The following is a 49,373-nucleotide window of genomic DNA, read 5'->3' on the forward strand; positions in this document are numbered from 1 at the left end:
TCGCTCGCAGGTCGGATCCAGGACGCCGGCTGGTCCGACGTCGCCTGGCAGAACCTCACCGGCGGGATCGTCGCGCTCCACCGCAGCCGCAAGAAGTGACCCGTCCGGCGCGGGTGATCCGCGGGGACCGGTCGCTGCCACCCGGCTACGCCCACCCCACGCGTCGGAGGAAGCCAGGCGGATCGCCGAGTGGGGCACGGTGCTGCGCGGGGCACGACCCGTCCGCGGCGCAGGAGCGGTTCCTCCGGCTACGGGACCGCACCTGCCGGCACCCGGGCTGCGCCCAGCCGGCCGGGCGCACCGACGCCCACCACGTGGTGCCCTACGACTGCGGTGGGCGCACCGGGTGCGAGAACCTCACCAACTGCCAGGCACACCCCTAGGTCGCATCACCGCGCGAGCGACGGTAGTAGTTAGGTCATGACGCTTCGCTACCGACTGTCCGCGTTGGCATCCAACGGCGGTGACCAAGTAACGGTCCCCAGCGTGGGGGTGACCTGCATCGTCGGTGGCAACAACGCGGGCAAATCCCAAGCTTTGCGCGACATTGTCCAAATCATCAGCGACCGGAGCGCGCGACCGGTCGCCGTCACGGCGATCGCGGCGGCACTCACCGGTGACCTTTCACAATCCGAAGAATGGCTGGAGACAACAGCGGTGCGCCAGCCAGCTCCTCCGGGATATCCCCCTAGCTACACTCCGACGCATGGTGGAAACCAGCTAACCCTTGAGCAATTCAATACATGGATACGCGGAGCTAGTGATGGACTCTTAAGTCACGCCGCAACCTTCTTCTACTGGCACGCCACAGCGGGTGCCCTTGTTGGCTATGCCACAGGCGGCATGGGAACTCCCGGCATGGGTCCAGCCGCATCGCCGCTGGGTGCTCTATTTCGGGACGGAGATCTCGAAGAGAGGTTGTCGGTTCTCTCACGTGAGGTCTTCGGTCAGCCACTGACCCTTGATCGGGTAAATGGAGATGTTCGCCTTCGGGTGGGCGACCCGGGGCTGCCCGCACCCCCATTGAATCGGCCGACTTTGCAGTACGCGGACGCCGTACGCCGACTCGCCAGCTTGGAGCACCAGGGGGACGGCATGAGAGCCTTCATGGGCTTAGCGCTGTATGTCGTCGCGGGTGGCGCCCAAGTGCTGCTCGTTGACGAGCCGGAGGCCTTCCTGCACCCTGCACAGGCGCGCGCGCTAGGACGCTGGCTCGCCACCGAGGCGCAAGCGCAGGATCGACAGATAATCCTTGCCACGCATGATCGCGACCTTGTCCTAGGCCTCTTGGACGCGGAGGCGCCCGTGAAGATGATTCGCATCAGTCGAAACAGCGACCGGACGTCACTTCACGAACTGTCCGAGGCGGAACTTTCCGACATTTGGGCCGACCCCGTCCTGAGGTACTCAAATGTCCTGCAGGGACTTTTTCACGAGCAAGTGGTGGTATGCGAGGCGGACGCCGACTGTCGCTTCTATGGCGCCGTGCTGGATGCGCTCGCCACAGAGAGCGGTAGTCGCTCACTGGCGGATGCCACCCTGTTCGTTCCCAGCGGTGGTAAGCAGCGGGCACCCGTTCTTGCGGGTGCGCTAAGTAGACTTGGCGTTTCTGCGTACGTGATAGCCGACTTTGATCTACTGAATGATCGCGATCAATTGAAGGCTGCACTGGTGTCCGTAAACGGTGTGTGGGACCAAGATCTGGACCGCCTATATCTTGCAGTGGCAGGCTGGGCGAATCAAACCTCCGCATGGCCCTCGCTGAAGACGCAAGGCCTGAGTGGACTCAAGGCTGGCACTGTCTATAGCGCCGGCAAAGACCTTCTCGACCGGTTAGCGTCTATGCGACTGCTGCTCGTCCCCGTAGGAGAAATGGAGAGCTTCGACAAGAGCGTCGACGGCCACGGCTCACCGTGGGTTAGCGCCATGCTCGAAAAGGGTGGTCACAAGTCGTCAGCTGAGGCTCGCCAGCTGGTGGGGCCGCTGGCCGCGCGAAGCGCGGCCACTTGACTTGAAGAAGCACCATAACTCGGGTGAATTGCTAGCCCGCTGCCAGCGTGCCGCTCCGCTAAGGCTCGCCCCGAAGGTGGCTTCAGGGGCACCCAAGGGGGTAGTCGTACTGGTCAACTGAAGTGACTGCAGACCACCTCGGGGTCACGGTTTGCGACGGCTCGACCAGTACCAAGCCAGTCCAGCGATCCCGAGGCCCAGGACGAGGCAGATGACGACCCAGAAGGCCGGACCCGGCAGTGGCTGGCCGAGTCCGTGCGCGTGGTTCGGGATGGCAAGGAGCGAGAATCCCGTCCAGATGAGCACCAGCGGGCCTCTCGCCCGCTTTGCGTCCTCGCGATCCTCGCGCTCAAGGCGAGCCCAGACCGACTCCTAGCCCTCTGGGTCGTCCGGCCTGCTCACGCTCGGACGCTAACCGGCTCTTCGCGACCTCGCCGACCAACCGGCCCTGCCGGCACCCCCTCCACCGTCAGACCTGAGTTCGGTCATTTCGTTAGTGCGTGAGATTCCGAGCCGGCGAGGGCGTCGATGATGGTCTGGCGGGCGGGGTCGATCTGGGGCGGCAGCGTGACGGTGGTGCCGTTGATGGCGATGATCGCTGAGCGCAGCGGCCGGAGCTGACGGATCACGTTGCGGACCGCCAGGCCGCTGCGGTTCTGCACGGTGCGGGCGACGGCCAGGGCGGTGAACACGATGGTCAGGTGCGCCTCGATCGCATCGCGGGTGCGCACGAACATGGGCCGGGCGGCCAGGTCGGTCTTGCTCATCCGGAAGGACCGCTCCACGTGCCACAGGTCGTGGTAGGAGCTGATGACCTCGCCCGGGGGCATGACGGAGACGGGGATGTTGGTGACGTACCCCTTGAGGCCGACGAGCCGGCGAGCCCGTGCGAGGGCTTTGTCGTCCAGGGTGCGGGCGTCGCCCTTGATCGTGACGAACCTGGGGGTGCGGGCGGCCTTCTCGCCGGCCACCACGTCCCGGGCGCGGTTCTCCTGAGCGGTCAGGGTCCTGTTGTCCCGGGCGGCGCGCTTGGCCGAGTATGCCCACACTGCCCGCCACGAGCCCGGGTGCTGACCGGGTTCTCAGAGCGGTTCGGCCTTCAGGGCCGGGTCGTTCTCGTGGTTGGGTCCGGTTCGGGGGGTGAGGGTGTCGATGACCTGTCCGTCGGTGAACGCGTCTCCGTGCCAGCGGAAGTGGGATTCCAGGTCGATCGGGGCCTTGGTCACCCGGGACCCAACGATGAAGCGCAGGTTCGCCTCGTCCAGCTCGCGCAGGTTCTTCGCCGAGAGCATGCCGGCGTCGGCGACGATGACCATGTCGGCCAGGCCGTGACGGTTCTGGAACTGCTTGACGATCGGGACGGTGGTGGCCGTTTCGGCCTTGCTTCCTTCGAAGCAGCCGATCTCCAGCGGGAACCCGCCACGGTCGACGAGCAGGCCGACGACGATCTGTGGGTCGACCCGGCGTTCCTTGGAGTAGCCGACCTTGCGTAGGTCGTCTTCCTTTTCGGCCTCGAAGTACAACGTGGTCACGTCGTAGAGCACCAGGGAGACGTCTCCTCTGCTCGACGCGTGGTCGAAGCACAGGGCGGCGACCCTGTCGCGGTAGGTGTCCTGGTGCGCGCGGGTCAGGGTGCGGCGCATCGTCTTCTCACTCGCCGGCTTGCGCCCCAGCTCGGCGAGCACCCTGCCGGTGTCCAGGATCGAGGTCGGCTCCACCAGCCGGGCGATCACCAGGTCCCGGAACACCTCGTCGCCGACCGCGTCGAAGCCCAGGCTGGTGAACACCCCGGCCAGGGCCTCGAACAGCGCCCGTGAATCGGTCGACACGACCCGGCCGGGGCCATCCCGGCCGCGACCCGGAGCTGTCTGCGGCGCGTCGAACAACCCGGGCCCGCGGGAAGGGCGGACCAGCGACGCTACCGGCGGTGTGGGCTCGACGCCGATGTCGAGAACGCCCTGGGCGGGATCTTCCAGCAGCTCACGGGCGCGCTGCAGCAGCACTCCCAGCTCCGCCTCGGTGTGCGCGGAACCGACATGCTTCACGATCCGCTGCCGCCCGCCGACGTACTGCGCGATCTGCACCGCCGTCGCTCCAGAAGCGGTCCGCACCCGCCGGATGAACGCCACATCCGCGACCCTAGGCAAACCGCTTAGTGCGTGAAAACGCCCCTACCGCAGCACATCACCGCCGGTCAGCGCGCTGCCGCTCGCCGATCCACGAGCCAGTGACCGAACTCAGGCCAGACGTACCGGAGGAACCGCCGCCGTTCTGACGGGGCCGGCGGCACCTGCGTCGGCCAAGCAGGAAGGATCACGCGCATGAGCCAGACCGTGCTGCCGACGGGGGAGCCCCTGATCGGACAGTTCGTCCGACTGGACGTGCTGACCGTGGCCGACCTGGCCGAGCTGTCGTCGCTGCTGGCCGATCCGGAGATCTACCGGAGCGGGTACGTGATGCACCGTCAGCCGGCGTCGGCCGAGGATGGTGTCGCACTGGCGCGTGAGCGGTTCCTGCGGCCGGGCTTCCCCGACGGCCGAGGGGGTGGCGGTCGCACGACCTATGCGGTCCGACTCGTGGCCGACACCGAGCTCGGCCCGGCCGGCACGCTGGTCGGCACGTCGGCGCTGGCCGAGGCGGACCTGCACGACGAGCGGATCCACCTCGGCTCGACGCTCTACGGCCGACCGTGGTGGGGGACGCGAGTCAATCCGGAGACCAAGCTGCTCCTGCTGGCCCACTGCTTCGAGGAGTGCGGGTACGGCCGGGTGAAGATCCAGACCGATGCCCTCAACACCCGGTCGCAGGCCGCCATCGCCAAGCTGGGGGCGCAGCGGGAGGGCCTGATCCGGCGGGACATGAAGCGGGAGGACGGCACTTTCCGCGACTCGGTCGTCTTCAGCATCCTGATCGAGGAGTGGCCGGCGGTGAGGGCAGGGCTCCAGCGCCGTCTGGAGGCTAACGTCGACGCATGACGACACCAGCCTCGCCGCAGCCCCAGGATCCCGACTCCTCGCCGACGGATCCGGTGCCGCCACTGCCGGACCCCATTCCGAAGCCCGATCCCGACGACCCGGGTACACCGCGTCCGGAATCGGACCCGGTGCCGGTGGTGTAGCGGCGTCGTGCAGCGCGCCCGATACGCCGATCGGCACGACGCCGGGCGCGTGCTCGCGGGCGCGCTCGCCGGACGGGCGGACGGCGGCACCCTGGTGCTGGGTCTCCCGCGCGGCGGGGTCGTCGTCGCCGCAGAGGTGGCCGCGACCCTCGGCGCGGAGCTGGACGTGCTCGTCGTCCGCAAACTGGGGGTGCCGGGGCACCCGGAGCTGGCGATGGGCGCGATCGCGGCCGTCGGGAACGCCGTCGAGACGGTGTGGGTCCGCCGCGTCCTCGACCGCCTCGAACCGGACGAGGCCGACATCGACGCCGTACGCGACCGCGAGACGGCCGAGCTGCGTCGCCGCACGGCCGCCTACCGCGGCGCCCGGCCGGCACCGGCACCGGCCGGGCGGCACGTCGTGCTCGTGGACGACGGTCTCGCGACCGGTGCCACCATGCGGGTCGCCGTCCACGCGGTCATGGCGAGCCGGCCGGCCCGCCTGACGGTCGCCGTCCCGGTCGGCCCGCCGGAGGTCGTCGCCGAGCTCGCCGCGGTGGTCGACGCCCTGGTCTGCCCCGTGGTGCCGGGGGACTTCCGGTCCGTCGGCCAGGCGTACGCCGACTTCGCCGAGACCACCGACGGCGAGGTCGCCGACGCGCTGCGCCGAGGGGGGACTGTCGGCTAGATCACAGGGCGGCCTAGACTCGGGACCACGGGTTTGTGAACGTTTTCACAAGCGACCGGACTCGAGGGCGGACCGGAGGTGGCGGGCATGACGCAGCCGAGCGTCGAACACCGGGCCGACGTCGTCGTGGTCGGGGCCGGCCCAGCCGGGTCCAGCGCCGCCTGGCACCTCGCGCACAGCGGGCTGGACGTCGCGGTGCTCGAGAAGGCCGAGTTCCCCCGGGAGAAGGTCTGCGGGGACGGGCTGACCCCGCGCGGGGTGAAGGCGCTCCACGACATGGGGATCGACACCTCGTCCTCCGGGTGGGTGCGCCGGCGCGGCCTGCGGGTGCACGGTGGCGGTCGGGTGGCCGAGGTGGACTGGCCGCGGCTGGACTCCTGGCCCGACCACGGGCTGGTCCGCACCCGCCGGGAGCTCGACGCCCAGCTGGCCGGCCACGCCGAGGCCGCCGGCGCGCGGTTGATCACCGGCGCCACCGTCACCGAGCCGCTGCTGGACGACGCCGGACGCGTGGTCGGGGTCCGCGGTGAGGTCGGTGACGACCGCCAGCCGGTCGTCTGGCAGGCACGGCTGGTCGTCTCGGCCGAAGGTCTCTCCGGCCGGCTGGCCAAGAGCCTGGGCCTGCTGCGCCGCACCGACCGGCCGCTGGGCGTCGCCGTCCGCCGGTACGTCCGCAGCCGGCGCAGTGACGACGACTACCTCGACATCGCCTTCGACCTGACCGCCGACGGTCCCACCCGTGACTGCATGCCCGGCTACGGCTGGATCTTCGGCATGGGCGACGGGACGGCGAACGTCGGGTACGGCCTGCTCGACACCCGCCGTGGCACCGGCGCCGACCGGAAGGCGATCCTCCGGCGCTGGCTGGACACCTTCCCGGCCGAGGACGGGCTGGGCGAGGACGACGCGGTGAGCCCGCTGCGCGGCGCGGGCCTCCCCATGGCGCTGAGCCGTGGCCCGGCCTACACCCGCGGCCTGCTGCTGGCCGGTGACGCCGCGGGGACGGTGAACCCCTGCAACGGTGAGGGGATCAGCTATGCGATCGAGAGCGGTCGCATGGCGGCCGAGGCCGTCGCTGCCGCCCTGGCGGTCCCGGAGGGGGCGCGCCGGGAGGCGCTGCTGCAGCGCTACCCCGAGCGGCTGCGCGCCGAGCTGGGGCGTCATCACCGGCTCGGCCTCGGTCTGCTGGCTCTGCTGGCCCGGCCGGCTGTCGTCCGGCTGGCGACCGCACGGGGCCTGCGCCGCCCGGCACGTGCCGATGCCGCCCTGCGGCTGATGGGCAATCTCAGCGACGGTCGCGACGGCGATGCGGTCGACCGTGCCCTCGCCGTCCTCCTGCGCCTGACGCCGGCGACGTGAGGTGGCCGACATGACGACGAGTCGACGACACGACACGCACGCTCGGTGCACGTCCCATCACCTGTCCGTGACCCCCATCACCCTAGGGTGCAGCTGATGCTCTCGACCTACGTCCCGATCGTCGGGCTTTTCGTGCTCGCCGCGGGGTTCGCGTTGTTCTCCGTCGCCGTCGCCCCCTACGTCGGACCGCGCCGGTACAACCGGGCCAAGCTGGCGGCCTACGAGTGCGGCATCGAACCGGTGGACCAGCCGCTCACCGGCGGCCGTTTCCCGGTGAAGTACTACCTGACGGCGATGTTGTTCATCGTCTTCGACATCGAGATCGTCTTCCTCTACCCGTGGGCCGTCGCCAACGACGCGCTGGGCGTGTGGGGCCTGGTCGCGATGGTCGTGTTCATCGGCACCGTCTTCCTCGCCTTCGCCTACGAGTGGCGGCGCGGCGGGCTCGAGTGGGACTGAGGGGAGTCTGACCATGGGCCTCGAGGAGAAGATCCCCAGCGGGGTGCTGCTGACCAGCGTCGAGAAGCTGGTCAACTGGACCCGCAAGTCGTCGCTGTGGCCCGCGACGTTCGGGCTGGCCTGCTGCGCGATCGAGATGATGGCCTCCGGCGCTGGTCGCTACGACCTCGCCCGGTTCGGCATGGAGGTGTTCCGGGCCTCGCCGCGCCAGGCCGACCTGATGATCGTCGCCGGGCGGGTGAGCCAGAAGATGGCCCCGGTCCTCCGGCAGATCTACGACCAGATGCCCGAGCCGCGCTGGGTGCTCGCGATGGGCGTCTGCGCCAGCTCCGGCGGCATGTTCAACAACTACGCGATCGTCCAGGGCGTCGACCACGTCGTCCCGGTGGACATGTACCTGCCCGGCTGCCCGCCGCGGCCGGAGATGCTCATGGACGCGATCCTCAAGCTGCACCACAAGATCCAGCACGAGCCGCTGGGCGAGAAGCGCGCACGGCAGCTGGAGCAGGCGCGCGCCGAGGGGACGGCGAAGGACCTGCACGTGGAGATGCCGTCGACCGTGCGCGTCGACAAGGGCGCCCGACGCGCCTACGAGGCCGCCGCCGCGGAAGGGCGCACCGGCCAGTTCCTGATCGAGCAGCGCGGTGGCAACGCGGTGCTGCTGCCGGGCGAGCGGGGTGGGCGGCGATGAGCGGGCCGAAGGTCACCGGTTCCGCACCGGAGGTAGGTCGATGAGCAATGACGGTGGCGCGGTCGTCCCCGGCCGCGAGGAGGCCGGCTACGACGCGAGCACCGCGCCGTCGGGTGGTTTCCGCAAAGGCGCGTTCGGGGTCAGCGGTAGCGGCGACACCTCCGGTTTCGGTGGGCTGGTCCGGGTCGAGCCCGGCGGTGCGGTGGCGCTGCACTCCACCGAGCGTCCCTACGGGGGTTACTTCGACGAGGTCACCGACGCCCTGATCGAGGCGGTGGGCGAGGCCACCTACGCGGCCGCCGTCTCCCGGGTGCTGGTCGACCGCGGCGAGATCACCTACTTCGTGGCGCGCGAGCACCTGCTGACGCTGGTGCAGGCGCTGCGCGACGACGAGGCGCTGCGCTTCGAGCTGTGCAGCAGCGTCTCCGGCGTGGACTACCTCGACAGCGGCGGCCCCGCCGTCGACCCCGGCCGCCCGCGGCTGCACGTCGTCTACCACCTGACCTCGATGACCTACCGGCGCCGTGTCCGGCTGGAGGTGGCGGTGACCGCGGAGGACCCGCACGTCCCGTCGGTGACCGGGATCTACCCGACGGCGGACTGGCACGAGCGCGAGACCTGGGACATGTTCGGCATCGTCTTCGACGGCCACCCGGCGCTCACGCGGATCCTCATGCCCGACGACTGGGACGGCTTCCCGCAGCGCAAGGACTACCCGCTCGGCGGGATCCCCGTCGAGTACCACGACGCCACCATCCCGCCCCCGGACACGCGGCGGGCGTACCGGTGAGCGGGGAGAGCAGATGAGCACCACGTACAACCCGAACGACCCCTACGCCGGCTCCCGCGAGACAACCGAGGGCCGCGTCTACACCGTGACCGGCGGGGACTGGGACCTGACGCTGGGGGCCGATCCGCACGGCGAGGAGCGCCTCGTCGTCAACATGGGCCCGCAGCACCCCTCCACCCACGGCGTGCTGCGACTGGTCCTCGACCTCGAGGGCGAGACGGTCACCAAGGCGCGGGTGGTCATCGGCTACCTGCACACCGGCATCGAGAAGAACACCGAGTACCGCAACTGGGTGCAGGGCACGACCTTCGTGACGCGGATGGACTACCTGGCCCCGCTGTTCAACGAGGCCGGCTACTGCATGGCGGTCGAGAAGCTGCTCGGCGTCCAGATCCCGCAGCGCGCCGCGACCATCCGCGTGCTGGTCATGGAGCTCAACCGGATCGCCTCCCACCTGGTCGCGCTCGCCACGTTCGGCATGGAGATGGGTGCCCTCACGGGCATGACCAACGGCTTCCGCGAGCGCGAGATGGTCCTCGACCTGCTCGAGGAGATCACCGGCCTCCGGATGAACCACGCCTACATCCGGCCCGGCGGCCTGGCGCAGGACCTGCCCGAGGGGGCGGTCGAGCACATCCGCGAGTTCCTCGAGGTCATGCCGAAGCGGGTGGCCGACTTCCACCGGCTGCTCACCGGCCAGCCGATCTGGCAGAACCGCCTCAAGGACGCCGGCTACCTCGACCTGACCGGTTGCGTCGCGCTCGGCGTCACCGGGCCGATCCTGCGTGCCACCGGCCTGGCCTGGGACCTGCGCAAGGTCGAGCCCTACCTCGGCTACGAGACCTACGACTTCGAGGTGCCGACCGCCGACACCTGCGACGCCTGGGGCCGCTACCTGGTGCGCATGGCAGAGGTGAACGAGTCGCTCAAGCTCATCGCCCAGGCGCTCGACCGGCTCGAGCCCGGCCCGGTCATGGTCGAGGACAAGAAGATCGCCTGGCCGGCGCAGCTGTCGCTGGGGCCGGACGGCATGGGCAACTCGCTGGACCACGTGCGGCACATCATGGGCCAGTCGATGGAGGCCCTGATCCACCATTTCAAGCTGGTGACCGAGGGCTTCCGGGTGCCCGCCGGGCAGGTGTACGTGCCGATCGAGTCGCCCCGTGGAGAACTCGGCTACCACGTGGTGAGCGATGGCAGCACCCGGCCGTGGCGCGTGCACGTGCGCGACCCCAGCTTCGTCAACCTGCAGGCCACGGCGGTGATGAGCGAGGGCGGCATGATCGCCGACGTCATCGCGGCGATCGCTTCGATCGACCCGGTGATGGGGGGAGTGGACCGATGAGTGCACTGCCAGGCAGCCCCGAGGGGACGGCGATCACCGGGCTGGACTCGAGCCCGGTCGACGCCGCGGCCCTCGCCGAGCTGCCGCCGCTGACCGAGCAGACCCGGGTGGAGGCGCGGGAGATCATCGGCCGCTACCCGGTGGCGCGCTCCGCCCTGCTGCCGATGCTGCACCTGGTGCAGAGCTACCAGGGCTTCGTCACGCCGGAGGGCGTCGCGCTGTGCGCCGAGGAACTCGGTCTGACCAAGGCCGAGGTGGGCGCGGTCGCGACGTTCTACACGATGTACAAGCGCCGTCCCACCGGCCGGCACCTGGTCAGCGTCTGCACCAACACGCTGTGCGCCGTGCTCGGCGGGCAGCGGATCATGGACGCGCTCAGCGCCGACCTCGGCGTCCACCACGACGAGACCACCGCCGACGGCTCGATCACCCTCGAGCACGCCGAGTGCCTGGCCGCCTGCGACTACGCGCCCGTGGTCACCGTGGACTACGAGTTCTACGACCAGCAGGACGTCGACAGCGCCCGCGAGCTGGTCGCGGCCCTGCGCCGCGGTGAGAAGCCGACGCCGACCCGCGGGGCACCGCTCACCGACTTCCGGGGCATCTCCCGCCAGCTCGCCGGCTTCTCCCAGCACCCCGACGCCGCGGCTGCCGCGGCCGCCGTGGACGCACCGGGCAACTACGAGCCCACCCTGCGCGGGTTGCGCCTGGCCGCCGAACGCGGCGAGTCCGCCCCGCCGATGCGCGGCCCGGAGCGCGAGCCCGCCGATGCCGGTGAGCCGAGGGAGACCGTGCGGCCCTCCGGCGGGACAGGGGAGAGCCCTGGCCAGGAGGCGGCCGACGCGCGGGTCGCCGCAGCGGACACCCCGGCGGAGAAGGCCGGCGCGGCCGGTTCGCACCCGGACGCCCCGGAACCCGCCGGCCGGCGGCTTCCCGACGGCCGGAAAGGCACCGACACCCCGGCCGGGCAGGAGCCCGGCACGAGTGGTCAGGGACCCGGCGGCTCCGCCAGGACCATCGAGGGCCGTGGCCCGAAGCGGAGGAAGTGAGTCATGCCCCTCACCCCCGTCCTCACCACCCGCTGGGCCGCCGACCAGTCGTGGCGGCTGTCCACCTACGAGCGGCTCGACGGCTACGCCGCGCTGCGCACCGCGCTCTCCATGGCCCCGGGCGAGCTGGTGACCATGGTCAAGGACTCCGGGCTGCGCGGCCGCGGCGGCGCCGGCTTCCCCACCGGGATGAAGTGGAGCTTCATCCCGCAGCCCAAGCCGGGAGAGGAGCCCACCGGCCCGGCGGCGATGCCCAAGTACCTCGTCGTCAATGCCGACGAGGGCGAGCCGGGCACCTGCAAGGACCTCCCGCTGATGATGGCCGACCCGCACTCGCTCATCGAGGGTGTGATCATCTCGGCGTACGCCATCCGGTCGCACCTGGCGGTGATCTACGTGCGCGGCGAGGCGGTGCACGCCCACCGGCGGCTGATGAACGCGGTGGGGGAGGCCTACGCCGCCGGCTACCTCGGCACCGACATCCTCGGCTCGGGCTACGACCTCGAGCTGATCGTGCACGCGGGTGCCGGCGCCTACATCTGCGGTGAGGAGACCGCGCTGCTGGACTCGCTGGAGGGCTACCGCGGCCAACCCCGGCTCAAGCCCCCGTTCCCCGCGGTCGCGGGGCTGTACGGAGCCCCGACGGTCATCAACAACGTGGAGACCCTGGCCAGCGTCCCGTTCGTCGTGCGCGGCGGAGCGCAGTGGTTCAAGGACTTCGGACCGGAGAAGTCACCCGGCCCGAAGATCTACTCGCTGTCGGGCCGCGTGGTGCGGCCCGGCCAGTACGAGGCACCCATGGGCACCACGATGCGGGAGCTGCTCGAGATGGCCGGTGGTGTCCGCCCCGGGCACCAGTTGAAGTTCTGGACCCCGGGCGGGTCGTCGACGCCGTACTTCACCGACGAGCACCTCGACGTCCCGCTGGACTTCGACTCGGTGGCCGCGGCCGGCTCGATGCTCGGTACGACCGCGCTGATGGTGTTCGACGAGACCGACTCGATCGTCGAGGCCACTCTGCGCTTCACCGAGTTCTACGCGCACGAGAGCTGCGGCAAGTGCACCCCCTGCCGGGAGGGCACCTACTGGCTGGTGCAGATCCTCGAGCGGATCGCGCACGGCCGGGGTACCGCCCAGGACCTCGACATCCTGGTCGACACCTGCGACAACATCCTGGGCCGGTCGTTCTGCGCCCTCGGTGACGGCGCCACGAGCTGCATCACCAGCTCGCTCAAGTACTTCAAGGACGACTACGTCGCCCTGCTGCCGCCCGAGGAGCAGTCCCGCCTGGGCCGGTCCCTCCACATCGAGCCCGTGGGAGTGGCGTCATGACGCTCACGCCGACCAATCCGCCACCGGCCCCGGCCGTGCCGCCGGGCGCTCCGGGGCCGCACACCCCGCCGGACGCCGTCCACTGCACGATCGACGGCTTCGACGTCGCGGTGCCCAAGGGGACGCTGATCATCCGTGCGGCCGAACAGGTCGGCGTCTTCATCCCGCGGTTCTGCGACCACCCGCTGCTCGAGCCGGTCGGTGCCTGCCGGCAGTGTCTGGTCGAGGTGGAGGGTCAGCGCAAGCCGGTTGCTTCCTGCACCATGCCCGTCACCGACGGCATGGCGGTCAGGACGCAGCTCACCAGCCCGGTGGCCGACAAAGCGCAGCAGGGCACCATGGAGCTGCTGCTGATCAACCACCCGCTGGACTGCCCCACCTGCGACAAGGGCGGCGAGTGCCCCCTGCAGAACCAGGCGATGGGCCACGGCCGCACCGAGAGCCGGTTCGTCGACGAGAAGCGCACCTACCCCAAGCCGCTGCCCATCTCGTCGCAGGTCCTCCTCGACCGCGAGCGGTGCGTCCTGTGCGCCCGGTGCACGCGCTTCTCCCAGCAGGTGGCCGGCGACCCGTTCATCGAGCTGTTCGAGCGCGGGGCGCTGGAGCAGGTCGCCATCTACGAGGACGAGCCGTTCGAGTCCTACTTCTCCGGCAACACCACCCAGATCTGCCCGGTCGGCGCCCTCACCAGCGCGCAGTACCGCTTCCGCGCGCGCCCCTTCGACCTGCGCAGCGAGGCCAGCGTCTGCGAGCACTGCGCGTCCGGTTGCGCAATGCGCACCGACTACCGGCGCGGCAAGGTCACCCGTCGGCAGGCCGCCGACGACCCGGCGGTCAACGAGGAGTGGACCTGCGACAAGGGCCGCTACGCGTTCCGCTACGCCACCTCGAACGAGCGGCTGACCACTCCGCTGGTGCGGGGGGCGGACGGGACCCTGCAGCCGGCGTCCTGGCCCGAGGCGTGGGCCGCGGCCGCCACCGGCCTGCTCCGGGCCCGTGCCGAGGGCGGCGTCGGCGTGCTACCGGGTGGCCGGCTCACCTTCGAGGACGCCTACGCGTGGGCATCCTTCGCGAGGGTGGCCCTGGGGACCAACGACGTCGACGCCCGAGCACGGGCCCACTCGGCCGAGGAACTGGAGTTCCTGGCGGCCGCCGTCGCCGGCACCGGACCCGCCACCGGCGCGGTCACCTACGACGACCTGGGCAGCGCCCCCGCCGTGCTGCTCGCCGGCCTGGAGCCGGAGGAGGAGTCGCCGATCCTGTTCCTGCGGCTGCGCCGCGCCGTGCGCTCCAGCAAGCTGCCGGTCTTCGACCTGGCGCCCTTCGCCACCCGCGCGGCGGAGAAGCTGCAGGCCACGGTGCTCACCACGCTCCCCGGCGCAGAGGCACGGTCGCTGCACGCGCTCGCCGAGGGCACCTGGGGCGGCCCCGCGGTGGAGGCGCTCCGCCGGCCCGGCGCCGTCGTCCTCGCCGGCGAGCGGCTGGCCGAGGTCCCCGGCGCGTTCTCCGCCCTGCTGGACCTGTCCCGGGCGACCGGCGCCCGGCTGGCCTGGGTGCCCCGCCGGGCCGGCGAGCGCGGCGCCGTCGAGGCCGGTGCGCTGCCGAACCTGCTCCCCGGCGGCCGGAGCGTCGAGGACGACGACGCCCGCGCCGAGGTGGCCGCCGCCTGGGGCATCGACCCCGCGGCCGTCCCGGCGGTCCCCGGCCGCGACACCACCGGGATTCTCACCGCGGCGCGCAGCGGCCGGCTGCCCGGATTGCTCATCGGCGGCGTCGACCCGGCGGACCTGCCCGACCCGGCGCTGGCCCTCGCGGCGCTGGACGCGGCGGCGTTCGTCGTCAGCCTGGAGATGTTCCCCAGCGCGGTGACCGAGCGCGCCGATGTCGTGCTGCCGGTGGCGGCCGCACCCGAGAAGGCGGGCAGCTACCTGGACTGGGAGGGCCGGCTGCGGAGCTTCGACGCGACGCTGCACGGCACCGGGCGGCTGACCGACGGGCGGGTGCTGCACGGCCTGGCCGACGAGATGGACGTCGACCTGCGGCTGCCCGGCCACGAGGCCGCGCGGGCCACGCTGTCCGCGCTCGGCGCCCGCCGGTCGGAGCGGCCCGGTCTCGTCGTCGCCCCGCCGGCCGCCCCGGTGCTCCGCGACGACGAGGCGGTCCTGGCCTCCTGGCGCCAGCTGCTCGACGTGGGCGCGCTGCAGCGCGACGAGCCGGAGCTGGCCGGCACCGCCCGGCGTCCGGTGGTCCGTATCGGCCCGGGGACGGCCGCTCGGCTCGGGCTCGCCGACGGCGAGCGGCTCACGGTCAGCGGGGCCACCGGCTCGGTCAGCCTGCCGGTGGAGATCACCGCGATGCCGGAGCAGGTGGTGTGGCTGCCGATGCGTTCGCCCGGCAGCGAGATCCGGACCGACCTGGGTGCCGGGCCGGGGGCGGTCGTGCGGCTGGTCCGCGCGGCAGCCGTCGTCGGAGAGGGCGTGCGATGAACCTCTGGGCCGCGGCCGACCAGCCGACGCTGGCGGACTTCGGGCACGACGTCTGGTGGATCGTCCTCATCAAGATCGTCGGTGTCTTCGCCGTGCTGGTGCTGATGACGCTGTTCGCGATCGTGTTCGAACGCAAGGTCGTCGCCCGCATGCAGCAGCGGATCGGCCCCAACCGGGTCGGCCCGCGCGGCTCCCTGCAGAGCCTCGCCGACGGCCTGAAGCTGGCGTTCAAGGAAGACATCATGCCGGCGATGGCCGACAAGCCGGTGTACTTCCTGGCGCCGATCATCGCGACCATCCCGGCGTTCGTCGCGTTCTCCGTCATCCCCCTGGGGCCGGTCGTCAGCATCTTCGGCCAGCAGACGCCGCTGCAGCTCACCGATGCACCGATCGGCGTGCTGGTCATCCTGGCGATGTCGGCGATGGGCATCTACGGGATCGTGCTGGGCGGCTGGGCGTCCGGTTCCACGTACCCACTGCTGGGCAGCCTGCGCAGCGCGGCCCAGATGATCAGCTACGAGATTGCGATGGGGCTGTCGCTGGTCGCGGTCTTCCTCTACGCCGGGACGATGTCGACGTCGGAGATCGTCGCCGCCCAGGCCGACGGCAACGAGGTCTCCTTCTTCGGCTGGGAGTTCACCGGGCCCAGCTGGTACGTGGTCCTGCTCCCGGTCTCCTTCGTCATCTACGCGATCGCCGTCGTGGGGGAGACCAACCGTGCGCCGTTCGACCTGCCCGAGGCAGAGAGCGAGCTGGTCGGGGGCTTCCACACCGAGTACTCGTCGCTGAAGTTCGCGCTGTTCTTCCTGGCCGAGTACATCAACATGGTCACCGTCTCCGCCCTGGCCGCCACGCTCTTCCTCGGCGGCTGGCGGGCGCCGTGGCCGATCTCGATCTGGGACGGCGCGAACACCGGCTGGTGGCCGCTGTTGTGGTTCTTCCTGAAGGTCGTCGTCGCGTTGTTCGTCTTCATCTGGCTGCGCGGCACGCTGCCTCGGCTGCGGTACGACCAGTTCATGCGCTTCGGCTGGAAGGTGCTGGTCCCGGTCTCGCTGGTGTGGATCCTCATCGTCGCCACGATGCGCACCGTGTCCCGGGAGACCGACCTGTCCGCCGGTGAGGTCGCCCTCTACGTGGGTGTGCCGGTGGCGCTCGTCCTGCTGGTCGGCCTCTGGCTCGGCGGCCGGGCCAGCCACCGCGACACCCGGCTGGACGCCGTCGAGGCGGCCGCCGGCTCCAACCACCCGACGCAGATCCAGCCCGAGGTCCTGCCACCGGCCGGTGCACGCCGGCGGGCGACCGGAGGCCCGAGCCGGGCCGAGGGCGGTTTTCCGGTTCCGCCGATGGACCTGACGGTTCCGCCGTCGCCGCGGCTGCGCCGGCAGCCGGTGAGCACCGGCGGGGAGCCGGTCCCCGGAGCGGTCGTCGGCACCGGACGGCGCGGCGCCACCACATCCGAGGAGGACGGCGATGCCTGAGCAGAGCAAGCCCGGCGAGCAGGACGTGGTGCGCCGCTCCCGCGGGGAGGTCGAACCCTCCACCGGGGGCGACCGGAAGCGCCCGGCGGTACGCGACCGCCTGATGCCCGCCGCGGTCCAGGGCTTCGGCGTCACCTTCGCGCAGATGTTCCGGACGGTGACCACCGAGCAGTACCCGTTCGAGCCGAAGGTGACAAAGGCCCGCTACCACGGGCGGCACGTGCTCAACCGGCACCCCGACGGGCTGGAGAAGTGCGTCGGCTGCGAGCTGTGCGCCTGGGCCTGCCCGGCCGACGCCATCTACGTCGAGGGCGGCGACAACACCGAGGACGAGCGGTACAGCCCCGGTGAGCGGTACGGCGCGGTCTACCAGATCAACTACCTGCGCTGCATCTTCTGCGGGTTGTGCATCGAGGCCTGCCCGACCCGCTCGCTGACGATGAGCAACGACTTCGAGCTGGCCGACGACAACCGGCGCGACTTGATCTACACCAAGGAACAGCTCATGGCCCCGCTGCTGCCCGGCATGGAGGCCACCCCGCACCCGATGCGGCTCGGGGACGACGAGAAGGACTACTACGTGCGCGAACCGGAGGCCCGGTCGTGACGCCGGAGACCGCGGGCGTCGTCATCGGCACCGGCGAGGCCGTCGTCTTCTGGGTCCTCGGCCCGCTCGCCCTGGCCGGAGCGCTGGGCATGGTGCTCAGCCGCAACGCGGTGCACTCGGCGCTGTGGCTGGTGCTGACCATGCTGTCCCTGGGCGCCTTCTACGTCGTCCAGGAGGCGCCCTTCCTCGGCGTGGTGCAGGTGATCGTCTACACCGGGGCGATCATGATCCTCTTTCTGTTCGTGCTCATGCTCGTCGGGCGGGACTCCTCCGACTCGGTGGTCGAGACGTTGCGGGGGCAGCGGATCGCGGCGCTGCTGCTGGGGGCCGGCTTCGCCGCACTGGTCGGCGCCGGCATCGCCCGCGCCACCCAGGACCTGCCCGTCGCCGGCCTCGAGGCGGTGCAGGGTGGGGTGGGCGGCCCGGCATCGGGCAACGTGGAAGCGATCGCCGGGCTGCTCTACACCCGCTACCTGCTGGCCTTCGAGGTCACCGGCGCGCTGCTCATCGTCGCCGCGGTCGGTGCGCTGCTGCTCACCCACGTCGAGCGGGAACCGGGCAGCCGGCAGACCCAGAAGGAGATGTCGCGGGCCCGGTTCCTCACCGGCCGCCCGCAGACCTTCCCCGGGCCGGGTGTCCACGCCCGCGCCACCTCGGTGGCCGCGCCGGCGCTGCTGCCCGACGGCAGCCTCGCCGAGGACAGCTTCGCCACCGGGATCGAGCCGGAGCAGGTCGAGCAGATGCCCCGACCGGCCGGCCGGGAGCAGCTCGGCTCCCCGGACGCCGCGCTCGGCTCTCTCGACCCCACGCTCAGCGACACCCCGGGCGGCCGGACCGGAGGGGAGCACAGGTGAGCGAGCGTGCGAGCTCACCGATGAGCAGAGCACCCCGCGGCACGAAGCCGGCGAGCGCCGGGCAGGAGGAGTCGTGACGCTGTCCTACTACCTGGTGCTCGCGGCGATGCTGTTCACGATCGGCGCCGTCGGCGTGCTGGTGCGGCGCAACGCGATCGTGGTCTTCATGTGCATCGAGCTGATGCTCAACGCGGTGAACCTGACGCTGATCACCTTCGCCCGCTCCACCGGGACCGTCGACGGCCAGATCATCGCGCTGTTCGTGATGGTCGTCGCCGCGGCCGAGGTGGTCGTGGGGCTCGCCATCATCATGTCGATCTACCGGACCCGCCGGTCCGCCTCGGTCGACGACGCCAACCTGCTGAAGTACTGACCGGGACGGGGTTGCAGTGCCTGCTGAAGGGCTCCTTGCCGCCTCCTGGCTGCTGATCGCGCTGCCGCTCGCCGGCGCCGCGGTGCTGCTGCTGGGTGGCCGGCGCACCGACCGCTGGGGTCACCTGCTGGGGACGGCGACGGTGGTGGCGGCCTTCGTCCTCGCCGTGGCGTGCACCGTGCAGCTGGCCGGCCTGGCCGAGCGCTCGGCCGACGTCGAGCTGTTCACGTTCATCGCCACCGGCGATCTCGACGTCACCGCCGGGCTGCTGTTCGACCCGCTGTCGGCGCTGTTCGCCCTGCTGATCACCGGCGTCGGCTCGCTGATCCACGTGTACTCGATCGGCTACATGGCGCACGACCCCGCGCGCCGCCGGTTCTTCGCCTACCTGAATCTCTTCGTCGCGGCGATGCTGCTGCTGGTCCTCGGCAACAGCTTCGTGGCGCTCTACGTGGGCTGGGAGGGCGTGGGTCTCGCGTCCTACCTGCTGATCGCCTTCTGGTACACCCGCCCGGCCGCGGCCACGGCGGCGAAGAAGGCGTTCATCATGAACCGCGTCGGCGACGTCGGCCTGGCCCTGGCCATCTTCATCATGTTCGCCCAGCTCGGGACGACCTCCTACGCCGGCGTCTTCGGATCGATCGGCACCCTGGCGGGCGGCACGATCACCGCGATCGGCCTGCTCCTCCTGCTGGGCGCGTGCGGCAAGTCCGGTCAGTTCCCCCTGCAGGCGTGGCTGCCCGACGCCATGGAGGGCCCGACCCCGGTCTCGGCCCTGATCCACGCCGCCACCATGGTCACCGCCGGCGTCTACCTGATCGCGCGGTCGGCGCCCATCTACGACCTGACCGAGACCGCCCGCACCGTCGTCCTCGCGATCGGCGCCCTCACCCTCCTCATCGGGGCGATAGCCGGCTGCGCCTACGACGACATCAAGAAGGTCCTGGCCTACTCCACGGTCAGCCAGATCGGCTACATGTTCCTCGCCGTGGGCCTCGGTCCGGCCGGCTACGTCGCGGGCCTGGCGCACCTGCTGGCGCACGGGTTCTTCAAGGCCGGCCTCTTCCTCGGCGCCGGGTCGGTGATGCACGCGATGAACGACTCGGTGGACATGCGCCGGTTCGGCGCGCTCTGGAAGAAGCTGCCGGTCACCTTCGGAACCTTCGGGCTGGGCTACCTGGCGCTGATCGGTTTCCCGTTCCTGTCCGGCTACTTCACCAAGGACGCGATCATCGAGGTGGCGCTGGACCGGGACGACGTCTGGGGCTGGGTGCTCGGCGGCATCGCCGTCATCGGTGCCGGGTTGACCGCCTTCTACATGACGCGGCTGATGCTCATGACGTTCTTCGGCCGCGCCCGGTGGGAGGACGGCGTCCACCCGCACGAGGCGCCGTCGGTCATGACCGCGCCGATGATCGTGCTGGCGTTAGGCTCGGTGTTCGCCGGCGCCCTGCTGGTGGCGGTCTTCCCGCTCTCGGGCTGGCTCGAGCCGGTGTTCGGCGAGCCCGAGGAGGCCGCGCACGTGGTGGCCCCGGCGGTCATCGGCCTGGTCGTGACCGTCGTGATGGCGTTCGGCGTGCTGGCGGCGTGGCTGTTCGTCGGTCGCCGCGAGGTGCCGGTCACCGCCCCGGTGCGGGTCTCGCCGGTCACGCGGGCCGCCCGGCACGCCCTCTACGCCGACGCGGTCAACGAGTCGCTGTTCATGCGCCCCGGCCAGTGGCTCACCCGTGCCCTGGTCTGGGTGGACAACCGTGGTGTCGACGGCGCGGTGAACGGTCTGGCCGCCGGGCTCGGCGGCTCCTCGGCCCGGCTCGGCCGGGCACAGAACGGCTTCGTGCGCACCTACGCGCTCGGGATGCTCGGCGGCGCGGTCGTGGTCGCGGGCGCACTGCTGGCGGTGACGGGCGGATGAGCGGGCCCATGGCGAGCACCGCCTCCACGGATCGAAAGGCGCCCCGACGGTGACCGATATCCCCTGGCTCGTGCTCATGATCGCCGTGCCGGCGGTGGGCGCGGCCGTCGTCGCGGCGCTGCCCCGCGCGCGGGACCTGCTCGCCAAGCAGGTGACCCTCGGGGTCAGCCTGCTGGTGCTGCTGCTGGCGGTCCTCGCGACGGTCGCCTTCGACCCTGACGGCGACCGGTTCCAGCTGACGACGTCGGTGTCCTGGATCCCCGACTTCGGCGCCGAGTTCGCCCTGGGCGCCGACGGCATCGCCCTGGTGATGCTGCTGCTGATCGGGGTGCTGGTCCCGCTGGTGGTGACCGCGTCCTGGCACGAGGCCGATGCGAGCCCCCGCCCGCCGCGGGTCTTCTTCGCCTGGCTGCTGCTGCTCGAGGCGATGATGGTCGGGGTCTTCGCCGCCACCGACATCCTGCTGTTCTACGTGTTCTTCGAGGCGATGCTCGTCCCGATGTACTTCCTGATCGGCAGCTTCGGTGGCCCGCGCCGGCAGTACGCGGCGGTGAAGTTCTTCGTCTACAGCCTGGTCGGCGGGCTGATCATGCTGGCCGCGGTCATCGGGCTTTACGTGGTGAGCACCAGCCAGCTCGGCGAGGGCACGTTCGCCTTCGACGCGCTGCGCCAGCTGGACATCGACCCCGACGTCCAGAAGCTGCTGTTCCTCGGCTTCTTCATCGCCTTCGCCATCAAGGCGCCCCTGGTGCCGTTCCACACCTGGCTGCCCGACTCCGGTGCCGAGGCGCCGATCGGCGGCTCGGTGCTGCTGGTCGGCGTGCTCGACAAGGTGGGCACCTTCGGCTTCCTGCGGTACTGCCTGCCGCTGTTCCCCGACGCCTCCCGCTTCTTCGCGCCGTTCGTGCTGGTGCTGGCCGTGGCGGGCATCCTCTACGCCGCCCTGCTGGCCATGGGCCAGAGCGACATGAAGCGGCTGGTTTCCTACACGTCGATCTCGCACTTCGGCTTCATCGCGCTGGGGATCTTCGCCTTCACCACCGAGGCCGCCACCGGCGCGGTGCTCTACATGGTCAACCACGGCATCGCGACCGGTCTGCTGTTCCTCGTCGTCGGCATGCTGATCGCCCGCGGTGGTTCCCGGCAGATCGGCGACTACGGCGGTGTCGCGGCCACCGCGCCCAAGCTGGCCGGGGCCTTCCTGATCGCCGGGCTCGCCTCCCTGGCGCTGCCGGGCACCAACAGCTTCGTCAGCGAGTTCCTCGTGCTGATCGGCTCGTTCCCCGAGCGGCCGGTCTTCACGATCCTGGCGACCCTCGGCATCATCCTGGCCGCTCTCTACGTGCTGCTGATGTACCAGCGCACCATGCACGGGCCGCCGCGGGGGATGCCGCTCGCCGACGTGCACGGCGGCGATCCCACCCCCGAGGCCGATCCCGCCCGCGGCGGCGCGTCCGCCGCGACGGCAACGGTCACCGCCCCCGCCCCGGTGCGCGATGGCTCGCGGTTCGCCGATCTCAGCCGTCGCGAGCTGGCCGTCGTCGCCCCGCTGATCGCGTTGATCATCGGGCTGGGCGTCTACCCGCAGCCGCTGCTCGAGCTGATCGAACCCGCCGTCGTCGCCACCCTCGGCGACATGGGCGTCTCCGGAGGAACCGACCGATGATCGAGACGCCCGACCTCTCCTGGGCGGCTCTCGCGCCCATGCTGTTCGTCTTCGTCGCGGCCTCCGTCGGCGTCCTGGTGGAGGCGTTCGCGCCGCGCGACGCGCGGCACCCGGCGCAGGTGGGGCTGGCCCTGGCCGGCACCGTCGGCGCGTTCGTCGCCACGTTGTTCCTCGCCGGCACCCCGGACGAAGTGACCGCGGTGGGAGCGCTCGCCGTCGACGGCCCGGCGCTGTTCCTGCAGGCCATGATCGCCGGGTTCGGCGCCCTGTCGGTCCTGCTGTTCGCCGAGCGGTCGCTGGACCCGGCGCGGTCGGCGTTCGTGGTCAGCGCCGCCGTCCCGGCGGGCAGCCCGCGCGACCGCGAGCTGACGACGGTTCCCCGGGTGCAGACCGAGGTCTACCCGCTGGCGTTGTTCGCCATCGGCGGCATGATGCTGTTCGTCGCCGCCAACGACCTGCTGGTCATGTTCGTGGCGCTGGAGGTGCTGAGCCTCCCGCTGTACCTGCTCAGCGGGATGGCCCGGCGGCGCCGGCTGCTGTCGCAGGAGGCGGCGGTCAAGTACTTCCTGCTGGGCGCCTTCGCCTCGGCGTTCTTCCTCTACGGGCTCGCGCTGGTCTACGGGGCCACCGGGAGCGTCCGGCTGAGCGTCGTCCGCGAGGCCGTGACGGCCGACGGGGGCGGCGTCCTGCTGGTCCTCGGGCTGGGCCTGCTGATCGTCGGACTCCTGTTCAAGGCCAGCGTGGCGCCCTTCCACTCCTGGACGCCCGACGTCTACCAGGGGGCACCCACCCCGGTCACCGCCTTCATGGCCGCCTGCACCAAGGTCGCCGCATTCGGTGCGATCCTCCGGCTGCTCTACGTCGCCTTCGGCGCCGCCGAGTGGACCTGGCGACCGCTGATCTACGCGGCGGCCATCGCCTCGATGGTCGTGGGTGCGGTCCTGGGGCTGACCCAGACCGACCTCAAGCGCATGCTCGCCTACTCCTCGGTGGCGCACGCCGGGTTCCTGCTCACCGGAGTGATCGGCCTCGGGGCGGGCGGCGAGGGCTCGGGCCTGTCGGCCACGATGTTCTACCTGCTCACCTACGGGCTGACCACGCTGGGCGCCTTCGCCGTGCTCACCCTGGTGCGCGACGGGGACGGCGAGGCGAGCCACCTGTCGCAGTGGGCGGGCCTGGCCGCGCGGTCGCCGCTCACCGCGGCGGTGATGACCCTCTTCATGCTGGCGTTGGCGGGCATCCCGCTCACGGCCGGCTTCACCGGCAAGTTCGCCGTCTTCCGGGCGGCGATCGAGGAGGGCGCCTGGCCGCTGGTCCTCGTCGCCCTGCTGGCCAGCGCAGTGGCGGCGTTCTTCTACCTGCGGGTGATCGTGCTCATGTACTTCTCCGAGCCGGTCGCCGGCGGCCCGACGGTCGGTGTGCCCGGTCTGCCGACGACCCTGGTGCTGGCCGTGACCGCTACGGCGACCCTGGCGCTGGGCATCCTTCCCGGGGCGGTGCTCGACCTCGCCGAGCAGGCGGCTATCTTCGTCGGTTGATGACCGGAGCCCGTGCCGCAGTCGACGGCACTCCCCCCGAGGCCGCGTCAGAGGCATGGCACCGGATCTCCACCCCGGCGTCGACCATCGGCCTCTGGCTCCCCGAGGGTGCCCTCGGGGAGGCGCTGGCCGACGGGCTGGCCCGGGTGGAGGCCGAGCTCGCCGTCTCGGTCGGGAGCGAGCACCCGTTCGTGCGGGAGGCGGCCGGTCACCTGATGGCCGCGGGGGGCAAGCGCTTCCGGCCGATGCTGGCGCTGCTCGCCGCCCAGCTCGGGAACCCGACCGCCCCGCAGGTGACCCAGGGAGCCGTGGTCTGCGAGCTGACCCACCTGGCGACGCTCTACCACGACGACGTCATGGACGAGGCCGCCGTCCGGCGCGGAGCGCCGAGCGCCAACAGCCGGTGGAGCAACAGCGTCGCGATCCTCACCGGTGACCTGCTCTTCGCCCGCGCGTCGGACATCCTCGCCGATCTGGGTCCCGAGGCCGTGCGCATCCAGGCGCGCACCTTCGAGCGGCTGGTCACCGGCCAGATCCGCGAGACCGTCGGCGCGCAGCCGGGCGACGACCCGATCGCCCACTACCTCGACGTGCTGGCCGACAAGACCGGTTCGCTGGTCGCGACGTCGGCCCGGTTCGGGGCCTCCTTCGCCGGCGTCGAGCCCGGGCTGGTGGCTGCCCTGACCGAGTTCGCCGAGGAGGTCGGCGTCGCCTTCCAGATCTCCGACGACCTCATCGACATCGTGAGCACCGGCGGCGGATCGGGGAAGTCGCCCGGGACCGATCTCCGCGAGGGGATCGCCACGTTGCCGGTGCTGTTCGCGCTGGCCGGCGACGACCCCGCCGAGGCGCGGCTGCGCGAGCTCGTCGCGGCCCCGGTGACCGGCGACGCCGAGCACGCCGAGGCGCTGACCCTGCTGCGGTCCTCGCGGTCGCTGGAACGCGCTACCGGCGTGCTGCGCGAGTACGCCGACCGGGCGCGGGGCCGGCTGGACGTGGTCCCGCCCGGCGACGTCCGCGACGCACTGTCGGCGCTGTGCGACTACGTCGTGACCCGCACCAGCTGAGCAGAAGGACCCCATGCCCCCCACCGCCCGGAGAAGGACCCCGTCCTCCTCACCGTTCGCAGGCTCACGGTGAGCCTCTGGACGAGGCCGGGCCTGTGCGTGGGAGCCGCGCTGTTGCTCACCGGGTGCAGCGGCACGTCGAGCGAGCCAGGACTCCGCCCCGCACAGCCACCCTCGACCGATCCGTCCGCGGATGCTCCGGCGCTGGACGTCGAAGTGCTCGTCGAGGGCCTGGACCACCCCTGGGACGTCGTCCAGGCCCAGGACGGGACGCTCCTCGTGGACGAGCGGTCGGGCGGGGTTCACCGCTGTCCTTCCCGACGGCACGGTGCAGGAGGTGCGGGCCGACTTCGGCGACCTGTTCGCAGACGGGGAGACCGGCCTGATGGGGCTGGCGCTGGACCCGGAGTTCGCGGAGAACCGCCGGCTCTACAGCTGCCAGGGCGACCAGGACGGCGACATCGACGTCGTCGCCTGGACCGTGGCGTCCGACTGGTCCTCGGCGACCCGGGTCGCCGACCCGCTGGTCGGCGGGCTGCCGATCAACGAGGGCAGCGGGCGGCACGGCGGCTGCCGGTTGGAGTTCGCGCCCGACGGCGCGCTGCTGGTCGGCACCGGCGACACGGCCACCGGCACGGTGCCCCAGGACCCGGACTCCCTGGGCGGCAAGGTGCTGCGGACCGACCCGGCGACCGGCGAGGTCGCCGTCTGGACCAGCGGGCACCGCAACGTGCAGGGCCTGGCGGTGCGGCCGGGAAGGGGGCAGGTGTTCTCGGTCGAGCACGGCCCCGACCGCGACGACGAGGTGAACCTGCTGCGCGAGGGGGGCAACTACGGCTGGGACCCCGACGGCGGTGGGTCCTACGACGAGAGCGTGCCGATGACCGACCCGTCCATCCCCGGTGCGGTCGCGGCCGTGTGGTCCTCCGGCGATCCAACCTTGGCCACCAGCGGCGCCACGTTCGTCGGCGGTGAGGAATGGGGCGACTACGACGGGCAGCTGCTGGTGGCCCTGCTCAAGGACCAGGGCGTGCTGGCGCTGCGGCTGGACGACGCCGGCGCCGTCGTCGGGCAGTCCCGGGTACCCGAGCTCGACGACGCGTACGGCCGGATCCGGACGGTGCAGCAGAGCGGGGACGGCGCGCTCTACGTCATCACCGACAACGGCGGCGGCTCCGACCGATTACTCCAGGTCACGCCAGGCTGACCCGTCATCCGGCCGGCCGTGAAGCGGCACCGGGCGGCAGCGAGTGCCTTGCGGCGCGTTGGTGCGCGCGGTATCCAGGGGCGCTCCGCTCGGAGCGGCCCGGCATCTCTCGGGAGGCCACCGTGCACAACGCATTCCGGGTCGGCGCGGCCGGCCTCGCCGTCACCTTCTTCGCAGCCGGTTGCGCCGAGGCACCCCGGAGTGTGGCGGCTCCTCCGCCCGGCAGCGGAGCGCCGTCATCCACCGGTACCGCTGCGACCTTCCCGGAGCCGGAGGTCACCGCGCAGGAGGCACAGACCACCGCTCTGGATGTGGTCGGCGGAGGATGGATCGCGGAGACCACGATCGAGGAGGGGGACCGCGGCGGCGGCGACTGGGACGACGACGACTGGGACGACGACTTCGAGGCACCCGTGGATGTGTGGGAGGTCCGGGTCGTGCTGCCGGACGCCGACGGCACCAGGTCAGCGTCGACATGGTGAGCGGGAGCGTCCTGGACAACAGGCTGGACGACTGAGTCGCGCGTGTCGGCTCGGCGCCCGAGGAGTGCCCATGCGCCTGCTGGTGGTCGAGGACCAGCCGAAGATGCAGCAACTCCTGTGTCGAGGGCTGCGGGAGGGCGGCTATGCCGTCGACGCCGTCTCGGACGGTCCGTCGGCCCTCCACCAGGCGACGGAAGCCGTCTACGACGCCATTCTCCTCGACGTCATGCTGCCCGGCATGGACGGCTTCGACGTGCTCCGCCGGCTGCGGGAGGGGGAGGTCTGGACCCCGGTCCTCATGCTCACCGCCCGGGACGCGGTGCCCGACCGGGTGCGGGGACTCGACGAGGGGGCCGACGACTACCTCGTGAAGCCCTTCGCCTTCAGCGAACTGCTCAGCCGGGTGCGCGCAGTCATCCGGAGGGGACGTCCGGCCCGCCCGGTCGTCCTGCGCTGCGGCGCGCTGGCCCTGGACCCGGCGACTCGTACGACCAGGGTCGGCGACACCGACGTGTCCCTGTCGCCCCGGGAGTTCTCGCTGCTGGAGATGCTGATCGACCGGCGTGGTGCCGTGGTCACGAGGACGGAGTTGCTCGACCACGTCTGGGACTCCTCGTACGACGGCGTCTCGAACGTCGTGGACGTCTACGTGCGCAACCTGCGCGACAAGATCGACCGTCGGTTCGGCATCCAGCTGATCCACACGGTGCGCGGCGCGGGCTACCGGGTCGCGGACTCGTCGTGATCTCGCGTGACCGGGTGCGCGCGGCGGTCCGGCGCCTGCCCCTGAGCGTGCGGTTGGGCACCGCCTTCGCCTTCGTGTTCCTCGGGGTGCTGAGCGTGCTCGTCGCCCTGGCGTACTGGGGTCTCGGGATGACGTTGCGCGCCGAGCTCGACCGAGCACTCGTGGATGCGCTGTCGCAGGTCGAGGAGCAGCGGCTCTCGGTGACGGAGATCGACGAGCGCGAGCTGGGCGGAGTCGAGTCCTCGGAGATCGAGATCCAGCTCGTGGACCGCTCGCGGATCGTGCTCGCCGCCACGGACGACGACCTGCACGTGCCCCTGCTCAGCCCGGCGCGCCTGGCCGGCGTCCTGGAGGACGGTGTCCTCTTCGTCGACGCGCACGACGGGGAGGAGCCGGTGCGCGTTCTCGCCCGGCCGCTGTCGGGCAGCGACGGTCAGGTCCAGGTCCTCGCGGTCGAGATGGACAATCTCGTGGAGAGCCAGGCCGCGCTCCTCGGTCTCGCCGGGCCACTGGCCGCACTCGCAGGTCTGCTGGCGGGGATGACCGGGTGGCTCGTCGCCCGACGCGGTCTGGCGCCCGTGACCGAGCTGGCCGCTCAGGCACGGGACCTGAACGCGCGGGACCTCTCGCGCCGACTGGAGTTGCGCCGGTCGGAGAGCGAGATCGCCCGCCTGGGGCAGACCCTGAACGAGATGCTGGGCCGGATCGAGGATGCGCGGCTGCGGGAACGCCAATTCACCGCCGACGCCAGTCACGAGCTGAGGACCCCGTTGGCGATACTCCGCGCCGAGGTGGAGCTGGCCCGTGGGCGGGTCGGCGGCGACGCTCGGCTCCGGGAGTCCCTGGACAGCGCGCTCGAGGAGTGCGACCGGCTCACCGATCTCGTGGACGACCTGCTGCAGGTGGCCCGCGCCGAGGCCGATCGGATGGACCGGACCGCGCTGGTGGACGTCGCGGAGGTCGTGGACGGGTTGCTGCCGCGCTTCGCGGTTCTCGCCGGGCGCCGGCACGTGACCCTGACGCGGCGTGGCGACGCCGCGGTCCATGCCGATCGGCGCGCGCTCGGCCGGGCGCTCTCCAACCTCGTGGACAACGCGATCCGGCACGCCCGCCCGGGTGGCCACGTCGAACTGGCGATCGCGCAGAGCCGGACGAGTGTCAGGGTCACGGTCACCGACGACGGTCCGGGGGTCGACTACGCGGCTCGCGGGTTCGCGACCGAACGCTTCATCCAGCTGGACCCCAGCCGATCCGATGCGGGCGGAGCCGGGCTCGGGCTCGCAATGGTGGCCTCGATCGCCGCCGCACACCAGGGGGCGCTGGAACTCGCCACGCCGCCCACGGGCAACGGCCTGGCCGCCACGCTGCGGCTCCCGGCACCGACGGACGCCGACCCGGCGAGGTAGCCGGCGTCCGTGACGTGCTCATGGCTCGTGGGCCTGCGTCTTCATCGAATGCTCATCTTCTGTTCACCCTCCGTGACGCCGCAGGCGAGTAGACTCGCTCGACCGTCTCTCTGCTCCGAACCCCATTGTCAGCGGCAGGCGCCGTCCTTAGAGTCCCCGATCGCCGCACGAGAACTCCGTCCACGGAGGGACAGCGGTCGAGCTCTCCCGGGGGCGGATGTGGGTTGCGTACTACTGACCGGTATCGCGGACTTCATCGATCCCGACGCGCTGGTCCACTCCTCGGCCGGTACCCGGACCGGACTGCTGCTGGCTGCCGACGGGGTCGGCAGCCGGGCCGGGGTCGGCCGCGACCAGCTCCTGCGGGGCATGTCGTGAGCGACGCACACGAGCCGCGGCTGCTCATCTATTCGCAGGACGGATTGGGCCTGGGCCACCAGCGACGCACCACCCTGCTGGCGAACGAGTTCCTGAACCGGTGCCCCGGTGCGAGCGCCCTCACCGTCTCGGACTCGCCCCTCGGGAAGTTCTTCGCGTCGGCGACGGGACACGACTACTGCAAGCTCCCGTCGGTGCAGAAGGTCGGCCCCGGGAACTGGCGGCCGGTCTCGCTGGCCTCCTCGTTCGCCGACGTCCTCGACGTGCGGCGGGCGATCCTGCGGTCCACGGTCCAGGCCTTCCGTCCCGACGTGCTCCTCGTGGACCACATGCCGCACGGCGCCATGGGCGAGCTCGTGCCGACGCTCGAGCTGCTGAGAGACGAGTCGACCGTCGTCGTCCTCGGCCTGCGCGACATCCTCGACGCGCCCTCGGTCGTACGGGAACGGTGGCAACTGGAAGGTGCGTTCGAAGCTGTCGAACGCTACTACGACCGGGTGCTGGTGTACGGCTCGTCGGACGTCTTCGACGTCGCCGCCGAGTACGGCTGGCCCGATGCCGCGAGGTCGAAGATCCGGTACTGCGGTTACGTCTGCTCCCCACCGCCGGTCGTGCCCGAGTCCGTACGGTCCCGGTATCTCGACGACGGGGGCGAGGGCTCCCTCGTCGTCGCCATGGCCGGGGGTGGCGCCGACGCCTATCCGCTGTTCGACGCACTCCTCGCCGCCGTGCCGGCCATGCAGGCGGCCGGCCGCTGCCACGTCGTCCTGGTCACCGGCCCGTTCCTGCCCGCCGAGCGGCAACTGGACCTGGTCCGGCGCGCCGAGGACCTCCCCGTCACCGTCCTCGCGTCGGTGTCGGACGCCGTGGCCTACGCCGCGTCGGCCGATCTGGTCGTGGCGATGGCGGGGTACAACACCACGGCGGAGATCCTCTCGGTCGGAACGCCGGCGCTGCTGGTCCCTCGTCCGGGGCCGAGCGCCGAGCAGCAGATGCGTGCCCGGTTGTTCGCCGAGCGCGGGTGGGTCGACTGGCTGCGTCCGGCGGATCTGGATGCGGAGTCCCTGGGCTGCGCGGTCATCGACGCCCTGCACACCCGGTCGGCCATGAGGCCGGTACGTCCCCCGGACCTGTCGGGGCGCACTACGGGTACCGAGTGGCTGATCGAGTCGCTCGACCCGACGTCGAGCCGCATGTCCTCGGTCGCGGACGTGCCCGACGGCGACTACCTGCTGGCATGACGATGGCCGCCCGGTCCGCAGTCTCCGGATGCTCCTCCGCACTCGACCGCGCGCTCGCCGCCGGCGGGGGGCACCGGCCGGTCGCCGAGTTCCTCGGCCTGGTCGCGCCGGGCGAGGTCCGCGACGCCGTGCGGCGCTGCCTGCCGGTCGGCACCGATGCGGAGCTGCACCTGGTCCGTGCGAAGCTCAAGCCGGGACGCAAGCTGACGGCCGAGTACGGCGTGGTGCTGTCCCCCGGCGGGCTCGAGCGCCGCATCTTGGTCACCTGGGTGGCGTCGGGCCTCCCGGCGCCCGGCCGGCATGCCAGCAGCGAGGCCGAGGCGCGACGGCGGGGGGTGCTCGCGCCGTTCCGCCGGTCGTGGGCCACCACGGGCGACGGCAGGATGACCGTCTCCGTGGCGCCGGTCGACGAGGCCTTCCCCCAGTTGGTGCGGCTGCACGACCCGGCACATCTGCACGACCTCCTCGCGAGGGCGTTCCCCGCCGGGCCCTTCGGCGAGGTGGCGACCGGAGACGTCACCGTCGAGACCGTCCGCTACCGGCCGGGACATCGCCACGTCCTGCGGGTGGGCGCCGGCGTGGACGGCTCCGCAGTGTTCGCCAAGGTCTACCGCGACGACACCGGACGGCGGACGGTGGGGGCGGCCGCGCGGGCCGCCGCGGCCTTCGCCGCTGCCGGAGGCGAGGCGGTCGTGACCCCTCCGGGTCCCGGTGCCTACTCGCCGGCGGAGCGCGCCGCTCTCTGGCCCGAGGTGCCCGGCACGCCGCTGTCCGAGGTGATCACCCTGTCCGGCCGGGGCGCCGTCGACGTCGTGCAGGCGGCCGGTTCGACCCTGCGGGTGCTGCACGACGCCGGGTCCGCCGACGGATCGGCCGAGGAGCCGCGGAGTTGCCCCGACGCCTTCGGGCAGGCCGCTGAGACGCTCCGGACGGCCGAGGTCGTCGACGTCCTGGCGCCGGCCGTGGGGGCACGGTTGCGCCGCACGGTCGGCCGGGTGCTGGAGTCGATCGCCGCGCTTCCCGTCGAGGCGCCGACGCTGGTGCACGGCGACTTCAAGTGCGACAACCTCGTCGTCAGCGGTTCCCGGGTGCACCTGCTGGACTTCGACCGGTGCGGACGCGGGGATCCCGCCGCCGACGTGGGCAAGTTCTTCGCGGACCTGCGCTGGTGGTCGGCGGGGGACGCCGCTGTGCGGGCGCGGCTGCACGCGGCCTTCCTCGACGGGTACGGCGCGGTGGACCCGGCGCGCGCGGCCCGGGCACGGGCGTTCGACACCCTGCTGCAGTTGCGGATCGCCGCGCGACGCGTGCCGATCCAGGATCCCGGCTGGGAGGAGCGCGCCACCCGCCTGGTGGACGCGGCCGTGATCACGCTGGCCGAGGAGCCGGGCCCGTGACGGCCGTGGTCGCTCCGGCTCCCGCGCTGGACCCGGCACTGCCCGACCTGTCCCGAGCCCTGTCGGCGCATCCACCCGGCACGGCCCCCGAGGACGACTGCCGTGTCCTCCACGTCGAGTGGCTGCCCCGGCGCCGATGCCGTGTGGTCCACGAGGTCCGGGCCCCCGGGCGGAGGACGACGCTGATCGCATACGTCATCACGCCCTCGGGAACCACGGTCGAGGCCCCGGCGGACGATCCCGGGCTCCCCGGCCTGGCCGCCGCGCTGAACCCGGCTCACGTGAGCGACCGCCTGGCCGTGCTGCTCGGGACCCGGATCCGTGCCTGCGCGATCACGCCGATCGCCTACCGTCCCGCAACCCGGGCGGTCGTGGCGTACGACGTCGAGGCGGCACCCGGCCGGACGAGGCTCTACGCCAAGGTCCTGGCCGAGGGCTGCGAGCGCTACGCGGCGGCGGCCGCGGCCATCTCCGCATGGGCGCGCGGACGGGGAGCGCCCGCTCCCGTGCCCGACGTCGTGGCCGTGTGGCGCGATCTCGGCGCGGTCGTCCAGCAGGCAGCACCCGGACGCGACCTCTCCGGCGTGCTCAGGGACGACGCGCTTCCCGAGCGGGAACGTCTCGGCTACGCCGAACTCCTCGGGCAACTGCTCGCCCGGATCCACGCGACGCCGTGGGCGACCGGACCGCGGTGGAGCGCGGAGGACGAGCTGAGCGCCCTGGAGCTCCTGCTGCCCGCCACGTGCCATGCCGATCCCGCGGTCGGGCGCCGGCTCGCCACGCTGCTGGACCGCCTCGCCGACGTGCTGCCGGCCGAGGAGCAGCCGGTGTTCTCCCACGGCGCCTTCCGCAGCGGCCAGGTGCTGCTGGCCGACGGCGTCCTCTCCCTCCTCGACCTGGACACGGTGAGCAGTTCTGACCCGGCGCGGGATGCCGGGAACGCGTTCGCCTACCTGTCGTGGGCAGCCGTTCGCGGCGCGCTGGAACCGGGCCTGGCCGCTGCGCTGCAGGAGGTGTTCCTCGCCGGGTACGCCGACGGCCGGGCGAGGCTGGACACCGAGGCCGTCGTGTGGTGGACCGCGGCGGCGATGGCGAAGATCGCGGGCCGTCGCTTCCGGGGCCTCGCCACCACGGAGTGGGGCTCCGTCCCCGAACTCCTGGGCCGCGCCGGCATGCTCGTGGCCCCGGTGGCCGCCGTCGGGATACCCGGCCAGGGAGCACAGCCGGGCTCGCCGCCGTCAGTGGACCCCCTCGACGCCGACCGGATGACCGACGTCCTGCGCCGCGTGCCCGCCCTGCGGGCCGCCGACGGCCTCCGCGTGGTCCATGCCCGGCCCCTCGCCGTCGCGGCGGGCCGACGACGGGTCGTGCGGTACGAGGTCGAGGGTCTCGTCGGCGGCCCCGTGGCGCTGGTCGGGAAGAGCTACGCCGATCGGCACCGGTCCTCCATCGCCTACGACAACCTCCGGCTGCTCCACGGCGAGGTCTTCGCGGGGACGCCGACGTGCACCGTCCCCGCACCGGTCTGCCACCTCCCCGCGCAGCGCATGGTGCTGTACCGGGAGGTGGCCGGTACCGCGCTCGACCAGCCGGCCGCCGGGAACGGCGTACCCGCAGCCGGCCTGGCCGCCCGATGGCTGGCCACGCTGCACGGCTCCGCAGCCGTGCTCGCCCGCCGCCTGGACCTCACCCACGAGCTGGTCGACGTCGGGACGTGGGCGGCGTGCGTGGGGGACAGGGCGCCAGAGGCCCGGGCAGCGGCCCATCTCCTGGCCGAACGGCTGGCCGCCGCTGCCGCGGAGCTGCCGGCCCTGCCGGAGGTGCCGATCCACAAGGACTTCCACGCCGGTCATGTACTCGTCGTGCCCGACGGCGTCGCCGTCATCGACCTCGACGAGGCCCGCATGGGCGATCCCGCTCTCGACGTCGCGCACCTCACCGCCTGTCTCGACGCCTTCCCGTCGCCCCGAGCGGTCGAGATCCGGGCCGCCTTCCTCGATGCCTACGGCGCGCTCCCCGGCCCCGCGCCGGAGGTGCGCGTGGCCTTCTTCGGCGCCTACACGAACCTGAAGATCGCCAAGCAGCTCGTCACGGAACGGGGCCCGGTGCGCCCGGCGCCCGGTCAGGAGCGGGCGACGGCTCTGACGTCGGCGCTCCGGAGGGGAGTGGCGTGCCTCGACATGTGATGTACCTCGTGCGCAGCTGGCCCCGGCTGTCGCAGACCTTCGTCGTCGACGAGGTGATCGCCCAGGAGAAGCTGGGGACCCGGCTCGAGCTCTACAGCCTGACGCGCTCGGGGGAGCCGCTCGTGCAGCCGCAGGTCGGGTCCGTGACCGCGCCGGTCCACTACCTCGACCAGCGTCGTCCGCGTCCCTGGCGCGCCGCGATGCGTGATCATGCCCTCGTGGCGCGCTCGGCGCCCCGTGCCTATGCGGCGACGACGGTGTTCGCGGCGCTCCGGCCGCACCTGACCCGCGGCTACGCGACGCTGTCGACCCTCGGCTGCTTCGCCGCCGCGGTGCGACTCGGCGCGGAGGTCCACCGGGCCCGCCTGCGCGGTACGCCGTTCGACCACCTGCACGCGCACTTCGCGCACGACCCGGCCCTCACGGTGCTGTTCACCAGCCGGCTGACCCGCGTGCCGTACAGCGTCACCGCCCACGCGCGCGACCTCTACCAGACCCGGGCCGGCAACCTGCGCACCCGCGTCCGCGGCGCGACGGCAGTGGTGACCTGCTGCGCCGCCAACGTCGACTACCTGCACTCGGTGCTGCCGGCGTCGCTCCATCCCCGCGTGCACCTCGTCCACCACGGCGTCGAGGTCGACCGCTTCGTCCCCGCACCGCGGACCGGCGCCGGTTCCCCGGTCGAGATCGTCTCCGTCGGACGGCTGGTCGAGAAGAAGGGGTTCGCCGATCTGTTGCACGCCTGCCTGCGGGTGAAGGAGACGACGACCGCGCCCTTCCGGCTGCGCATCTACGGGGACGGACCGATGCGGGCCGATCTCGTCGACCTCCGCGACCGGCTCGGGCTGCACGACGAGGTCGAGCTGGTGGGGGAGCGCGACGCGGAGGAGATCCTGCGCGCCTATCAGCGGGCCGACATCTTCGCGCTCACTCCCTGCGTGACGGCCGACGGCGACCGGGATGGTGTGCCGAACGTCATCGTCGAGGCGATGGCGTGCGGCCTGCCGGTCGTCACCACCGACGCGGGCGGGATACCGGAGGCGGTGCGGCACCGCGTGAACGGCCTGGTCGCCTCCCCGCGCGACGTCGGGACACTGGCCCGTCACCTCACCGCGCTGGTCGCCGACGAGGCCTGCCGCTGGAGGCTGGGCGACGCCGGACGCCGCATGGTCGAGCAGCGTTTCGACGTCCGCTCGGCCGCCTGCCGGCTGTCCGCCGTGTTCGCCGGAGCGACGGCGCCATGACTCCTCTGCGGCTGCCCGGCGCCGCGACGCCCCCGGTCCCGCTGCGTCGCGTCGAGGAGATGATGGATGCCCACGTCATGGGTCCCCGCCTCAGCGCGGCGATCGGCGCGGGGGGACACGGCCGATGCCACGTCCTGGACGCCAAGTTCGAGCCCGGCGTGCGGTGCACCGTCCTCTACCGTGCCGGTGACCGGCTCGTGCGTGGTGATCTGCTGGCCGATGTCACGGGGGACGAGGGCTTCTCGCGGGCCGTCGTGGCCCCCGGGGTGCGGCTGTCCGTCTACCCGCACGATCCGGATCTGCCCGGGCTGGCCGACGTGGCGGACCCGGCGAGGCTGCGCCGCGCGCTCGGTGCGGCGCTGGGGGACGCCCTGCACGGTGGGGGCCCGATCGTCCGGTGCCGCGTGGACCTCGTGCGCTACCGGCCCGGCAAGCGGGCGACCCTGGCGGTGCAGGTCCGTGGTCGGTCGGGGACGTCGGCCGCCCGCGCGCAGCGGTTCGTCGTCAAGAGCTATCACGACGGCGGGAAGGCGGCGGCGGTCGCGGCGGAGGCGGTGCTGCTCGACGCCACTGCCGATCCGGCCGCACCGCTGCGCTTCGCAGCCGTGCGCGCCCACCTGCCCGATCTGTCGCTGGTCGTCCAGGAGCACGTCGCCGGCGTCCGCCTCGACGAGGTGCTCCGCCGTCCGGGCACCGCGCCGGGGCGCGCGCTCGAGCGGGCCGCCGCGGCGCTCGCCGCGTTCCACGCTCAGCCCGTCGTCAGCGGCCGCACCCGCGTCATCGACGCCGAGCTGGCCCGCTTCGTCACCCGCGGACGCCGGGTGGCGCAGGTCGACCGTGGGACCGGTGCCGCTCTCGTGGATCTCGCCAACCGGCTCACCGCGACGAGGGACGACGTCCCGGGAGGGGTCGTCGGGCTCGTGCACGGGGACTGCAAGCCCAGCCAGTTCCTCCTGCGCGGGGAGCGGGAGGTCGTGCTGCTGGACCTCGACTCGTGCGGACGGGCCGACCCCGCCGGCGACGTGGGGATCTTCCTGGCCACGCTGCGCCAGCACGGGATCCGGGACGCGCTGGCGCGCCGGACCACACCGCCGGCCGCGGCGGTGCAGGGCGCTCTCGCGGAGGTGTTCCTCGCCGGGTACCTGACCGCAGCGGGAGGAGCGTCGGACGACGACCTGCGGCGGCGGATCGCGTGGTACGAAGCGGTCGCCCTGGAGCGCAAGGCGCTCCGGTGCTTCGCCCGGGCACCGAGGTCGCCGCTGACCCGGGCGCTCGTGGAGCACGCGCACGCCCGTCTGGACCGGTCGGGCGCAAACCGATGAGTGCGATCCGCTCGGCGACGGCGGGAGTGCCGTCCGACACGAGGGTTCCCGAGAAGCCCTCGTCGCCCCAGCGGGTGCGGCTCTCGGACTACCGCCGCGGGTTCGCGCTCCTCCGCCGCTTCCACGGTGGACGGCGGCCGTTCGCCCTGGGATCGCTGCTGCTCCTCGTGGAGGCCCTCGCCGCGGTCGTCGAGCCCATTCCCATCGCCTACCTCATCGACTACCTGCAGGGCAGCGCCGCGGCGCTCCGGGAGCTCGGTTGGCCGGGCTTCGGGCGGTCGGAGCGAGCCGAGACGATCGCCCTGCTGATCGTGGGCATCGTGCTGCTCGCCGCGGTCAACAGCGCGGCCGACTCGCTCGCCGAGGTGTGCCTGGCGCGCGGCGGCCGGATGCTCGGCTACAACATCCGCGTCGCGATGTACTCGCACCTCCAGCGGCTCTCGCTGGCCTACCACGACAGGCGCCGCACCGGTGACGTCCTGACCCGCGTGACGGGCGACGTCCTCGTGGTGGAGGACTTCGTCGTCAAGTCCCTGAGCAACCTGCTCGGCAGCTTCCTGGTGCTCGTGGGCACGGTCGGGGTCCTCCTGTGGAAGGAGTGGACCGTCGCGCTCATCGCCGTGGTGGTCATCCCCACGCTGGCGCTCGTCTCCGACTACTTCTCACGGCGGATGAAGGCGCTGTCGAAGACGCAGCGCGCCCGGGAGGGCGAGCTGGCGTCCACCACCCAGGAGATGCTGACCTCGATCCGGCTGGTGCAGAGCTACGGCCGAGGCAGCGTGGACCTGGAGCGCTTCTCGGAGCAGACGGACAAGAGCATGCGCGCTGCCGTGGGAGTGGCGACGGTCCAGGCGCAGTTCAGCTTCGTCATCGCGCTGCTCGAAGCCTTCACGATCTCCGCGATCGTGTGGATCGGGGTGCTGCTGGTCGACAGTGCGGCCATCTCCGTCGGCACCCTGGTCTTCTTCGTGCTGGTCGCGCAGAACATGTTCAAGCCGTCCCGCAAGATCGTCAGCGAGTGGTACAAGGTCGGCAAGGTCCTCGCGAGCGTCGACCGCATCAGCGACCTGCTCGACCTGGTGCCGGCAGTGGAGGACCGACCCGACGCCCGGCCGGCTCCGGCCTTCCGCGGACAGGTGGCCTTCCGCAGCGTGACCTTCGCCTACCACGCCGAGCCGGATGACTCCGCCCCGCCGGTCCTCCGCGACGTCGACCTCGAGATCCGGCCGGGGGAGGTCGTGGCGCTCGTCGGGCGCAGCGGTGCGGGCAAGAGCACGATCGCCCAGCTCATCCCGCGGCTCTACGACCCCGACGACGGCGCGGTGTGCATCGACGGCGAGGACGTCCGCGAGTACACCCTCGAGTCGCTCCGCTCGCAGGTGAGCCTCGTCTTCCAGGACACCGTGCTGCTCAGCGGCTCGATCGCCGACAACATCGGCTACGGGATCGAGAGAGCGACTCGCGAGCGGATCGAGCAGGCGGCCCGTCTCGCGAACGCCCACGACTTCGTCGTCGCATTGCCCGACGGCTACGACTCGGAGGTCGGGGAACGGGGGGCGACGCTCTCCGGAGGACAGCGCCAGCGCCTCGCCATCGCCCGCGCCTTCATCCGGCAGGCGCCGATCCTGGTGCTCGACGAACCGACGACCGGCCTCGACGCCGACTCCACCCGCCTGGTCGTCGGAGCCCTGCGGACGCTCATGCGTCGGACGACCACGATCATCATCTCGCACGACCCCGACCTCGTCCGGTGCGCCGACCGGGTCCTCGTCGTGGAGAACGGCGGCATCGCGGAGGAGGGCAGCCCGGCGCAGCTCGCCCGTGCCGGCGGGCGCTACGCGGAACTGATGCGGCGCTGGTCCGCCGGGAACGCCGGCGGCCGCGCGGACGACGGGCGAGGACCCGAGGACCGCGCCACCGTCGAGGAGATCATCCGGCGCCTGCAGGCCGACGGGACACCGGTGCCGGACGGCGGCCGGCCCCACCGGCACGCGCTGCCCGTCAACGGGCGGACGCCCCCGCAGCAGGACGGCTCGGGGTCGACCGCCGCGCCCGCGCTGGAACGGCCCCCCGCATGACTACGGCCACCGCCCTCGCCACTCCCCCCGGGGAGGCGCTGCGTGCGGCGGTCGCCCGCCGTTCACCGCGGGTCGTCGAGGCACTGGATCCCGGCCATGCCCTGGCCCGCGCCCGCGCGTGGGCGGCGCGGTCGGTCCCCGACGCCACGGTCGAGGCGGTGCGGGTGCGGTCGGTGCGCTACCACCCGGACGGCGGCTGCACGCTGCGCTACCTCGTCCAGCTCTCCTCCGCGGGGCCGGAGCGGCTCCTGCTCGTGCGGGTGCCGGCGTCGGGGACCGGCATCGCCGTCCGGCCCTTTCCGGCGGACCCGGACCTGCCGACCCTGCGCCACGCACTCGACCCCCTGCTCATGCGCGAGGTCCTGGGCCGGGTCGTCCCGGGGACCGGTGGCGCGCGCGCGATCGGACGCTGCGAGGTGGACGTCGTCCGCTATCCGCGCGAGGAACGGTGCGTCCTGCGGTACCGGCTCTCACCCGGTGCCGGTGGAGCGGGGGAGCTGCACCATCCCGTCGTGTTCGGGAAGGTGTACGGCGACTCCTCCGCCGCCACCACGGCCGCGGGGCTGCGGGTCCTGCGCGCCGGGCTCCGGGTCCTGCCCGGGCCGCTGCGCGTCGTGGTCCCGCAGCCGCTCGCCGTGGTGCCGTCGCTGCGGTTGGGCCTGACCGAGGCGATTCCCGGACGTCCGGTGCTGCCCGACCTGCTGAGGCGTGCGTGCGAGGCCGGTCCCGGGGCCGATCGGCGACTGCAGGAGGCGGTCGCGGCGGCGGCCCGCGCCGCTGCCGCCGTCCATGCCTGCGACTCCTGGGGCACCCGGCTGCCCGTACGCGACCTCGCCGTGGAGCGGGCGCTGGCCGAGCGGGACCTGACCGCGCTGGACCCGGTGTGGCCGGGGGTCGCCGCATACCTGCGCCGTCGGGTCGTGGGCGCGCTCGAGGCGGTCGCGGGGAACGGGTCCGCGACCGGATGGCCGGTCGTGCCGGTACTCGCCCACGGTGATCTCACACCGGGCCAGGTGCTGCTCGACGACTCCGGCCGGGCGGGGATCGTCGACGTCGACACCCTGTGCGTCGCGGAGCCCGCGCTGGACCTCGGTCGGTTCCTGGCCTACCTGCACGTCGCCGGCATCCGCCGGTCCCCGGCGGCGTGGCCGTTGCTGGCCGACCTGACCGGGATCTTCCTCACGACTTATCTCGACGTGCAGGCGCCCTCCGCCGGGGCGGGGAACGTGGCCGTGGACGCGCGCCGGTTGCTGCTGGCACGCACGGCCGCGTACCGCGTCCTGGCGCTCGCCCGCCTGGGCGCCAGCGCCTGCCGGCAGTTGAAGGACGACCGGCTGGGCGCGGCCACCGATGTGCTCGACGCGGGGAACGACTGGATGAGGAGCGTGGCGGTATGACGCCAGGTCTCGAGGACAGGGACGTGGTTGCGGCGCTCGAGGAGTTCGCCGGCCTTCCCGACTGGCTGGCGGGGGTCATGGCACCGGGACGCGTCGCCGGGGCCCTGCGAGGCGTGGTCGCGGAGATGCCCGGACCGCGGATCGAGGTGACCGGCGCGGATATCGACCGGTTGCGCGCGAAGGGCGACACCTGGCAGGTCCACTGCCGGGTGTCGGTGGTCCGGGACGGGCGGCCGGAGGACCTCGTCCTCGTCGGGCAACTCCTCCCACCGGGCTCCCCGTCGCCGCCGGAGGGCGTGGCCGCTCCCTTGGGAGAAGCCGGCTGGAGCTGCTACCTCGCCGACCTGCGACTGCACCTGGCGGTGGAGGTGGCCGACGCCGCGCTCCCGGCCCTGCCCTCGCTCGTCGAGGCGGACAGGGCCGTCGAGGTGCTGCAGCGGAGCCTGCGCGAGGCGGGCCACGACGCCGAAGTCGTCGGCTGCGTTCCCGACGTCGTCCGGTACAAGCCCGGCAGCCGCTGCACCATCGTCTACCGCATGCAGTACCGGGACGGCGTCCCGGGGCCGGATCCGCTCGTCGCCAAGACGCACCAGGGCGACAAGGGGCGGACGGCCTGGGAGGCGATGCGTGCGCTGTGGGCGGCGCCCGTCGCGCGGAGCGGCGTCGTGACCCTGGCCGAGCCGCTCGCCTATCTACCGGAGGAGCGGGTGCTCATCCAGGGGCCCGTGCCGGAGGAACGCACGCTGAGGGACCTCGCCCGGGACGCACTGACCGACGTGCTGACCACGGGGTCGTCCGGCTCACTGGCGGAACTGCGCGAGATGCTCGCCCGCACGGCGGTCGCGCTGGCCGCGCTGCACGGCAGCGGGGCGCAGTACGGACGGGTCGCGACGTGGGACGAGGAGCTGGCGGAGCTCCGGGGGGTCGTCGCCCGGCTGGCCACCACCGTGCCCCGGGTCGGCTCGGCGGCCGATCCCCTACTGGGCCGCCTGGCGGACGTGCACTCGTCGGTTCCGCCGGACCTGCTGGTCAGCGCGCATCACGACTTCCGTCCGGCCCAGGTCCTGCTGCACGGTGGCCAGGTCGGTTTCATCGACTTCGACGGGTCCTGCCGGGCGGAGCCGGCGCTGGACCTGGGGCGTTTTCGCGCGAAGCTGCGCGACATCGGCATCAGCGCTTTCTCCGAGGCCGCGCGGTCGGGGGCCGGGGTGCTCGCGCTCGAGGACCACCTCGGCCTGCTCGACGAGTTGTGCGACGACTTCCTCGCCGAGTACCAGAACCATGCGTCGGTCACCGCGCCGCGCGTCGTGCTCTGGGAGACGACGGATCTGCTCACCGCCCTGCTGCACGCGTGGACGAAGGTCCGGACCGCGCGCGTGGCACCGCGGCTGGCCGTGCTCCGCCACACGCTCCGCACCGCTCCGGTGTTCGCCATGGACTGACCCGGCCACGCCACCGGGGCTCGGGGCGCTCCTCCTCACCCGGCCCGCCGGAGCGAACGGTCCCGGACCCGAGGCGGCACCGCGGTGCCCGGTGTCAGCGGAGGGCAGGCCTGCGGCTCCCGAGCACCGTGCGGATCGGTAGCACGCCGCCCACACCGGGTCCGGGTCGTCCGCGCCGGCGAGGGTCGGCCGGCACCACCAGGCCGGACCGGGCCGGGCCGGGCTGGTGGTGGGGTCGCCGCGCCGACGCGGCGAGAACTGCGCGAGGCGCTGCCGGTCCTCACGGCGGTGCTGCGGGAGTTCAGGCGGTGACGGTCCAGGTGTCCCCACCGGCGAGCAGGGCGTCCAGCTCGCCGGGGCCCTGCAGCTGTGCCTCGTGCAGCTGCTCGGCCATCATCGCGTCGTACGACGGCTTCTGGACCGACCGGAAGACGCCCATCGGCGTGTAGCGGAGGTCCTGCGAGGACAGCCGGGACAGCGCGAACGCGTAGGACGGGTCCTCGCGGGTGGCGTCGTGCACCACGATCCCGCTCGCGTCGACCTGGTTGGTCTCGGCGATCCGCAACCCACCGAAGTCGTCGCGGACCACGCAGGAGGCGCCGTCCGGGCCGAACACCAGCGGCTTGCCGTGCTCGAGCGGGATCGTCCACATCGGGCCCGTGGCCGGGTCCTTGAGCAGCTCGAACGCCCCGTCGTTGAAGATGTTGCAGTTCTGGTAGATCTCCACCAGCGACGTGCCCTGGTGCTCGGCGGCCTGCCGCAGCACCTCGGTCAGCCCCTTGCGGTCGGAGTCCATCGCCCGGCCGACGAAGGTGGCATCGGCGCCGAGAGCCAGCGACACCGGGTTGAACGGGTGGTCCAGCGAGCCCATCGGCGTGGACTTGGTGACCTTCCCGATCTCGGAGGTGGGGGAGTACTGGCCCTTGGTGAGCCCGTAGATCCGGTTGTTGAACAGCAGGATCGTCATGTTGACGTTGCGCCGCAGGGCGTGGATCAGGTGATTGCCGCCGATGGACAGCGCGTCGCCGTCGCCGGTGACGACCCAGACCGACAGGTCGGGGCGGGAGGCGGCCAGCCCGGTGGCGATCGCCGGGGCGCGGCCGTGGATCGAGTGCATCCCGTAGGTGTTCATGTAGTACGGGAAGCGCGACGAGCACCCGATGCCCGAGACGATCACCATGTCCTCGCGGGCGATGCCGAGGCTGGGCAGGAAGCTCTGGACCGCGTTGAGGATGACGTAGTCACCGCACCCGGGGCACCAGCGCACCTCCTGGTCGGTCTTGAGGTCCTTGCCCTTGAGCGCCGTCTGCTTCTCGCCCTGGCTCTCGACCGAGGCGGTGATGGCGTCCGCGATGGGACCGGGCGGGGTCGACGACCCAGCCGGCATGCCGAGATCGATGGTGCTCACTGGAGTGCTCCGTTCGCGGCGGCGGGGTTTCCGGTGTCGATGGCGTCCTGGATGACGGCGGCCAGCTCGGCGGAGCGGAACGGCATCCCGCGCACCTGGGTGTGGCTCTGGACGTCGACCAGGTACTTGGCGCGCAGCAGCAGGGCCAGCTGCCCGAGGTTCATCTCCGGGCAGATCACCCGGTCGTACCGGCCCAGGACCTCGCCGAGGTCGGCCGGGAACGGGTTGATGTGCCGCAGGTGGATCTGGGCGACCTTGCGGCCGGAGGTGCGGATCCGCCGGCAGGCGGCGCCGATGGGGCCGTAGGTGGAACCCCACCCGATGACGGCGACGCGGGCGTCACCGTCGGGGTCCTCGACGTCGGTCGGCGGGATCGACGCGGCGATGCCGTCGATCTTGGCCTGACGCGTGCGGGTCATGAAGTCGTGGTTGGCCGGGTCGTAGGAGATGTTGCCGGTCCGGTCGGCCTTCTCCAGCCCGCCGATCCGGTGCTGCATGCCCGCGGTGCCCGGGATGGCCCAGGCGCGGGCGAGGGTATCCGGATCCCGCAGGTAAGGGAGGAACTCGCCGTCCTCGCCGTTCGGCTCGGTGGCGAAGTCGACGGCCGGCTTCAGGTCGGGGAGGGAGTCGGCGTCCGGGATGGCCCACGGCTCCGCGCCGTTGGCCAGGTAGCCGTCCGACAGCAGCATGACCGGCGTCCGGTAGGCCAGTGCGATCCGCGCGGCCTCGACGGCGGCGTCGAAGCAGTCGCCGGGGGAGCGCGGCGCGATCACCGGCACCGGGGCCTCGCCGTTGCGGCCGAACATCGCCTGCAGCAGGTCCGACTGCTCGGTCTTGGTGGGCAGGCCGGTCGAGGGCCCGCCGCGCTGCACGTCGATGATGACCAGCGGCAGCTCGGTCATGACCGCCAGGCCGATCGTCTCGCCCTTGAGCGCCACGCCGGGGCCCGACGTCGTGGTGATCCCGAGCGCGCCGCCGAACGAGGCGCCGAGGGCCGCGCCGATGCCGGCGATCTCGTCCTCGGCCTGGAAGGTGCGCACGCCGAAGGACTTGTGCCGGGAGAGCTCGTGCAGGATGTCCGACGCCGGGGTGATCGGGTAGGCGCCGAGGAACACCGGCAGGCCCGAGCGCTGACCGGCGGCCACGAGCCCGAGGGCGAGCGCCTGGTTGCCGGAGATGTTCCGGTAGCGGCCCGGCTTCATCGGGGCCGGCTTGATCTCGTAGGAGACGGCGAACGCCTCGGTGGTGTCCCCGTAGTTGTAGCCGGCCCGGAACGCGGCGATGTTGGCCGCGGCGATCTCCGGCTTCCGGCGGAACGTGCGCTCGAGGAAGCGGATCGTGCCCTCGGTCGGGCGGTGGTACATCCACGACAGCAGGCCGAGCGTGAACATGTTCTTGCTCCGCTCGGCCTCCTTCTTGCCCAGGCCCGAGTCGGCGAGCGCGTCGAGGGTCATCGAGGTCAGCGGCACGCTGACCGTCTGCCACCCCTCGAGGGAGCCGTCCTCCAGCGGGTTGGTCGCGTAGCCGACCTTCGCCAGGTTCCGCGGCGTGAACTCGTCGGCGTCGACGATGAGCAGACCGCCGCCGGGCAGCTCCGCGAGGTTGGCCTTGAGGGCCGCGGGATTCATGGCGACCAGGACGTCCGGCGCGTCGCCCGGCGTCATGACGTCGTGGTCGGCGAACTGCAGCTGGAAGGAGCTGACGCCCGGGAGAGTCCCCGTCGGCGCCCGGATCTCGGCGGGGAAGTTCGGCAGCGTCTTCAGGTCGTTGCCGAAGGACGCCGTCTCACTGGTGAAGCGGTTGCCCGTGAGCTGCATGCCGTCGCCGGAGTCACCGGCCAGCCGGATGACGACGCGGTCGAGTTCGACGACGCTCTTCACCAGCCCGCCGGGTGCGGAGCTGGACACCGGGGTGGCCACGTCGTCCGTCGAGGCCGACGGCGCGACGGTCGGGTTGGTGCCAGTCATCAGCGGTTCTACCTCCACCGGGCGAGGTTACGTGCGTGTGTCGGCGCCGGGAATGTGCAACCGGACACGCTGGAGCAGCGAGGGATCCCACCGCGTTCGCACCTGCCAACCGCGCCGGGGGCCCCGGCATTCCGCGCCGTCCCGCGCGGGAACGGGCGGTCGGGGGACGGCGTTGGAGCGGACGTGCAACGCTGGAACAACGGACTGAAGACCGCCGTCCTCCTCGGGCTGATGGGCGGGCTCATCCTGATGGCGGGCGCGCTCATCGGTGGCCGTGGTGGGCTCTTCATCGCGCTGCTGATCGCCCTCGGCGTCAACGGGTACGCGTACTTCAACTCCGACAAGCTGGCCTTGCGGTCGATGCGGGCCTTCCCGGTCACCGAGACGCAGGCCCCGCAGTTGTACGCGATCGTCCGGGAGCTGGCCACCGAGGCGCGGCAGCCGATGCCCCGCCTCTACGTCAGCCCGACCAACCAGCCGAACGCCTTCGCCACCGGCCGCAACCCCCGCAACGCCGCCGTGTGCGTGACCCAGGGCATCCTCGAGCTGCTCGACCGGCGGCAGCTGCGCGGTGTGCTGGCCCACGAGCTCTCGCACGTCTACAACCGCGACATCCTGATCAGCTCCGTCGCCGGTGCGATGGCCACGGTGATCACCTACCTGGCGCACATGGCGATGTTCGCGTCGCTGTTCGGCGGCCGGTCCGACGAGGACCGCGGCGGCGGCAACGCCCTCGGGGGGCTCCTGCTCATGCTGCTCGGCCCGATCGCCGCGGGCCTGGTCCAGATGGCGGTCAGCCGCAGCCGGGAGTTCCAGGCCGACGCGTCGGGGGCCGCGTTGTCCCAGGATCCGCTGGCCCTGGCCGACGCGCTGCGGGTCATCGAGCGGGGCACCGCTGCCCGCCCGCTGCCGCAGGAGGAACGGCTGGTTGCGCAGAGCCACCTGATGATCGCCAACCCCTTCCGCGGGCAGGGCCTGGCGTCGATGTTCGCCAGCCACCCACCCATGCCCGAGCGGATCGCCCGGCTGGAGCAGATGGCCCGCGAGGGCTGACCGGCATGCGGACCATCTCCGAGCTCGGGCTCGGGCCAGGCCTCGGCTCCGCCGAGCACCCCCCTGCCCGGTAGAACCAGCGAGCGGGATGCTCCGCATGCCGCTCGGGTCCTACCGGTAGTTGTCGAACAGCATCTCGACGCTTTGCTGTTGACGGTGATCGACGGAACTCGGGCCTGACCTGCGTTTTTCTGGTTTGGCACCGTTGGCTGATCATGGCGTCAGTTGGACGTCTTGCGGACTTCCTGCGGACTCGTTGCGGACCACGATCAGAATTCCTGCCGACCAGCTCTCGGCCCGGGACGGCCAATCGGGATGCGTGCTGCCTGCTACCGGGAGACCACGGCTGTCGCAGCGCCTTCCCCGGGGCGCAGACTCACGACATCGCGAAACGGATTGGCGGCACCAACCCGCAACTCACGCCAGCGCCCGCCACGCTCGATGGGGCTACACGCAGGGGTCAGCGTCGGCCGAGGAGCACTGAGGGGGAAGCGTGGCTCGTGCCGGGTTGACCAGGACCGGCCAGAGACAGTCGTCGGGGAGGGGACCGGCGCTCAGCTGTCTCGCGCTCGGCGTCGCGTCGATGACCTCAGAGAGGCCCGCGGTCGAGCTGCCCATGGCGCACGCGTGGCGGGGCCGGCCGGCCGGCCGGACCTTTCCATCGATCAACGTTGGAGTCGGCCAAGCGACCCTCTACCGCATCCTGCGGATGAGCGAACGCAGGAAGGGCCTGTCGACGACGCCTGAACTGCCCTGATCGTGGATGCCACTATCGATGGTCCGCCCTGCAGCCGTTGGCCAGGGCGGTCAGAGCAGCTCGGCGTCGGTGAGGACCGGTTTGCCGCCCCGCCGGTGGCCTTTGAGGCCTGCCCAACGCGGTCAAGATCCCGAGGGCGGCGCGCCCTGGGGATGACGTTGTGCACAAGCGGTGGACACTGGCAGGGAACGTGCTGTACACGACACCACCGACATTCGTGACAACTCACCCATTTCAGTGCAAACTCAGACCCAGCCCGTTCGAGGGCCAATCGCGGGTGGCCCCCGCAGACCATGTCGAAGAAGGCCCCGGGACACCCCGGGGTCTTCTTCGACGTGCCTGCCCGGCGTGTCGTGTCGACATGTAAGCGGATCACCCCCGGCGTGTGACATCGTCAGTGCCGATAGAGATCGAACTCGCCCCTCGATCTGCCGCCCTCGAACGATGAGCGAAGGACTCCGTGCCCGGATACCATCCCGGGCGCCTCGATGCTCGACCGCAGCGGTCAGGCCATCATTGGTGGCCGGCCGCAGGCCCCGCACCGGGCGACGCCCGCGCACCCGCCGTGACCGCATTGTGAAGGCCAGCAAGCGACGCTGGGCTCTGACGTGGCGAGTTGCCCTCGCCATCTTCGGGTTCGCCGTCGGTGTCCTGAACCTGCTTGCCGCCCGGAAGCTCGTTCCACTGTCCCCGATGTGGCAGGTCATCATCATCGTGGCGCTCGGTGCGGTGACCTTCGGCGACAACATCCGGCTGGCCTACCGGCGCTTCAACTCTCCCCGCCGGATGGCCGTCCAGCACCGGGCCCAGAAGACGCTGGCGGGCCTGCTGTACGCCCTGTCGGTGTCGAAGAGTGTCGATCTGCCGTACCTGGGAGCCAGCATCTTCCGAGTGAACAGATCGCGGATAACGCGGCGGCAGACACTCGAGCGCGTCCTGCGCTTCCGGATCAACGACCATCCGCAGCCCACAGACGTCAAGTGGACCAAGGGCAAGGGCGTCATCGGTGAGGCCTGGGACACGAAGCGCAGCGCCTACAAGTACAGGCGGAGCATCGCCAAGGCGTGGGCCGGCAAGCAGGTCGACGAGAAGCAGTTCGCGTCGATGCCGAAGGACACGAAGGGGCGGTTCACCCGAGAGGAGTTCGTCGCAATCGTGGAGAAGTACGGCGAGGTGCGCGCCGTCCCGATCCTCGGGGACGACGGCGCGGTTCTCGGCGTTCTCTCGGTCGACGTCGCGATGGATGCACCGCAGGGGAAGTACCTCGACGACAAGCAGGTCGACACGGCGATCTCAGCGGCGTGCGCCCTGGTGCGCGGAGACGTAGGTCGCTTGTAGAGTCCGGGCACCGGACACCGGAGGCGAACATGGCTCGGAAGTCGCGTCCCAGCGTCAAGGACCCCGTGACTCTCTATCTTCAGATCCTGCGGTCCACTGATCCTGACGAGGTGTTGAGCCTTCGCATCGCGGAAGTCGAAGCCGCCCTCGTCACATCGACCGATACGGGGAGTCGCGGCAACGCACCGGAGTCCGTCGACGCGTGATCTGTTCCGGCGGGTGATCCCCGACATGATTTGAGGGTGAACTGCTGGCCTGACGATATCCGCATAACATGCCGTTTTACCTGCGTGTATAGGCATGGGACGCCGTCGTCAGGCGACGACCGGTTGTGGACGTCCTGCGGACCTGTCGCGGACTCAAGGGGGCTACTGCCCGCAGCACGCACCCTCTCGCCGCTCAGCTGGCTCTGCGTGTCCATCCCGGCGAGGAAGCGGATGGTCATGCACTTAGTCCGTGACGCCTCGACCCTGGTCCGGTCAGTGTCAGTGTGAACTGCCTCACAGTCCTGGTAACCGGGAGCGGTACCCCGGGGTAGCCCCTACGTTCACGTGGGGCGACGCCGCCTCCAGGGGCAGTGGAGACGGCGCCGCCTAACAGATGTACTCCGAACTTGAAGCATAAGTGCTGACTCTCGCCATGGGGTGTCCAACACGTTCCGTCCCCGGCGCTGCCCGCGAGCAGCCAGGGGGACCATGCCATGCCGAGCTACAGACTGCTGGCCGGCCGTATCACCGTCCTGGAGACCTTCGACGCTGAAGACGATGATGAGGCAATCAACTGCGCGCACAAGCTGTCCTTGGACTTCCCGTCCGAGGCGCAGACCTTTGTGGCCCGCTGGGGCTACTTTCTGTTGGAACGCCAGGATGGCTACCTGTGGCGGTTTCTCTTCGCCTGGGTGCCTCAGGACTGAACGTAGAAGGCGCCTCGAGCGGACTCTGCGAATGTTCTGAGGGAGTCCTTGTCCGGTGGCGATGAGGGCGTATCTCTTACCGAGTGGCGAGTTGCGCTCACCACTTGTCGAACGCGCCCGCCGGCGATGCGGACCGGTCCTCGCCTTCGTCGGCACCTCGACCGGCCAGCCGATTATCTCCATCGCCGAGTGCCGGCGATGGTTCATTGCACGTCGTTGTATTGCAGCACATCGGTTTGCCGGCGAGGTCGACATTGCCATATCGGCGGGCGCCACGGCTGATGTGGCGCCGTTGAAACCCGATGTCGCCCACCCACGACTGCCCGAACCCCCGAATCTATAAAGGTTCCGGGCTGGCCAGCGTCCGCAGCGCATGCAGTTGCTCTTCCAGCAGCCAGTGGGTGGAGCGGGCGACATAATCGTCCAGCGTCATCCAGATGAGCCGGAACGGCTGCTCCATTGCTGTGGCGAACCCGGGATTGGCGGCTCTTCGCAGTTGAGGGTGTAGGTAGGGCTGGCGCGTCGGTCCCGGGATAGAGGTCGAGGCCTCCCGAGGATGGAAGTTCTCACACTGCCCATCCGGAAGACCTCGACGTGCCTGACGCTACCTT

At 71.7% G+C, this 49,373-nt stretch carries 41 protein-coding genes and 1 pseudogene (1 of these 42 only partly in view); 37 read left to right on the forward strand and 5 right to left on the reverse strand.

Annotated features, from left to right (window positions below):
• On the forward strand, positions 1-99 hold the final stretch of the coding sequence (locus tag QOZ86_RS04290) for a demethylmenaquinone methyltransferase (RefSeq protein WP_284490761.1). 573 nt of this gene lie to the left of the window's left edge; 99 of the gene's 672 nt are visible here — the last part of the coding sequence; its start codon lies beyond the left edge, outside the window; it ends in the stop codon at positions 97-99.
• Between the two features lie 321 nt (positions 100-420).
• Entirely contained in the window at positions 421-2,010 is a 1,590-nt protein-coding gene (locus tag QOZ86_RS04295) for an ATP-dependent nuclease (protein ID WP_284490712.1), read from the forward strand.
• Positions 2,011-2,495: 485 nt separating this feature from the next.
• Here QOZ86_RS04295 and QOZ86_RS04300 read toward each other — a convergent pair.
• Positions 2,496-4,139 (reverse strand): annotated as a pseudogene (locus QOZ86_RS04300) (IS1634 family transposase).
• A gap of 192 nt (positions 4,140-4,331) precedes the next feature.
• On the opposite strand from QOZ86_RS04300, the gene QOZ86_RS04305 reads away from it, so the two are divergent.
• The 31 genes from QOZ86_RS04305 to QOZ86_RS04455 all read left to right on the forward strand — a co-directional run bounded on the left by QOZ86_RS04305 (position 4,332) and on the right by QOZ86_RS04455 (position 41,326).
• On the forward strand, positions 4,332-4,985 hold the full coding sequence (locus QOZ86_RS04305) for a GNAT family N-acetyltransferase (RefSeq protein WP_284490713.1): 654 nt from the start codon (positions 4,332-4,334) through the stop codon (positions 4,983-4,985).
• A gap of 150 nt (positions 4,986-5,135) precedes the next feature.
• Positions 5,136-5,795, forward strand: a complete 660-nt coding sequence (locus QOZ86_RS04310) for a phosphoribosyltransferase (protein WP_284490714.1) — start codon at positions 5,136-5,138, stop codon at positions 5,793-5,795.
• Positions 5,796-5,882: 87 nt separating this feature from the next.
• The gene (locus QOZ86_RS04315; RefSeq protein ID WP_284490715.1) at positions 5,883-7,154 is read left to right on the forward strand and encodes a geranylgeranyl reductase family protein; all 1,272 of its coding nucleotides are present in this window, start codon (positions 5,883-5,885) and stop codon (positions 7,152-7,154) included.
• A 96-nt stretch (positions 7,155-7,250) separates the two neighbouring features.
• Positions 7,251-7,613 (forward strand): NADH-quinone oxidoreductase subunit A, encoded by a 363-nt coding sequence (locus tag QOZ86_RS04320; RefSeq protein ID WP_284490716.1) that lies wholly within the window; start codon positions 7,251-7,253, stop codon positions 7,611-7,613.
• Positions 7,614-7,626: 13 nt separating this feature from the next.
• The gene (locus QOZ86_RS04325; protein WP_431521197.1) at positions 7,627-8,304 is read left to right on the forward strand and encodes a NuoB/complex I 20 kDa subunit family protein; all 678 of its coding nucleotides are present in this window, start codon (positions 7,627-7,629) and stop codon (positions 8,302-8,304) included.
• Between the two features lie 40 nt (positions 8,305-8,344).
• Entirely contained in the window at positions 8,345-9,094 is a 750-nt protein-coding gene (locus QOZ86_RS04330) for an NADH-quinone oxidoreductase subunit C (protein ID WP_284490717.1), read from the forward strand.
• A 13-nt stretch (positions 9,095-9,107) separates the two neighbouring features.
• Complete coding sequence (locus QOZ86_RS04335; protein ID WP_284490718.1) at positions 9,108-10,439, forward strand: NADH-quinone oxidoreductase subunit D; 1,332 nt, start codon at positions 9,108-9,110, stop codon at positions 10,437-10,439.
• A complete protein-coding gene (gene nuoE / locus QOZ86_RS04340) occupies positions 10,436-11,488 on the forward strand; it encodes an NADH-quinone oxidoreductase subunit NuoE (RefSeq protein WP_284490719.1) in 1,053 nt (350 codons plus the stop codon). Before QOZ86_RS04335 ends, nuoE begins: the two co-directional genes overlap by 4 nt.
• Before the next feature lie 3 nt (positions 11,489-11,491).
• Positions 11,492-12,820 carry an NADH-quinone oxidoreductase subunit NuoF gene (gene nuoF / locus QOZ86_RS04345; protein ID WP_284490720.1) on the forward strand — a complete coding sequence of 443 codons (1,329 nt, stop codon included), beginning with the start codon at positions 11,492-11,494 and terminating at the stop codon, positions 12,818-12,820.
• On the forward strand, positions 12,817-15,306 hold the full coding sequence (locus tag QOZ86_RS04350) for an NADH-quinone oxidoreductase subunit G (RefSeq protein WP_284490721.1): 2,490 nt from the start codon (positions 12,817-12,819) through the stop codon (positions 15,304-15,306). The genes nuoF and QOZ86_RS04350 overlap by 4 nt, the downstream gene beginning before the upstream one ends.
• On the forward strand, positions 15,303-16,784 hold the full coding sequence (nuoH, locus tag QOZ86_RS04355) for an NADH-quinone oxidoreductase subunit NuoH (protein WP_284490722.1): 1,482 nt from the start codon (positions 15,303-15,305) through the stop codon (positions 16,782-16,784). The genes QOZ86_RS04350 and nuoH overlap by 4 nt, the downstream gene beginning before the upstream one ends.
• Complete coding sequence (nuoI, locus tag QOZ86_RS04360) at positions 16,777-17,391, forward strand: NADH-quinone oxidoreductase subunit NuoI (protein ID WP_284490723.1); 615 nt, start codon at positions 16,777-16,779, stop codon at positions 17,389-17,391. The genes nuoH and nuoI overlap by 8 nt, the downstream gene beginning before the upstream one ends.
• On the forward strand, positions 17,388-18,245 hold the full coding sequence (locus tag QOZ86_RS04365; protein WP_284490724.1) for an NADH-quinone oxidoreductase subunit J: 858 nt from the start codon (positions 17,388-17,390) through the stop codon (positions 18,243-18,245). Before nuoI ends, QOZ86_RS04365 begins: the two co-directional genes overlap by 4 nt.
• Before the next feature lie 73 nt (positions 18,246-18,318).
• Complete coding sequence (gene nuoK / locus QOZ86_RS04370) at positions 18,319-18,618, forward strand: NADH-quinone oxidoreductase subunit NuoK (RefSeq protein WP_284490725.1); 300 nt, start codon at positions 18,319-18,321, stop codon at positions 18,616-18,618.
• A gap of 16 nt (positions 18,619-18,634) precedes the next feature.
• A complete protein-coding gene (nuoL, locus tag QOZ86_RS04375) occupies positions 18,635-20,530 on the forward strand; it encodes an NADH-quinone oxidoreductase subunit L (protein ID WP_284490726.1) in 1,896 nt (631 codons plus the stop codon).
• Positions 20,531-20,579: 49 nt separating this feature from the next.
• Positions 20,580-22,196, forward strand: coding sequence for an NADH-quinone oxidoreductase subunit M (locus tag QOZ86_RS04380; RefSeq protein ID WP_284490727.1), 1,617 nt, complete (start codon positions 20,580-20,582; stop codon positions 22,194-22,196).
• Entirely contained in the window at positions 22,193-23,734 is a 1,542-nt protein-coding gene (nuoN, locus tag QOZ86_RS04385; RefSeq protein ID WP_284490728.1) for an NADH-quinone oxidoreductase subunit NuoN, read from the forward strand. Before QOZ86_RS04380 ends, nuoN begins: the two co-directional genes overlap by 4 nt.
• Positions 23,734-24,801 carry a polyprenyl synthetase family protein gene (locus QOZ86_RS04390; RefSeq protein ID WP_284490729.1) on the forward strand — a complete coding sequence of 356 codons (1,068 nt, stop codon included), beginning with the start codon at positions 23,734-23,736 and terminating at the stop codon, positions 24,799-24,801. Before nuoN ends, QOZ86_RS04390 begins: the two co-directional genes overlap by 1 nt.
• 337 nt (positions 24,802-25,138) lie before the next feature.
• Complete coding sequence (locus tag QOZ86_RS04395; protein ID WP_284490730.1) at positions 25,139-26,008, forward strand: PQQ-dependent sugar dehydrogenase; 870 nt, start codon at positions 25,139-25,141, stop codon at positions 26,006-26,008.
• 122 nt (positions 26,009-26,130) lie between these two features.
• A complete protein-coding gene (locus QOZ86_RS04400) occupies positions 26,131-26,490 on the forward strand; it encodes a G protein-coupled receptor family protein (protein ID WP_284490731.1) in 360 nt (119 codons plus the stop codon).
• A gap of 70 nt (positions 26,491-26,560) precedes the next feature.
• Positions 26,561-27,235, forward strand: a complete 675-nt coding sequence (locus QOZ86_RS04405; RefSeq protein ID WP_284490732.1) for a response regulator transcription factor — start codon at positions 26,561-26,563, stop codon at positions 27,233-27,235.
• Positions 27,232-28,641, forward strand: a complete 1,410-nt coding sequence (locus QOZ86_RS04410) for a sensor histidine kinase (RefSeq protein ID WP_284490733.1) — start codon at positions 27,232-27,234, stop codon at positions 28,639-28,641. The genes QOZ86_RS04405 and QOZ86_RS04410 overlap by 4 nt, the downstream gene beginning before the upstream one ends.
• Before the next feature lie 219 nt (positions 28,642-28,860).
• Positions 28,861-29,019: a hypothetical protein gene (locus QOZ86_RS04415; RefSeq protein ID WP_284490734.1), complete on the forward strand. Its 159-nt coding sequence runs from the start codon at positions 28,861-28,863 to the stop codon at positions 29,017-29,019.
• Positions 29,016-30,260 (forward strand): glycosyltransferase family protein, encoded by a 1,245-nt coding sequence (locus QOZ86_RS04420; RefSeq protein WP_284490735.1) that lies wholly within the window; start codon positions 29,016-29,018, stop codon positions 30,258-30,260. Before QOZ86_RS04415 ends, QOZ86_RS04420 begins: the two co-directional genes overlap by 4 nt.
• Entirely contained in the window at positions 30,257-31,657 is a 1,401-nt protein-coding gene (locus QOZ86_RS04425; protein ID WP_284490736.1) for a phosphotransferase enzyme family protein, read from the forward strand. The genes QOZ86_RS04420 and QOZ86_RS04425 overlap by 4 nt, the downstream gene beginning before the upstream one ends.
• Positions 31,654-33,843, forward strand: a complete 2,190-nt coding sequence (locus QOZ86_RS04430) for a phosphotransferase family protein (protein ID WP_284490737.1) — start codon at positions 31,654-31,656, stop codon at positions 33,841-33,843. Before QOZ86_RS04425 ends, QOZ86_RS04430 begins: the two co-directional genes overlap by 4 nt.
• Positions 33,828-35,087 carry a glycosyltransferase family 4 protein gene (locus tag QOZ86_RS04435; RefSeq protein WP_284490738.1) on the forward strand — a complete coding sequence of 420 codons (1,260 nt, stop codon included), beginning with the start codon at positions 33,828-33,830 and terminating at the stop codon, positions 35,085-35,087. The genes QOZ86_RS04430 and QOZ86_RS04435 overlap by 16 nt, the downstream gene beginning before the upstream one ends.
• Complete coding sequence (locus tag QOZ86_RS04440; RefSeq protein WP_284490739.1) at positions 35,084-36,409, forward strand: phosphotransferase family protein; 1,326 nt, start codon at positions 35,084-35,086, stop codon at positions 36,407-36,409. Before QOZ86_RS04435 ends, QOZ86_RS04440 begins: the two co-directional genes overlap by 4 nt.
• Positions 36,406-38,487: an ABC transporter ATP-binding protein gene (locus QOZ86_RS04445; RefSeq protein ID WP_284490740.1), complete on the forward strand. Its 2,082-nt coding sequence runs from the start codon at positions 36,406-36,408 to the stop codon at positions 38,485-38,487. The genes QOZ86_RS04440 and QOZ86_RS04445 overlap by 4 nt, the downstream gene beginning before the upstream one ends.
• On the forward strand, positions 38,484-39,884 hold the full coding sequence (locus QOZ86_RS04450) for a phosphotransferase (RefSeq protein WP_284490741.1): 1,401 nt from the start codon (positions 38,484-38,486) through the stop codon (positions 39,882-39,884). Before QOZ86_RS04445 ends, QOZ86_RS04450 begins: the two co-directional genes overlap by 4 nt.
• Complete coding sequence (locus QOZ86_RS04455; RefSeq protein WP_284490742.1) at positions 39,881-41,326, forward strand: phosphotransferase; 1,446 nt, start codon at positions 39,881-39,883, stop codon at positions 41,324-41,326. Before QOZ86_RS04450 ends, QOZ86_RS04455 begins: the two co-directional genes overlap by 4 nt.
• A 301-nt stretch (positions 41,327-41,627) precedes the next feature.
• On the opposite strand, the gene QOZ86_RS04460 is transcribed toward QOZ86_RS04455, so the two are convergent.
• Positions 41,628-42,734 carry a 2-oxoacid:ferredoxin oxidoreductase subunit beta gene (locus QOZ86_RS04460; RefSeq protein WP_284490743.1) on the reverse strand — a complete coding sequence of 369 codons (1,107 nt, stop codon included), beginning with the start codon at positions 42,732-42,734 and terminating at the stop codon, positions 41,628-41,630.
• A complete protein-coding gene (locus QOZ86_RS04465; protein ID WP_284490744.1) occupies positions 42,731-44,719 on the reverse strand; it encodes a 2-oxoacid:acceptor oxidoreductase subunit alpha in 1,989 nt (662 codons plus the stop codon). Before QOZ86_RS04465 ends, QOZ86_RS04460 begins: the two co-directional genes overlap by 4 nt.
• A gap of 165 nt (positions 44,720-44,884) precedes the next feature.
• Between QOZ86_RS04465 and htpX the strand changes: the two genes are divergently transcribed.
• The 4 genes from htpX (at position 44,885) to QOZ86_RS04485 (ending at position 48,762) form a co-directional block, all read left to right on the forward strand.
• Entirely contained in the window at positions 44,885-45,754 is an 870-nt protein-coding gene (gene htpX / locus QOZ86_RS04470) for a zinc metalloprotease HtpX (protein WP_284490745.1), read from the forward strand.
• A 583-nt stretch (positions 45,755-46,337) separates the two neighbouring features.
• Entirely contained in the window at positions 46,338-46,511 is a 174-nt protein-coding gene (locus tag QOZ86_RS04475; RefSeq protein ID WP_284490746.1) for a hypothetical protein, read from the forward strand.
• Positions 46,512-47,204: 693 nt separating this feature from the next.
• Positions 47,205-47,849, forward strand: coding sequence for a hypothetical protein (locus QOZ86_RS04480; RefSeq protein WP_284490747.1), 645 nt, complete (start codon positions 47,205-47,207; stop codon positions 47,847-47,849).
• A 700-nt stretch (positions 47,850-48,549) separates the two neighbouring features.
• A complete protein-coding gene (locus tag QOZ86_RS04485) occupies positions 48,550-48,762 on the forward strand; it encodes a hypothetical protein (protein WP_284490748.1) in 213 nt (70 codons plus the stop codon).
• Between the two features lie 97 nt (positions 48,763-48,859).
• On the opposite strand, the gene QOZ86_RS04490 is transcribed toward QOZ86_RS04485, so the two are convergent.
• On the reverse strand, positions 48,860-49,075 hold the full coding sequence (locus QOZ86_RS04490; RefSeq protein ID WP_284490749.1) for a hypothetical protein: 216 nt from the start codon (positions 49,073-49,075) through the stop codon (positions 48,860-48,862).
• Between the two features lie 24 nt (positions 49,076-49,099).
• Positions 49,100-49,222, reverse strand: coding sequence for a hypothetical protein (locus tag QOZ86_RS04495; RefSeq protein WP_284490750.1), 123 nt, complete (start codon positions 49,220-49,222; stop codon positions 49,100-49,102).
• Positions 49,223-49,373: the final 151 nt, after the last annotated feature.

It is taken from the genome of Blastococcus capsensis (assembly GCF_030165005.1).
Taxonomy (GTDB): domain Bacteria; phylum Actinomycetota; class Actinomycetes; order Mycobacteriales; family Geodermatophilaceae; genus Blastococcus; species Blastococcus capsensis.

Excerpts from the sequence above, each read along its gene's own strand:
- QOZ86_RS04295 (WP_284490712.1), top strand. The coding sequence starts at position 421 with ATGACGCTTCGCTACCGACTGTCCGCGTTGGCATCCAACGGCGGTGAC.
- QOZ86_RS04305 (WP_284490713.1), top strand. The coding sequence starts at position 4,332 with ATGAGCCAGACCGTGCTGCCGACGGGGGAGCCCCTGATCGGACAGTTC.
- QOZ86_RS04315 (WP_284490715.1), top strand. The coding sequence starts at position 5,883 with ATGACGCAGCCGAGCGTCGAACACCGGGCCGACGTCGTCGTGGTCGGG.
- QOZ86_RS04320 (WP_284490716.1), top strand. The coding sequence starts at position 7,251 with ATGCTCTCGACCTACGTCCCGATCGTCGGGCTTTTCGTGCTCGCCGCG.
- QOZ86_RS04325 (WP_431521197.1), top strand. The coding sequence starts at position 7,627 with ATGGGCCTCGAGGAGAAGATCCCCAGCGGGGTGCTGCTGACCAGCGTC.
- QOZ86_RS04330 (WP_284490717.1), top strand. The coding sequence starts at position 8,345 with ATGAGCAATGACGGTGGCGCGGTCGTCCCCGGCCGCGAGGAGGCCGGC.
- QOZ86_RS04335 (WP_284490718.1), top strand. The coding sequence starts at position 9,108 with ATGAGCACCACGTACAACCCGAACGACCCCTACGCCGGCTCCCGCGAG.
- nuoE (WP_284490719.1), top strand. The coding sequence starts at position 10,436 with ATGAGTGCACTGCCAGGCAGCCCCGAGGGGACGGCGATCACCGGGCTG.
- nuoF (WP_284490720.1), top strand. The coding sequence starts at position 11,492 with ATGCCCCTCACCCCCGTCCTCACCACCCGCTGGGCCGCCGACCAGTCG.
- QOZ86_RS04350 (WP_284490721.1), top strand. The coding sequence starts at position 12,817 with ATGACGCTCACGCCGACCAATCCGCCACCGGCCCCGGCCGTGCCGCCG.
- nuoH (WP_284490722.1), top strand. The coding sequence starts at position 15,303 with ATGAACCTCTGGGCCGCGGCCGACCAGCCGACGCTGGCGGACTTCGGG.
- nuoI (WP_284490723.1), top strand. The coding sequence starts at position 16,777 with ATGCCTGAGCAGAGCAAGCCCGGCGAGCAGGACGTGGTGCGCCGCTCC.
- nuoN (WP_284490728.1), top strand. The coding sequence starts at position 22,193 with ATGATCGAGACGCCCGACCTCTCCTGGGCGGCTCTCGCGCCCATGCTG.
- QOZ86_RS04390 (WP_284490729.1), top strand. The coding sequence starts at position 23,734 with ATGACCGGAGCCCGTGCCGCAGTCGACGGCACTCCCCCCGAGGCCGCG.
- QOZ86_RS04405 (WP_284490732.1), top strand. The coding sequence starts at position 26,561 with ATGCGCCTGCTGGTGGTCGAGGACCAGCCGAAGATGCAGCAACTCCTG.
- QOZ86_RS04425 (WP_284490736.1), top strand. The coding sequence starts at position 30,257 with ATGACGATGGCCGCCCGGTCCGCAGTCTCCGGATGCTCCTCCGCACTC.
- QOZ86_RS04440 (WP_284490739.1), top strand. The coding sequence starts at position 35,084 with ATGACTCCTCTGCGGCTGCCCGGCGCCGCGACGCCCCCGGTCCCGCTG.
- QOZ86_RS04445 (WP_284490740.1), top strand. The coding sequence starts at position 36,406 with ATGAGTGCGATCCGCTCGGCGACGGCGGGAGTGCCGTCCGACACGAGG.
- QOZ86_RS04450 (WP_284490741.1), top strand. The coding sequence starts at position 38,484 with ATGACTACGGCCACCGCCCTCGCCACTCCCCCCGGGGAGGCGCTGCGT.
- QOZ86_RS04455 (WP_284490742.1), top strand. The coding sequence starts at position 39,881 with ATGACGCCAGGTCTCGAGGACAGGGACGTGGTTGCGGCGCTCGAGGAG.
- QOZ86_RS04475 (WP_284490746.1), top strand. The coding sequence starts at position 46,338 with ATGACCTCAGAGAGGCCCGCGGTCGAGCTGCCCATGGCGCACGCGTGG.
- QOZ86_RS04480 (WP_284490747.1), top strand. The coding sequence starts at position 47,205 with ATGTGGCAGGTCATCATCATCGTGGCGCTCGGTGCGGTGACCTTCGGC.
- QOZ86_RS04485 (WP_284490748.1), top strand. The coding sequence starts at position 48,550 with ATGCCGAGCTACAGACTGCTGGCCGGCCGTATCACCGTCCTGGAGACC.
- QOZ86_RS04495 (WP_284490750.1), bottom strand. The coding sequence starts at position 49,222 with ATGGAGCAGCCGTTCCGGCTCATCTGGATGACGCTGGACGATTATGTC.